Source organism: Paractinoplanes maris (assembly GCF_023544465.1).
GTDB lineage: Bacteria > Actinomycetota > Actinomycetes > Mycobacteriales > Micromonosporaceae > Actinoplanes > Actinoplanes maris.
The window spans coordinates 227,966-283,840 of sequence record NZ_JALPVL010000002.1; the positions used below are offsets into that span (position 1 = coordinate 227,966).

Consider the following 55,875-nt stretch of genomic DNA (forward strand, 5'->3'; position numbering starts at 1 on the left):
ACTTTGTTGTTGTCCCAGACCTGGGTCATGCCGAGCTTGGCGCCCAGGATCCCCTTTACTTGCCTGTCCATTAGTCGCAGATCCCTACAGCTTGATCTCGATGTCGACGCCAGCCGGCAGGTCGAGGCGCATGAGCGAGTCGACCGTCTTCGGAGTCGGGTCGATGATGTCGATCAGCCGCTTGTGCGTGCGCATCTCGAAGTGCTCGCGCGAGTCCTTGTACTTGTGCGGCGAACGGATGACGCAGAAACGGTTGATCTCCGTGGGCAGCGGCACCGGGCCTGCGACCGACGCACCGGTACGCGTGACCGTCTCGACGATCTTGCGCGCCGAGGAGTCGACGACCTCGTGGTCATAGGCCTTGAGCCGGATGCGGATCTTCTGTCCCGCCATGGTGGCTTCTGTTTCCTTTTCTCGATGCCGCTACGTGCGAGAGCGGTGGCTCTCGCATGCCCGCAGGACCGTTGATCCTGCGTTGTCCGACCCCCGCGGTCGGGCGTGTCGCGCTGACTCTTACAAAACTGCGCAGGGCAGCACTCTAGATCGCGGGGATCTTGAGGTGTCTTACGGATGGCCAACAAAACACACCCGGACACCCGGCGAGGGTGGCCAGCTGCACAAGGCAGCTGACCACCCCGCTCGGACGCAACCTGACTAGTATGCCGGAAAGAGTCCGACAATGCTAATCGGGGTCAGCGGCCCTAGACGTTGATCTTCGTGACCGTGCCGGCGCCGACGGTGCGGCCACCCTCACGGATCGCGAACTTCAGGCCCTGCTCCATGGCGATCGGCTGGATCAGCTTGACCGACATGCTGGTGGAGTCGCCCGGCATGACCATCTCGGTGCCCTCGGGCAGCGTGACGACGCCGGTGACGTCCGTGGTGCGGAAGTAGAACTGCGGGCGGTAGTTCTGGAAGAACGGGGTGTGCCGGCCGCCCTCTTCCTTTGAGAGGATGTAGACCTGGCCCTCGAACTCCGTGTGGGGAGTAGAGGTGCCCGGCTTCACAACGACCATGCCGCGCTCGACGTCCTCGCGCTTGATACCGCGCAGGAGCAGACCGACGTTCTCACCCGCGCGGGCCTCGTCGAGCAGCTTGCGGAACATCTCGATGCCGGTGCAGACGGTCTTCGTCGACTTCTCGCGGATGCCGACGATCTCGACCTCCTCGTTCGGCTTGAGGATGCCACGCTCGGCGCGACCCGTGACCACGGTGCCACGACCGGTGATCGTGAAGACGTCCTCGATGGGCATGAGGAACGGCTTGTCGGTGTCACGCTCGGGCTGCGGGATCGCGGTGTCGACCGCGTTCATGAGCTCCATGAGCCGCTCGGTCCACTCGGCGTCGCCCTCGAGCGCCTTCAGCGCCGAGACACGCACGACCGGCAGGTCGTCGCCGGGGAACTCGTAGGTGCTGAGCAGCTCGCGGACCTCGAGCTCGACGAGCTCCAGGAGCTCCTCGTCGTCCACCATGTCGCTCTTGTTCAGGGCGACGACGATGTACGGAACGCCGACCTGGCGGGCCAGGAGCACGTGCTCCTTGGTCTGCGGCATCGGGCCGTCGGTCGCGGCGACCACCAGGATCGCGCCGTCCATCTGGGCGGCACCGGTGATCATGTTCTTGATGTAGTCGGCGTGGCCGGGGCAGTCCACGTGCGCGTAGTGCCGCGCCGCGGTCTGGTACTCGACGTGCGCGATCGAGATCGTGATACCACGCGCCTTCTCTTCAGGCGCCTTGTCGATCTCGTCGAACGGGGTGTACGGGTTCAGGTCCGGGTACTGGTCGTGCAGGACCTTCGTGATGGCCGCAGTCAGCGTCGTCTTACCGTGGTCGATGTGACCAATGGTGCCGATGTTGACGTGCGGCTTAGTCCGCTCGAACTTCGCCTTCGCCACTGGTGTCCTCCTGTGGACTGTGGAATAACTTTTTCCCGGCACGCCCGATAAGGCGATGGGGACTCTGTCGACTGCTCGTGCGCGTGCGGCCCTCGACGGGCCGCACGCGCCTCAACGCGTCAGGCGCCGGTGGCCTTGGCGATGATCTCCTTCGCGACGCTCTGCGGAACCTCGGCGTAGGAGTCGAACTGCATGCTGTAGCTGGCCCGGCCCGCGGTCTTCGACCGAAGGTCGCCGACGTAGCCGAACATCTCCGACAGCGGCACCAGAGCCTTGATGACACGAGCGCCGGAGCGCTCCTCCATCGACTGGATGATGCCACGGCGGGAGTTGAGGTCGCCGATCACGTCGCCCATGTTGTCCTCGGGCGTGGTGACCTCGACGGACATCATCGGCTCGAGCAGCGCGGGGTCGGCCTTGCGGGCCGCCTCCTTCATCGCGATGGAGCCGGCGATCTTGAACGCCATCTCGGACGAGTCGACCTCGTGGTACTGACCGTCGACCAGCGTGAACTTCACGCCGACCAGCGGGTAACCGGCGAGGACACCGTACTGCAGGGAGTCCTGCGCGCCCGCGTCCACCGAGGGGATGAACTCCTTGGGGATGCGGCCACCGGTGACGGCGTTCACGAACTCGTACGTGGGGCCGTCGGCCTCGAGCGACAACGGCTCGACGCTGATGACAACCTTCGCGTACTGGCCCGATCCACCGGTCTGCTTCTTGTGGACGTACGTGAGCTTCTCCACGGTGCCGCGGATCGTCTCGCGGTACGCCACCTGCGGCTTACCGATGTTGGCCTCGACGTTGAACTCGCGGCGCATGCGGTCCACCAGGATGTCCAGGTGGAGCTCGCCCATGCCGGCGATGATCGTCTGGCCGGTCTCCTCGTCGTTGAAGACGCGGAAGGTCGGGTCCTCCTCGGCCAGGCGCTGGATCGCGGTGCCCAGCTTCTCCTGGTCCGACTTGGTCTTGGGCTCGATGGCGACCTGGATGACCGGCTCCGGGAACGTCATCGACTCGAGCACGACCTGGTTGGCCGGGTCGCTGAGCGTGTCACCGGTGGTGGTCTGCTTGAGACCCTGGACGGCGATGATGTCGCCGGCCTGCGCGGTGGCGCGCTCCTCACGCTTGTTCGCGTGCATCTGGTAGATCTTGCCGATCCGCTCCTTGCGGTCCTTGGTGGAGTTGACCACCTGGGAACCGGACTCGAGCGTGCCGGAGTAGACCCGGACGTACGTGAGCTTGCCGAGGTGCTTGTCGGTCTGGATCTTGAAGGCCAGACCGGCGAAGGGCTCGGTGTTCGACGGCTTGCGGACCATCGGCGTCTCGCCGTCGGTCGCGGTGCCCTCGATGGCCGGGATGTCCAGCGGCGACGGCAGGAAGTCGATCACGGCGTCGAGCATGGGCTGAACGCCCTTGTTCTTGAACGCCGAACCGCACAGCACCGGGTTGGCCTTGCTCGCGATCGTGGCGCGCCGGATGGCGGCCTTGATCTCGTCCTGCGAGAGCTCCTCGCCCTCGAGGTACTTGAGCATGACCTCGTCGTCGACGTCGGCCAGCGTCTCGATCAGCTTCTCGCGCCACTCGTTCGCGGAGTCGACCAGGTCGGCCGGGATCTCCTCGATGGCGTAGTCGTCACCCTTCTGGGTCTCACCACGCCAGGTGAGCGCGCGCATGCCGATCAGGTCGACGACACCGATGTGGTCGCCCTCGAGCCCGATCGGGATCTGGAGGACCAGCGGGGTGGCGTTGAGCCGGTCGATCATCATCTGCACGCAGCGGAAGAAGTCCGCGCCGGTCCGGTCGAGCTTGTTGACGAAGCACATCCGGGGAACGTGGTACTTGTCCGCCTGCCGCCACACGTTCTCGGTCTGCGGCTCCACGCCGGCCACACCGTCGTAGACCGCCACCGCGCCGTCCAGCACACGCAACGACCGCTCGACCTCGACCGTGAAGTCGACGTGGCCGGGCGTGTCGATGATCTGGATCGTGTGGCCCTTCCACTCGCACTTGGTGGCGGCGGAAGTGATCGTGATACCGCGCTCCTGCTCCTGCTCCATCCAGTCCATGACGGCACCGCCGTCGTGGACCTCACCGATCTTGTACGTGATACCGGTGTAGAACAGGATTCGCTCGGTGGTCGTGGTCTTACCAGCATCGATGTGCGCCATGATGCCGATGTTGCGTACGTTGGCGAGCGCGTCTGCGGCGGCCACTTCAATCCCTACTTTTCTTCGTCGTCGTCTCGTGAACCGGTACGACTGGTGCTGGCGCCCGGTGGTCACCGGGCCGGCAGCAGCGGGGTCTTACCAGCGGTAGTGCGCGAAGGCCTTGTTGGACTCCGCCATCTTGTGGGTGTCCTCGCGCCGCTTGACGGCGGCACCGAGGCCGTTGCTGGCGTCGAGCAGCTCGTTCTGGAGACGCTCGATCATGGTCTTCTCGCGGCGGGCCTTGGAGTACTGGACCAGCCAGCGCAGACCGAGGGTGGTCTGACGCGGGGTGCGGACCTCGACCGGAACCTGGTAGGTCGCGCCACCGACGCGGCGGCTGCGGACCTCGAGGGTCGGCTTGACGTTGTCCATCGCGCGCTTGAGCGTCACGACGGGGTCGGTGCCGCTCTTCTCCCGGGCACCCTCGAGGGCGCCGTAGACGATGCGCTCAGCGAGCTGACGCTTGCCGCCGATCAGGATCTTGTTGATCAGCTGAGTGACCAGCGGCGAGTTGTAAACCGGGTCCGCGACCACTGGGTGGCGCGGAGCGGGGCCCTTACGAGGCATGTCAGCTCTTCTCCTTCTTCGCGCCGTAACGGCTGCGGGCCTGCTTGCGGTTGCGGACACCCTGGGTGTCGAGCGAACCGCGGACGATCTTGTAGCGGACGCCGGGGAGGTCCTTCACACGACCACCACGCACGAGCACGATCGAGTGCTCCTGCAGGTTGTGGCCGACACCCGGGATGTACGCCGTCACCTCGATCTGGCTGCTGAGCTTCACACGAGCGACCTTGCGCAGCGCAGAGTTCGGCTTCTTGGGGGTGGTGGTGTACACGCGCGTGCACACGCCGCGTCGCTGAGGACTACCCTTCAGCGCCGGCGTCTTGGTCTTGCTCGTCTTCGCCTGACGGCCCTTTCGGACCAGCTGCTGGATCGTGGGCACCGGGTTTCTCCGCTCCCTTCGGCCGCTTCCTAAGCGGCCGCACCGTCTTGTATGGCTCCTGTGCCGGTCACGTCCCCGAGGAGGGGCTGTGTCCGGCACCCGCGGTCGGGCGTGTCGCTCGACTCACGGTCCCGCCGCGCGTCAGTCAACGCGCACCGGGTCTTGTCTTTGTCGACGCCCCGATCACGGGGCGCCGGCTCGGCGTATCGCTGCCTCGTCGCATCGAGCGACTCCGGGCGCACGCACGAGTTGCCCAGGCAAGCCTGGGCACGAGGGGAAAGACTACCCACCCCGGGCACCCAGGTCAAAATGAACGCTGAGGAGCCGCGACGGATATCTCCGATGCAAGTGTACCGGGTGCTTCACGGTGGCAACGTCGCGGTGCCGGATCCAGCGTCACATCGACAATTGCAACACCAGGGTCAACGCGAGCGACAGCAGAGCAATTCCCGCGCCGATCGATCCGCAGACGATGCCGGCCATGCCCAGACCGGCCCCGGTGAACCGCACCTGACCGGTCTGACCCGAGCGCCGGATCTGCCGGCGGGACACCGCGCCGAGCGCCACCGCTCCCCCGCCGGCCGTCACACTGAGCAGCGTGAAGGCGCCCGACACCCAGCCGCCCCAGCCCTCGGACGCACCGACCAGACCGAAGCAGAGGACGAGCAGCGACACCAGGATCGACCCGATGCCGGCCATCAGCGAGCCGATGGCCAGGCCCGACGTGATCGGCTCGACCCGCAGCTGCACCAGGCCGAACTCCGTGCCGGGCAGTGCGTCGATCCGCTCCGGGCGCCACTGCCCCGAGGATGGCGGCGGCGGCACCTGAGCCGGATGACCGGTCGGCGGCGGAGGTGGGAGGGTCATGGGGAAAGCATGTCACCCGGACGAGGGGGACGGCACCCCACCTCAGTCGGTGCCCGGTGCGAAGTCGGCGCCACCGGGCGAGCCGGCCAGGTGCAGCAGGCCGGCGATGGACGCGACGACCAGTGTGGTGAGAGCCAGCACGATGCCCGCCCACGCCAACCGGCGCCCCCGGCGGATCCACGCCGAGCCGGTCAGGTAGCCCTGGGAGGCATACGCCTGCCGGGCCGTCTGACGGGCCAGCAACAGGGCCACAGTGGCCGGGATCACACCACCGACGAATGCGCCCAGCAGAAAACCCACCAGGCCGAGCGCGAAGACGGCCCGCGCCTTCGACGAGGGCGCCGGATCCGGATCCATCGGATGGCGGGTGGGCACTGCGGCCGGGAGCGTCACGAGAACCATTCTAGAAAGGCCGAAGGGCGGCCGCGCAGTGCGCGGCCGCCCTCGGCGAATACAGACCCTTAGCGGTACGACCCGAAGTCGAAGTCGTCCAGCGGCACAGCCTGCCCGCTGGCCGGCCCGAAGCCGTAGTCGGTCTCGGGGTACCCGGTCATCGAGTACACCTTGGCCTTGGCCTCCTCGGTCGGCTCGACCCGGATGTTGCGGTACTTGGAGATACCGGTACCGGCCGGGATGAGCTTACCGATGATCACGTTCTCCTTGAGGCCGACGAGCGAGTCGCTGCGCGAGTTGATCGCCGCGTCGGTCAGCACCCGGGTGGTCTCCTGGAAGGAGGCCGCCGAGAGCCAGGAGTCGGTGGCCAGCGAGGCCTTGGTGATACCCATCAGCACGGGACGACCGGCGGCGGGCTCGCCACCCTCGCCCACGATCCGGCGGTTCTCCGACTCGAAGAGCGCCCGGTCGACCAGGACACCGGGGAGGAACTCCGCGGCACCCGAGTCGATGACCGTCACCCGCTTGAGCATCTGGCGGATGATGATCTCGATGTGCTTGTCGTGGATGAGCACACCCTGCGAGCGGTAGACCTCCTGGACCTCACTGGTCAGGTGGACCTGGACCGCCCGCGGACCCATGATCCGCAGAAGCTCGTGCGGGTCGATGGTGCCCTCGGTCAGCTTCTCGCCGACGCCGACGTGGTCGCCGTCGTGGGCCCGGAGCTTGACGCGCTTGGAGATCTTGTCGTAGACGATCTCCTCGCTGCCGTCGTCCGGCACCACGATGATCTTGCGCGAGCGCTCGCCGTCCTCGATGCGGATGCGTCCCGGGGTATCGGCGATGGGCGCCTTGCCCTTGGGCACGCGGGCCTCGAAGATCTCCTGCACACGCGGCAGACCCTGGGTGATGTCCTCACCCGCGACACCACCGGTGTGGAAGGTACGCATCGTCAGCTGCGTACCGGGCTCACCGATGGACTGGGCGGCGATGATGCCGACCGCCTCGCCGATGTCGACCGCCTTGCCGGTCGGCAGCGAACGGCCGTAGCAGGCCGCACACACACCGAGCTTCGACTCACAGGTCAGCACCGAGCGCACCCGGACGTTCTCGACGCCGGCCGCGACCAGCTGGTCGACCAGGATCGAGTTGAGGTCCGAGCCCCGCGCGACGACCAGGTTGCCGTTGGCGTCCTTGATGTCGTCGGCGATCGTACGGGCGTGCACACCGGTCTCGGCGTGAACGTGCACGACCACGGAGCCGTCCGCCTCGCGCTCGCCCACCTGCATCGGAATCGCGCGGTCGGTGCCGCAGTCCTCCTCGCGGATGATGACGTCCTGCGAGACGTCCACCAGACGACGGGTCAGGTAACCCGAGTCGGCGGTACGCAGCGCGGTGTCGGCCAGACCCTTACGGGCACCGTGCGTGGAGATGAAGTACTCCAGCACGGTCAGACCCTCGCGGTACGACGAGGTGATCGGCCGCGGGATGATCTCACCCTTGGGGTTGGCCACCAGACCACGGATCGCGGCGATCTGCCGGAGCTGGAGGAGGTTACCGCGAGCGCCGGAGTTGATCATCACCCAGAGCGGGTTCTCCTGCGGCAGCGCGGTCTCCATCTCCTTGGAGATCTCGTTGGTCGCCTTGGTCCAGATCTCGATGAGCTCGCCGCGACGCTCCTCGGCGGTCATCAGACCACGCTGGTACTGCTTGTCGATGCGGTCGGCCTCGACCTGGTAGCGGGCCAGGATCTCCGGCTTGCGCGGAGGACCGATGACGTCGCCCATGCCGATCGTCACGCCGGACCAGGTGGCCCAGTGGAAGCCGGCCTCCTTGAGCGCGTCCAGGGTCGCCGCAAGGGCCACCTTGGGGAAGCGCTCGGCGAGGTCGTTGACGATCGCCGACAGCTGACCCTTGCGGATCTCGTAGTTCACGAAGCGGTAGCCCGGGGGCAGCGTCTCGTTGAACAGGACCCGGCCGAGCGTGGTCTCGACGAGCAGCGGGTCACCCTCGACCCACTCCTCCGGAGCCGTCCACGCCGCCGACTTCGCGCCGTTGTCGACCCCGATGACCTCGCGGAGACGGATCTTCACCGTCGCCTGGAGGTGCAGCTCGCCGTTGTCGAACGCCATCCGAGCCTCGGCGTCCGAGCTGAAGACCCGGCCCTCACCCTTGGCACCGGCAGTCTGGTGCGTCAGGTAGTAGAGGCCGATGACCATGTCCTGGGTCGGCATGGTGACGGGCTTGCCGTCGGCCGGCTTCAGGATGTTGTTGGACGAGAGCATCAGGATCCGGGCCTCGGCCTGCGCCTCGGCCGACAGCGGCACGTGCACCGCCATCTGGTCACCGTCGAAGTCGGCGTTGAACGCCGTGCAGACGAGCGGGTGGATCTGGATGGCCTTGCCCTCGACCAGCTGCGGCTCGAAGGCCTGGATGCCCAGGCGGTGCAGGGTCGGCGCGCGGTTCAGCAGCACCGGGTGCTCGCTGATGACCTCTTCGAGGACGTCCCACACGACCGGCCGCTGACGCTCGACCATGCGCTTGGCCGACTTGATGTTCTGCGCGTGGTTCAGGTCGACCAGGCGCTTCATCACGAACGGCTTGAACAGCTCCAGCGCCATCTGCTTGGGCAGACCACACTGGTGCAGCTTGAGGCGCGGGCCGACGACGATGACCGAACGGCCGGAGTAGTCGACGCGCTTGCCGAGCAGGTTCTGACGGAACCGGCCCTGCTTGCCCTTGAGCATGTCGGACAGCGACTTGAGCGGGCGGTTACCCGGACCGGTGACCGGCCGGCCACGACGACCGTTGTCGAACAACGCGTCGACGGCCTCCTGGAGCATCCGCTTCTCGTTGTTCACGATGATCTCGGGCGCACCCAGGTCGATCAGTCGCTTGAGGCGGTTGTTCCGGTTGATGACCCGGCGGTACAGGTCGTTCAGGTCGCTGGTGGCGAAGCGGCCACCGTCGAGCTGCACCATCGGGCGCAGGTCCGGCGGGATGACCGGGACGCAGTCGAGCACCATGCCCAGCGGCGAGTTCCGGGTGTTCAGGAACGCGGCGACGACCTTGAGGCGCTTGAGCGCACGGATCTTGCGCTGGCCCTTACCCGTACGAATGATCTCGCGCAGGTTCTCGGCCTCGGCGTCGAGGTCCATGTTCTGCAGCAGCGCCTTGATCGCCTCGGCACCCATGCCACCGGTGAAGTACTCACCGAAGCGGTCCCGCAGCTCGCGGTAGAGCAGCTCGTCGGTGACCAGCTGCTTGGAGTCGAGCTTGCGGAAGGTGTCGAGCACCTCGTCGAGCCGGTCGATCTCGCGCTGCGCCTTGTCCCGGATCTGGCGCATCTCACGCTCGCCGGCCTCCTTGACCTTGCGGCGCACGTCGGCCTTGGCACCCTCGGCCTCGAGCTCCGAGAGGTCCTGCTCCAGCTTGGCAGCGCGCTTCTCGATCTCCGAGTCGCGGCTGTTCTCCGACTGGCGCTTCTCGGCGAAGATCTCGTTCTCGATGGTGGACAGGTCGCGGTGACGCGCTTCGGCGTCCACGCTCGTGATCACGTACGAGGCGAAGTAGATGATCTTCTCGAGGTCCTTGGGCGCGAGGTCGAGCAGGTAGCCCAGCCGGCTCGGCACACCCTTGAAGTACCAGATGTGCGTGACCGACGCGGCCAGCTCGATGTGACCCATGCGCTCACGGCGGACCTTGGACCGGGTCACCTCGACGCCGCAGCGCTCACAGATGATGCCCTTGAACCGGACCCGCTTGTATTTGCCGCAGTAGCACTCCCAGTCCCGCTGAGGACCGAAGATCTTCTCGCAGAAGAGTCCGTCCTTCTCGGGCTTGAGCGTGCGGTAGTTGATCGTCTCGGGCTTCTTGACCTCGCCGTGCGACCACTGCCGGATGTCGTCAGCGGTAGCAAGGCCGATGCGCAACTCGTCGAAGAAGTTGACGTCGAGCACTTGGACTATCCCTCGTGTTTCGTTGCTCGGGTGAATTCAAGGCCGGCGGGGGCGCCCCCGGTGGCAGTTCGTGCCACCGGGGACGCTTCCGTCAGATCTCTTCGACGCTGCTGACGCCCTCGTTCGGGCGGCGTGACAGGTCGATGCCGAGTTCCTCCGCGGCCCGGAAGACCTCGTCGTCCGTCTCGCGCATCTCGAGGGCCACACCGTCGCTGGAAAGCACCTCGACGTTCAGGCACAGCGACTGGAGCTCCTTGAGAAGCACCTTGAAGGACTCCGGGATTCCCGGCTCCGGGATGTTCTCGCCCTTGACGATGGCCTCGTAGACCTTCACGCGGCCCAGGACGTCATCGGACTTGATGGTGAGCAGTTCCTGCAGCGCGTAAGCGGCGCCGTAGGCCTGCATCGCCCAGCACTCCATCTCGCCGAACCGCTGGCCACCGAACTGCGCCTTACCACCCAGCGGCTGCTGCGTGATCATCGAGTACGGGCCGGTCGACCGAGCGTGAATCTTGTCGTCGACCAGGTGGTTCAGCTTGAGGATGTAGACGTACCCGACCGAGATCGGGTCCGGCAGCGGCTCGCCGGAGCGGCCGTCGAACAGCTGCGCCTTGCCGTCACCGTTGACCAGCCGCTTACCGTCGCGGTTGACCAGCGTCGACTCGAGGAGGCCCTTGATCTCCTCCTCCTGCGCACCGTCGAAGACGGGGGTCGCGACGTTCGAGTCCGCGATGGACTCGTGCGCCTCGATCGCGCGCAGCTGGCGCTTCCACTCCTGGTCCTCGCCCTCGACCGACCAGCCGGTCTTGGCGATCCACCCGAGGTGGGTCTCCAGAACCTGGCCGATGTTCATACGCGAGGGCACACCGAGCGGGTTGAGCACGATGTCGACCGGGGTGCCGTCCTCGAGGAACGGCATGTCCTCGACGGGCAGGATCTTGGAGATGACGCCCTTGTTGCCGTGGCGGCCCGCGAGCTTGTCACCGTCCTGGATCTTGCGCTTCTGGGCCACGTAGACCCGGACCAGCTCGTTCACGCCCGGGGGCAGCTCGTCGCCGTCCTCGCGAGAGAACGTGCGGACGCCGATGACCGTGCCGGTCTCGCCGTGCGGCACCTTCAGCGAGGTGTCCCGGACTTCCCGGGCCTTCTCACCGAAGATCGCGCGGAGCAGCCGCTCCTCGGGGGTCAGCTCGGTCTCGCCCTTCGGCGTGACCTTGCCGACCAGGATGTCGCCGGGAACGACCTCGGCGCCGATCCGGATGATGCCGCGCTCGTCGAGGTCAGCGAGCATTTCCTCGCTGACGTTCGGGATGTCGCGGGTGATCTCTTCCGGGCCGAGCTTGGTGTCGCGGGCGTCGACCTCGTGCTCCTCGATGTGGATCGAGGTGAGGACGTCCTGCTGGACGAGGCGCTGCGACAGGATGATCGCGTCCTCGTAGTTGTGACCCTCCCAGCACATGAACGCGACGAGCAGGTTGCGGCCGAGGGCCATCTCCCCCTCGTCGGTGCACGGGCCGTCCGCGACGACCTGGCCGGCCTCGACCCGGTCACCCTCGAACACGACCGGCTTCTGGTTGACGCAGGAGCCGGCGTTGGAGCGGCGGAACTTGTGCAGCAGGTAGGTGCGACGGTGGCCGTCGTCCTGGTGCACCGTCACGTAGTCGGCGCACAGGTCCTCGACCACACCGCCGACCTCGGCGACGACGACGTCACCGGCGTCGACCGCGGCACGGTATTCCATGCCGGTGCCGACCAGCGGCGCCTCCGCCTTGACCAGCGGCACGGCCTGACGCTGCATGTTCGCGCCCATGAGCGCGCGGTTCGCGTCGTCGTGCTCGAGGAACGGGATCATCGCGGTCGCGACCGAGGTCATCTGCCGCGGCGACACGTCCATGTAGTCGACCTCGGTGCCAGGCACGTAGTCGACCTCACCGCCCTTACGGCGGACCAGGACCCGGTCCTCGGCGAAGGTGCCGTCGCCTCGCAGCACGGCGTTCGCCTGGGCCTTGATGTACCGGTCTTCCTCGTCCGCGGTCAGGTAGTGCACCTCGTCGGTGACAACGCCCGCCTCGACCTTGCGGTAAGGCGTCTCGATGAAACCGAACGGGTTGACCCGCGCGAACGTGGAGAGCGCGCCGATCAGGCCGATGTTCGGGCCTTCCGGCGTCTCGATCGGGCACATCCGGCCGTAGTGGGACGGGTGCACGTCACGGACCTCGAAGCCCGCCCGCTCACGCGAAAGGCCACCGGGGCCCAGCGCGGACAGACGACGCCGGTGGGTCAGACCCGCCAGCGGGTTGGTCTGGTCCATGAACTGCGACAGCTGCGACGTGCCGAAGAACTCCTTGATCGCCGCCACCACGGGACGGATGTTGATCAGGGTCTGCGGCGTGATCGCCTCGACGTCCTGGGTCGTCATGCGCTCGCGGACGACGCGCTCCATCCGGGACAGGCCGACGCGGACCTGGTTCTGGATGAGCTCGCCCACGGTGCGCAGACGGCGGTTGCCGAAGTGGTCGATGTCGTCGGCCTCGTAGCCTTCCTCACCGGCGTGCAGCCGGGCGAGGTAGTCCACGGTCTTGACGATGTCTTCCTCGGTCAACGTGCCCCGGACGATCGGGACGTCGATGTCGAGCTTCTTGTTGAACTTGTAACGGCCGACCTTGGCGACGTCGTACCTCTTCGGGTTGAAGAAGAGGTTGTCGAGCAGGGTCTGCGCGTTCTCCCTGGTCGGGGGCTCGCCAGGGCGGAGCTTGCGGTAGATGTCGAGCAGGGCCTCGTCCTGCCCGGCGATGTGGTCTTTCTCGAGCGTGGTCATGAGGAGCTCGGACCAGCCGAACCGCTCACGGATCTGGTCGGCCGACCAGCCGATCGCCTTGAGCAGGACGGTGACGGCCTGCCGGCGCTTGCGGTCGATACGCACACCGACGGTGTCGCGCTTGTCGATGTCGAACTCCAGCCAGGCACCCCGGCTGGGGATGACCTTGACGCTGGACAGGTCGCGGTCGGAGGTCTTGTCCGGCTCCTTGGTGAAGTACACGCCCGGCGACCGGACGAGCTGGCTCACCACGACGCGCTCCGTGCCGTTGATGACGAACGTCCCCTTGGGGGTCATCATCGGGAAGTCACCCATGAACACGGTCTGGCTCTTGATCTCGCCAGTCGTGTTGTTGGTGAACTCCGCGGTCACGAACAGCGGCGCGCAGTAAGTCAGGTCCTTCTCCTTGCACTCCTCGATCGAGGCCTTGACCTCGTCGAATCGGGGAGACGAGAAGGACAGCGACATGGTGCCGGAGAAGTCCTCAATGGGACTGATCTCTTCGAGGATCTCTGCGAGGCCCGAGTGGGCGTGCGGGTCGTCCGTCGACCGGGCCTGCCAAGCCTCGTTCCCGACCAGCCAGTCGAAGGACTCCGTCTGGAGGGCGAGGAGGTTGGGGACCTCAAGTTGCTCGGTGATCCTGCCGAAAGAGACACGGCGGGGTGCGTAAGCGCTCGACGTACGGCTGGTCTTCGCAGGGCGGGAAGCTGCCAAGATGCGTCCTTCCGAGGACCGGTGCTGCTGATGCGGCTGCAGCTGCGGTATGCAACTGTCTGCGTGCACTCTGACGAGCCCCCAGGAAATCATCCAGATGGATGTCCCGGCAGGGCTCAAGACAGAAGGCAGCGCAAACTAGCAGTGTAGCCGCTCGGCTAACCGCTGTCCAGCCCACACCTGAGGGTGCCTGCGGAACGTGTCCCCGGGCCCTCTGACCTGCGCCTCGATGGCCAGGGCCGGCATGCGGGACCGCTCGAAACGCGGCAACTCTCTCTCAGTGCGCCTCCGTGGGCGACCGGTGAAACCGGCTTACCCCCGGGGTGGCTGTCGCAAGCGCGGAAACTTGCTGTTGTCAGCGTGCCTGTCAGCGGACACACAGTCAAGGGCTGCGAGGCGGGTCAGACCCGCGCCGTCCGCTGCTCGGCGCGCCCTAAGGACGATACTCCACAGCTTGCCCGGTTGGACCCGCTTTGTGCGTCGGCAGCCGGACACCCGGTATCAAAGGGCTGACCAGCCACGACATCGAGAAGACACGAATGGCGGGAACCCGGACCCGGGTCCCCGCCATTCGCAAGAGAATGCAGTGGAGCGTTAGATCACTTGAGGGTGACCTTGGCGCCTTCACCCTCGAGCTTGGCCTTGGCGGCCTCGGCCTTCTCCTTGTTGACACCCTCGAGGATCGCCTTGGGGGCGGACTCGACGGCGTCCTTGGCCTCCTTGAGGCCCAGGCCGGTCAGCTCACGCACGACCTTGATGACCTGGATCTTCTTGCCACCGTCACCCTCGAGGACGACGTCGAACGAGTCCTTCTCGGCCTCGGCCTCGACCGGGGCAGCAGCGCCACCGGCGGCCGCGACGGCCACCGGAGCGGCCGCGGTGACCTCGAAGGTGTCCTCGAACTGCTTCACGAACTCCGACAGCTCGATGAGCGTCATTTCCTTGAACGCGTCGAGCAGCTCGTCGGTGCTGAGCTTCGCCATGTCTGGCAACCTTTCCTAGCTTCTGATGAAAAAGTCTTGCTGGTGCGCGGTGGCTCAGGCCTCCGCGGGACCGTCCTTCTCGCGCTTCTCCTGAAGAGCGGCCGCGAGGCGCGCCACCTGCGACAGCGGGGCCTGGAAGAGGCCGGCTGCCTTGGTCAGGTTGCCCTTCATGGCGCCGGCCAGCTTGGCCAGCAGAACCTCACGCGACTCGAGGTCAGCGATCTTGTTGACGTCATCCGCCGAGATCGCCTTGCCCTCGAACACACCGCCCTTGATCTGCAGGGCGGGGTTGGCCTTGGCGAAAGCCCGCAGGCTCTTGGCCGCCTCGACCGGGTCGCCGCTGACGAAGGCGAGCGCGGTAGGACCGGTGAACAGCGCGTCGAGACCCTCGATGCCAGCTTCGGTCGCCGCGCGCTTCGCCAGGGTGTTCTTCGACACCGCGTACTTGGTGTCGCCGCCCAGCGAGCGGCGCAGGTCGGTGAGCTGCTTGACCGTGAGACCGCGGTACTCGGTCAGCACGGTGGCCGCCGAGTTACGGAAGTCGTCCGTCAGCGCGGCGACGGCAGTGGCCTTGTCGGCCCGGACCGGCTTGTCCGCCATGTCCCTCCTCTCTCAGTGCTCGAACCACTGGTCGAACTCGAAGGAGGAGCAAATGAGAAACGCCCCGGCGCAGGGCGCACGGGGCGGAGCAGGTAATCCAGCGCGACTCAGTCGCGGGGCCCGATCACGAACCGTCCTCCCCTGCGCGGGCCGCCCGAACTTGCGGGGCCTTCGACCGCGGCGACCGTCTCACGACGGCCACTGCGGCAACCAGCGGTCTGTGGGTGGAACTTCGATTCGCAACTGTACGCGACCTGCTGGCGACCGCCAAATCAGGTGCGCGTGCGGCGCAGGCGGGCGTAAGCACCCAGAGCGACGCCGCCCCAGAGGACGGCCCAGACGACGAGGAGGGCCAGGGTGGCGGCGGGCGGAGTTCCGACGTCGTTGAGGGCGCGGGCCGTGGCCATGACCGGTGGGACGAGCCACGGAGCGATGGAGCCCTCCAGGCCGAGCACGACCACCAGGACGGCCGAGGTGACCAGGACAGCGATGCCGTTGCGGACGCCACCGGTGACGGCCCGGCTCGCCAGGGCGCCCAGTGCCACCGCGGGCGGGACCGCCAGCAGATGGGCCAGCACGCCCAGCAGTGTGCCGCTGACCACCGCCCGGCCGGTGTCGATGCCGTTGAAGAGCCAGGGCGCGCCCATCGCCAAGGCACAGACCAGCAGTGCGAGCAGGCCGGCGGCCAGCAGACCGGCCACGGCCTCGCGCCGGCCGCCCACGGCGACCCCGGCCAGCCGGCGCTGCGTGTCGGGCTCGGTGTCGAGCAGCAGCTTCGACTGCCAGGCCAGCACCGGGAAGAGCGCGGCGGCCGAGTATCCGTACGCGACGGCCGCCGGCGACGGTCCCCCGCCATAGATGATCCCGAGCACCACCAGCACTGCGATGGCCGGCGCGAGAATCCGCCCACCTCGCAGGAACCCGGCCAGTCGCATCCGAACCAGAGAAGTCATCCCCCGCAGGCGCTCGGGCTGTGCCACTCTCATGAGCTGCCGCCGGCCTCTCGGCCCGAGGAAGCACCTGGGGTGATAGTCAGCCCAGGCCCGGGGCGGGCTTGATGCGGTTGTGCCGCGGCGACGTCCCGTACCTCCAAGATCTGATGCCCTTCGGCTTGGAGCCCGGCCACCACCCGGGGTGACTCGGCCCGCCGGACCTTGACCTCGATGATCACCTCGTCGGGCAGAGCGGGCACGGGCGCCGACGCCTCCGACACGAGCGCGTCGGCCACCTGCCAATAGATGGCGTCGGCCAACCCGCCCACTTCGCCGCGATGGTCGCTGACCAGGACCATGCCGCCGCCGGCGGTCACCTCGGCGACGATCTCGGGGATCAGCGTGCGGGCGATCGAATCCAGACCCTCCCAGGGCTCGTCGAGGATGAGCAGGCCGGGCCGGGCGATCAAGGCCTGGGCCAGGCCGACCTTTTGCGCGGTGCCCTTGGAGAGATCGGACAGCCGTGTGCCGGTGTGCTCGGTGAGCAGCAGCCGCTCGATCCACGCGTCGGCCTCGGACGCGTCCCGGCCCCGGAGCGACGCCATGCGGTGGAGATAGTCACCGGCCGTGAAGGGCTGGTCGGCGGGAAAGCGCTCGGGAACCCAGCCGACGATCGCCGGCCGGTCGAGTACGGCGCCGCGGGAGGGCCGCAGGACGCCGGCGGCCAATTGCAGCAGGGTGGACTTGCCGGCGCCGTTGCGACCCAGCACGACGACCGTCTGACCGGCTTCGATGCCGCGGGTCACCTCGCGCAGGGTCCAAGCGGCTCGGCGGCCGTAGCGGAAGAACACCCCGTCGAAACGCACGACGGGAAGCCTCCCACAGAAACGGCCCCCGGGGATGTCCCCGGGGGCCGTTCAGCGAACTCGAAATACTCAGGCGTCGGAGCCGGTGAGGCCCTTGACCACGTTGGGGTCGATCGGCACGCCGGGGCCCATGGTGGTGGTGACGACGACCTTGCGGAGGTACTTGCCCTTGGCCGCGGACGGCTTGGTCCGGAGCACCTCGTCGAGCACCGCCGCGTAGTTGTCCACCAGCTGCTGCTCGCTGAACGAGGCCTTGCCGATGATCAGGTGCAGGTTCGAGTGCTTGTCGACGCGGAAGGTGATCTTTCCGCCCTTGATCTCGTTGATCGCCTTGGTGACGTCCATGGTCACCGTGCCGGTCTTCGGGTTGGGCATGAGACCACGCGGGCCGAGGATGCGGGCGATACGACCGATCTTGGCCATCTGGTCGGGGGTGGCGATCGCCGCGTCGAAGTCGAGCCAGCCACCCTGGATGCGGGCGACGAGCTCGTCGGTGCCGACCTCGTCGGCGCCGGCCGCGACGGCCTCCTCGGCCTTGGCACCCTGCGCGAAGACGATCACCCGGGCGGTCTTGCCGGTGCCGTGCGGCAGGTTGACCGTGCCGCGGACCATCTGGTCGGCCTTACGCGGGTCGACACCGAGGCGCATCGCGACCTCGACGGTCGCGTCGAACTTGGTGGGGCTGGCGTCCTTGGCGAGCTTGATCGCCTCGGCCGGCTCGTAGAGCTTGTTCTGGTCGATCTGCTCGGCGCCCTTGCGGTAGCCCTTGCTGCGCTGCATGTTCACTAACTCCTGTGGTAGATGGCGGGCCCCTTTTACCGAGGCCCTCCCACTGACGTGCTTGTCAGATCTTGGTGACCTGGTTGAAGTTGAGCTCCACCGGCGTCTCACGGCCGAAGATGGAGACCAGAACCTTCAACTTCTGCTGGTCGGCATTAATTTCACTGATCGAGGCCGGAAGCGAGGCGAACGCGCCGTCGGTGACCGTGACCGAGTCGCCGACCTCGAAGTCGAGCACCTTGATCTCGGGCTTCGCCTTCTTCTCCTCCTGCTCGACGGCGGGAGCGAGCCACTTCAGCACCTCGTCGAGCGAGAGCGGAGCGGGACGGTCGACCCGGTCGGTCGCGCCGACGAAGCCGGTCACGCCCGGGGTGTTGCGGACACACGAATACGACTCGGGCGACAGATCCATCCGGACCAGGATGTAGCCGGGGAAGACCTTGTTGTTGACCTGGAGCCGCTTGCCGTTCTTGACCTCGACCTCTTCGCGGGTCGGCACCTCGACCTGGAAGATGAAATCCTCCATGTCGAGGCTGGTGATGCGGGTCTCGAGGTTGGTCTTGACCTTGTTCTCGTAGCCGGCGTAGGAGTGCACCACATACCAGTCGCCCGGGGCGTAGCGCAGCTTCTGCCGCAGCTCCTGCACCGGGTCGAAGTCCTCGTCGTCCTCCGCCGGGGCGGCGGGGGCGATCTCGGACGCGTCGTCGGACTCGGCGGTGTCCTCGGGGGCGGCAGCGGCCTCGAGCTCGGGCTCGTCGGCCGTCTCGGACTCAGCGGCCTCGACCGACTCGTCGGTTTCCGCCGTGGCCACCGACGACTGCTCGTCGCTCGCCTGCGCGGTCTCGTCGTCGTACTCAGGCACGCTTGCTCACTTCCAGATCAGTCTTTTTCGAAGACGGTGTCAGCCGCCGAACGCCCAGAGGATGGCCTTGCCCAGACCGAGGTCCAGGAATCCCACGATCGTGGTCACGACCGCCACGAAGATGATCACGATCGTCGTGTAGGTCAGCAGTTCCTTGCGGGTCGGCCAGATGACCTTACGCAGCTCGCTGACGACCTCACGGAAGAAGCCACCGATGCGACCGAAGAAGCCGGTCCGGCGGACCTCCTTCTTGGGCCGGGCCGAACGCTCGGCCACTGCGGTGCCACCTCGGCCGACCGGCTCGGCGTCGTCGTCGGTCGCGTCGTCGTCGACGACCTCATCGTCGAACACCTCGTCGTCGGCCGGGTCGCCGGCGTCACCGGGTCGGTTCCTCTCGGCCATGGCGCCCCTACTTCCGTCGTCGGTGGTGATGGGGTCCCCTGTCGGCGCTCGAACCGTGCGCGGGGATGGTGACCGCGCACCGAGCGGGCACGTCTAGGAGGATTGCGCAGGGGTGACAGGACTTGAACCTGCAGCCTGCGGTTTTGGAGACCGCTGCTCTGCCAATTGAGCTACACCCCTGTGCGAGGCCTTGTCACCTCCGCGTCAACCTGCCGATGGCAGCCTGTCGCGAAGGGGTCATTGCCCCACGGCGCACCAGTGTACGGGTTCACACCGGCTCTGCCCAACCCGGGCTCGCCCTAGCGCTTGCGAACCGTGGCCTGGGCCAGCGAGAGCACCTTTTCGCCCTGGCAGGTGGCGGTCAGCACGAGGCGGGTCAGTCCGTCGGCCGTGGTCTCCTTGACCGTGCCGGTGACGACCACCTCAGTGCCCTCGTCGGTGTCGGGCACCGGCACGGGGCGGGAGAACCGCACGCTGAATTCCACGACCGCGTCAGGGGCGCCGGCCCAGGCAGTGACGGCGCGGCCGACCAGAGCCATGGTGAACATGCCGTGCGCGATGACGCCGGGCAGGCCCACGCTCGTGGCGACGCGGTCACTCCAGTGGATCTGGTTGAAGTCGCCTGAGGCGCCCGCGTAGCGGACCAGGTCGGCCCGGGTCACCCGAAAGGTCTGCGGCTCGAGGATGTCGCTCACGTCAGTGCTCCCCTCGCTGCACGAGCTTGGACCAGACGGTCACGACCGGCTCGCCCTCGGCGGTGGTGACCTCGGTGCGGGTGGTCAAGAAGTCGTGGCCGCCGCGTGAGGTGATCTCGTCGACCGAGTTGACGCAGACCAGGGCGTCACCCGCCACGACCGGGCGGGTGTAGGCGAATCGCTGGTCACCGTGCACGACGCGGCTGTAGTCGAGGCCGAGCGCCGGGTCCTCGACGATCTGCCGGCTGGCCGACATCGTGATCACCACGGGGAAGGTCGGCGGGGCCACCACGTCGGCGTAGCCGAGAGCCCGGGCCGCTTCGGGATCGTGATATTCGACGTCGGCGGCGCCGATCGCGCGGGCGAACTCGCGGATCTTTTCGCGGCCGACCAGGTAGGGCTCGGTGGCCGGCCAGCTGCGGCCGACAAAGGACTGGTCGAGGGGCATGCCGACCAACCTACTGGGTCCGGAGACGACTCTGCGCCGCCCGGTCGTGACCGGACGGCGCAGAGGAAAAGCTTGGGGAGATCGTCAGCGGGTCTCGCGGTGGATCGTGTGACGGCCGTCGCGCGGGCAGAACTTCTTCAGCTCGATGCGGTCGGGGTCGTTACGACGGTTCTTCCGCGTGATGTAGTTCCGCTCCTTGCACTCCGTACAAGCCAGGGTGATCTTCGGACGGACGTCGGTCGCCTTGGCCACGACGGGTTGCCTTCCTGCTAACGGGACTTCTTAACGACGCTCCAGATTACGCCCTGGAAGCGCCGACATGCAAAGTGGGACCCCGAGGGATCCCTTACAAGTAGCGGTGGCCGGACTTGAACCGGCGACACAGCGATTATGAGCCGCTTGCTCTGCCATCTGAGCTACACCGCCAGAGCCAGGCTCAAGTCCAGCGCCTGAGGCGGGAACGAACCCGGTAGAGCCCCCTTACGGAATCGAACCGTAGACCTTCTCCTTACCATGGAGACGCTCTGCCGACTGAGCTAAGGGGGCTTGCGCGCATGCTCTCGCTTGCTGCGCAGGGGAAAGCTTACACGGCCACCCACGGCAGGTGAAATCGACTCCCCGAAAGCGGTGAGATCGCAGGTCAGACGGCGTTTCAGATGACCGCGCGGAGGCGTCGGACCTCGCCCGCCGGAGTCGTGGCCGGCTCGGTCTGCGCGTTGAACCAGGCCTCCAGGCGCTCGTAGGGCAGCGGGCGGCTGAACAGGTAGCCCTGGCCGATCTCGCAGCCCATCTCTTCCAGCAGCTCGAGAGTCAGCTCGCTCTCGACCCCCTCGGCGACCACGGTGAGACCGAACTCACGGGCCAGGCTGATCACCGCGCGGACGATCGCCAGGTCACCGGTGTCGGTCGCCATGCCCTGCACAAAGCTGTCATCGATCTTGACCTCGTGCACCGGCCATTGACGCAGATACGACAGGGAGGACGCGCCGGTGCCGAAGTCGTCGACGCTGAGCCGGACCCCGAGGTCGCGCAGGCGGTAGAGCGTCGGCAGCACGCGCTCGATGTCGCCCAGCATTCCGGGCTCGGAGATCTCGAAGGTGACCTGGGCCGCGGACACGCCGTAACGCTCGAGCAGCGTGGCGACCTGGTCGGGGAAGCGGGAGTCGAGCAGGGTGCGCACCGACAGGTTTACCGCGATCGAGAGCGGGCGGTCCCGGTCGGCCCACTCACGGCAGCGGCGCAGGCCCTCGGTGAGCACCACCTCGGTCAGGCGGGACAGCTGGCCGGTGTGCTCGGCGACGGCGATGAAGTCCTCGGGGAGGACCTCGCCCTGGGCCGGGTGCTGCCAGCGGGCCAGGCACTCGACGCCGACCAGGTGGCGGTCGGTCAGCGTGACCTTGGGCTGGAAGTAGACGTCGAGGGCGCCGTTGTCGAGGGCGGTGCGCAGGTCGGCGGCGATGCCCAGGCGGCGGACGGCGCGGGACTCGAGCGCGGGGTGGAAGAGCTGCACACCGTACGGAAGGACCTTGGCCGCGTTGCCCGCGAGCTCGGCCCGCTGCATGAGCGTCTCGGGGTCGCCGCCGTGGTCGGGATAGACCGACACGCCGACGGCGGTGTCGACGTCGAGGGTGAGCGTGCCGACCGTCATCGGACCGCGTAGCTGCTCGCGCATCTCAGTGGCCAGCTGGACGGTGGCGTCGGTGCTCTCGGCCCGCAGCGTGACCACGAACTCGTCGCCGCCGATGCGGCCGACCAGGGCACCCGGGCCGGCGATGGCCCGGAGCCGCTCGGCCACCTCGGCCAGCAGCTTGTCGCCGGCCGCGTGGCCCATCGACTCGTTGACGTCGCGCTGGCCGTCGACGTCGAACAGCAGCACCGCGACGACCTCGTCCTCGGCCCGCACCTTGACCGACTCGGCCAGGGCGTCGGTGATCCGCCGCCGGTTGGGCAGGCCGGTCAGGCGGTCGTGGTAGGCGTCGTAGCGCAGCCGGTCGACCAGGCGGGCGTTCTCGACCGCGACGGCGACGTGCGCGGCGATCGTGTCGAGCACCTGCACGTCGGCCGGCCGGAAGGTGCGGGAGTCACCCAGCCGGTTGACCACCTCGAGCGTGCCGATCGGGGTGTGGCCCGAGCGCAGCGGCACGACGATGACATCCTTGATCTTGGTGTCACGGAGCGACTCGCGGAGCGACTCGGACTCGGGGAAGTGGGAGCCGACCGCCACCGTCTGCCCGCCCGAAATCGCACTCTCGCGCACCGCGGCCGGGGTCGGGGAGAGGTCGAGCAGTCCTTTGTTCTCGACCCGGGCGGTCAGCAGCACCTCGGGGTGCCGGCCCTGGGGCGAGAGCCACAAAGTCGCGTACTCGGAGCGCATCAGCGCCTGCACCCGGCCCAGCATGACGTCGGGCAGGCCGGAGTTGGTGCCCTCGTCCCGCACGGCCTTGGTGAGCTCGTAGACGTCGGCCAGCGTGCGATGCTGCCGGAAGAACTCGGCGTACGAGCGGAGCATGAGGATCAGCGCGATGACCAGGCCGGCCAGCAGAAGCGCCGACCACCGGGTGGCGGCCAGCGCGACCAGGAAGATCAGGCCGATCACGGTGTTGACCCCGGCCATCAGCCAGACCGGCAGAGAGCCGCGGATAACCTCCTGACCGGCCTTGCCACCCTGCACGACGGCCATCACGGCGGCCATGCTGAGCACCTCGACCAGCACGCTGGTGGCGACCGCGGCGAACAGGATCGCCCAGGTGCCCGGGCCCGCGCCGCGAATGTCGGGCAGCGCCACGATCACCAGCGCGGCGGCCGCGGCCCCGGCGGCCGATTTCGCGACGTTGAACCACAGTTTGATCGGCATCGCGGCCCGGCGGCTCAGCTGCACCGCCATGACCGCCAGCGTCATCACCAGGACGACGAGAACCGGCGAGAGGTAATAGAGCGCGAGGAGGAACGGGACCTCAGTGATGTAGACGCTGAAGGTGCTGCGCCGGATCACGACGTTGAACACGCCGATGTACGCGCCGATGATGCCGGTCAGCGCGACCAGGCCGCCGAGCCATGAGCCATACCACTTCGGGTCGTTGATCCAGAAGACGATGGCGCAGATGAGCGCGAAGAGAGCCAGCGGGTTGGTGATCAACCAGGCATACTGCGCGGAACGCCGCGCTGCCCGCGGTTGCCCACCCATCGCGCTCCCTCGTCAATCGGAATGATCCACCGACGCCCCGCGACTGCGCAGTGGGACCGTCAGTCCCAGTCGATGACGCTGGTGGTGTTCTGGACAGCACCGGATTCCGACGGATGAGCGGCGAGTCCGGCGATGCCACCGAACGCGACGACCAGCGCGAAAACCAAGCCGGCGAAACGGCCCAGCTTCCTTCCGAACATGTTTGGCTCCTGCTGTTGTTACGCGCTGCGGTGGGGGGTTCCATGATGGTGCCACACGCGGTGTGCGACTGGCAGCGTCCGACGCCGGGTCGAAACCGCGCATGAGGAAATCCTGACCGAACGGTTGAGTCAGTTCCCCTACCGTCGCCCGCAAAATAGACGACTTTACGCCCGAAATATCAGGAGAAGCGAGAACAATTCGCTTGCTTCGCGTCAGGTGGTCTTGACGTCAAGCGGCCCTGACGCCATGCTTGCCCGCCGTGACCGCCTCTCCCGACGACCTTGAGCGACAGCACACGCTGTCGACCGCTACAACGCGTTATGACGAGCTGAGGATGCGCGACGCCCTGGCCGCCGTCGCGGGCGGCCGCGGAATGCCGCTGACCCGCGAGGAAACGCTGGAGATGCTGGCCCTGAGCGAGGTCGTGATCCGCAAGGCCGGCTACGGGCGCCAGTCGATGGTGCGGGTGGCCCGGGACGCGGGCGCCTCGTGGAGCCAGATCGGCACGGCGCTGGGCAACACCAAGCAGGCGGCCTGGGAGGCCCACACTCGCTGGGCCGAGGCGCTGTAACGGGGCCGCTGCAATGGGCGGCTGCGCTAAAACGGGGCCGCTGCGCTGCAACGGGGCCGCTGGGATGGGCCGCTGCGATGGGCGGCTGCGCTATAACGGGGCCGCTGCGCCGCAACGGGGCCGCTGGGATGGGCCGCTTCGCTGCAACGGGGCCGCGGCGTGGGACCGCTGTGGAGGCGGCGGCGGGTCAGCGGCTCACCGGTCTCTGCCGGCCGCGCGGGCGGAAGCGGACGAGCGCCACCCCCGCCATGACGACCGCCAGCACGGTGATGGTGGTGGTGACGGCACCGTTGGTGATGCCGGTGCCGATCACCACCAGGCCGAGAGCCGTGCCGAAGAAGAAGTGGTAGAAACCCGCGTCCCGGACTGAGCGGAAGGCCCGCGCCGTCGGCTCCGGCGCTCGCCCGGTCACGAGGACGGCCAGGCCGAACACCGCCAGCCCGGCCCCGGCCACACCGCCGGCCAGCATGGTCCAGTCACTGGTGCTCATGGCCCCAGTCTGAGCCGTCGGCGGCCTCGATCAGCGGTAATTGGTGAACTGGAGGGCGACGCCGAAGTCCTCGGCCTTGAGCAGGGCGATCACGGCCTGCAGGTCGTCACGCTTCTTGCCGGTGACGCGCAGCTGGTCGCCCTGGATCTGGGCCTGCACACCCTTGGGGCCCTCGTCGCGGATCTTCTTGCTGATCGCCTTGGCCTTGTCGGTCTCGATGCCCTCGATGACCTTGCAGTCGATCTTGTAGGTCTTGCCGGACTGGCGGGGCTCGCCGGCCTCCAGAGCCTTCAGCGAGATGTTCCGCTTGACCAGCTTCTCCTTGAAGACGTCGAGCGCGGCAGTGGCCCGCTCCTCGGTCTCGGAGGTGATGGTGACCCCGGAGTCGCCCGACTTGGCCACCGTGGTGCCGGTGCCCCGGAAGTCGAAGCGGGTGCCGAGCTCCTTTTCCGCCTGGTGGAAAGCGTTGTCCACCTCCTGCTGGTCGACCTTGCTCACGATGTCGAAGGACGGGCTGGCTGCCATGATCGGAACTCCTGGAGGATGGCTTGCGTCGATGGGGGCGGAGGCCGGTGAACGGCGTCCGACATGCCGACCGTACCCGGTTGCGGATCCGGCCCGTCGTACAGCTAAGCTGTTCTCCGCTGCCACGGGCGACCGTGGAAGTGTGCCCAGGCGGGTTGCCCGAGCGGCCAATGGGAGCGGACTGTAAATCCGTCGCGAAAGCTTCGAAGGTTCGAATCCTTCACCCGCCACAGGCAGAGAGAAACGGCCCCGGCCGCGGAGACGCGGACGGGGCCGTTTCGTCTATCGAGCCACGCGCTTCTCGATCTCCTCGCGCAGGTCCAGCGGCAGGGCCTCGGCGTCGAGCACGCGGGCCAGCTCGTCCGAGCGGTGCATGTAGATGTCGAACGCCTCGGACACGCCGATGCTGCGGGCCGGGCGGTGGACGACCTCGATCGGGTCACCCACGCGCAGCGGGCCCGGAGTGATCACCCGTAGATAGGTGCCGGTGCGGGCGACCTCGGCGAAGCGCTTCAGCCACTTCTTCTCGCCCATCTTGGCCTGGAACGTGGCGCACGGGATGCGGCCGAAGGTGGGCTGCAGCTCGAGCACGTCGCCGATCCGCCAGACCTCGCCGATCCGGGTGGCGTTGAGGTCGAGGCCGGTGGTGGTCAGGTTCTCGCCGAACCAGCCGTTGGCCAAGGTCCGGCCGAGCGAGGCCTCCCACCAGTCGTAGTCCTCCCGCGAATACGCGTAGACGGCCTGGTCGTCGCCGCCGTGGTGCTTGACGTCGCCGATCGGGTCGCCGATCACCCCGCTGTGCAGGCCGGTGGTCTTGGGCCCGGGCGCGCGCACGTCGACCGCGTGGTCGACCGGGAGCTTGTCGATGCCGGTGAGGCCGCCGAAGCGCTTGGCCGGGTTGGGCCGGGCCGCGCCGACGTTCACCGAGAGCACCTTGCCGTCTGTCATGCCGTGAACTCCACGATCACTCGGTCCTCGACCGGGCGGTAGCCCAGCCGTTGATACAACGCGTTGCTGGTCGGGTTGGCCAGGTCGGTGTTGAGCACGACGTCGTGCGCGCCGGTGTCGAGCGCGGCCTGGGTGGCCGCGACGGTGGCCGCTCCGGCGTAGCCGCGGCCGCGCTGCACCGGTGGGGTGTAGACGATCTGGATCCGGACCGTCCCGGCGGCCGGGCGGGATCGGATCGCCATCGACATCGGACTTCCGGCGTCCTCCCAGAGCACGACGCCGCCGTACTCGAGAAAGTCGTTGATCTTGGCTGGGGTGTCGTCGGGGCGGCGCTCGCCGATCTCGTCGTGAAAGGCGAGCAACCAGCCGAGGAGCAGGGCGCCGTCGGCGGGCCCGGCGTAGCGGGCGCGGCCGGGCGGCGGTGCCGGCGGCGGGGTCAGCGTGGCGAGGCGGTGCAGACGCGTGCGGCGGACGACGTGGGCCCGGACGCCGGCCCGGGCGCGCCAGCCGGCCGAGAAGCCGTCGACGGCATCGGCGGTGAGATTGACGCCGGACAGGTGCCGGCCGGACAGCGCCTCGATCGCGGCCGGCACCGCCCGGGGCGGCAGCTCACTGAACATCATCGGATGCGGCGGGGTCTGCAGCAGCACCCCGGCGACCCGACCGGCCGGCGTGCTCCACCAGCCGAAGACCGGATCGAGCGGGCCGTACGCGTGCGGCCCCCGCCGCCGCAGCGTGTCGACCAGCGTGAGCAGGGTGGTGTGCTCGATCGGCCGCGCCTGCAGGAACTCCCCGGCGGTGGCATGGAAGGTCTCGACGTCATCGGTCAGGTGCCAGGCCATAGCGCGATCATGTCGTCGCTGCGTGTCACGCGCGACCCCTTAAAGGCCCCAGGCCTTGGCTATGCGGGTGAGGGTGTCCTGTCGTGTCGCCGGGTCGTGGACCGTGCCGGCCAGCAGCAGCTCCTGCACGCCGGTGCGCTCGACCAGGGCGTCGAGGTCGGCCACCACCTCGTCGGCGGTGCCGATGAACTGGGTGCCACCGAACGTCTCGTCCACCCCCAGCTCGGCCGCGCGCTCGGGAGAGACGATCGGGCCCAGACGACCCGTACGCAGGCTCTGGAGCATGACCCGGCTGGGGCCGGCGAGATAGTCGGCCTCCTCGGTCGTCCCGGCCGCCAGCACCGAGACGCTGACCATCGCGTGGGGTGCCGGATAGCGCGGCGACGGCTGGAAACCGGCCCGGTAGAGCTGCAGGGCGGCGGCCACGTCGGTGCCGGTGGCGAAGTGATACGCGGAACAGAACGGGAGCCCGAGGGCGGCGGCGACCTGAGCCCCGTACGTCGAGGAACCGAGCATCCAGACCTCGGGGTAGGTCTCCGGCACCGGCGTGGGCCGGAGCCGGGCGGCCGGGCCGAGGTCGACCCGGTCGTCGCCGAGCAGCGCCAGCACCGTGCGCAGGTGGTCGGGGAACTGCTCGACGGTCAGATAGGGCGAGACCCCGCGCAGCGCGGCCGCGGTCGCCTGGTCGGTGCCGGGCGCCCGGCCGATGCCGAGATCGATCCGCCCCGGGTGCAGCGCCTCGAGCAGGGCGAACTGCTCGGCGACCACGAAAGGCATGTGGTTGGGCAGCATCACGCCACCCGATCCCACCCGAATCGTTGCAGTTTGTGCCGCCACCGATGCGATCAAAACGGGCGGCGCGGTCGAGGCGACCGCCGGCATGTTGTGGTGCTCGGCCACCCAGAACCTGCGGTAACCGAGCTCGTCGGCGGTGCGTGCGATGTCGATCGTGCCGCGCAGCGCGTCGGCACTGGAGTGCCCCTCGCGGACCGTGGCCAGGTCGAGAACGGACAGGGGGACACGGTCGGGCGGCGTCACATCCCGACCCTAGCTCGCGCCCAGTTGGAGATCATGAGCTACTCAGTCCACACCTCCATCGTCGGTCAGCGGCGGCCGGCGCCGGCTTCCGGAGGCGACACCGCCCCGCGTCCGGCCGGGGCACCGCACCTCGGGTTCCGGCCCGACATCGAGGGGCTGCGGGCCATCGCGGTGGTTCTGGTGGTGCTCAGCCACGCCGGGATCAACCGGCTCGCCGGCGGTTACGTCGGGGTGGACGTCTTCTTCGTGATCTCCGGCTTCCTGATCACGACGCTGCTGATCAAAGAACTCGACCGGACGGACACGATCTCGCTGCGCGGGTTCTATGCCCGGCGCGCGATCCGGCTGCTGCCGGTGTCGACCGTGGTGCTGGTCACGACCGTGGTGGCGGCCTGGTTCTGGCTGCCCGCGACCCGGTTCGCCTCGATCGCGTCGGACGCGCTGTTCAGCACGTTCTACGGGATCAACTGGCGGCTCGCCTACGAGGGCACCGACTATCTCAACGCGACCGCGGCGCCCTCACCGTTGCAGCATCTGTGGTCGCTGGCCGTCGAGGAGCAGTTCTATCTGGTCTGGCCGCTGCTGCTGCTCGCCTTCTGGTCACGCCGCCGGGTGCTGGTCGCGTTGAGCGTCCTGGTCGTGGTGTCGCTGGCGGTCAGCGTGCAGCAGACCGCGGCCGCGGCACCGTGGGCCTACTTCGGATCGCACACGCGCGCGTGGGAGCTGGGCATCGGTGCGCTGGTGGCGGTGGCCGGGGGCCATCTCCGCCGTACGCCCCGAGGTCCGGCCGCCCTGCTGACCTGGGGCGGGCTGCTGGCCGTACTGGTCGCGGCGGTGACCTTCGACAAGTCGACGCCGTTCCCCGGCTACGCCGCCCTGCTGCCCGTGCTCGGCACCGCCGCGGTGATCGCCGGCGGCACCTCGGCCGGCGGCTGGGGCGCGGGCCGGCTGATCGGCACCGGGCCGTTCCGGTTCGTCGGCAAGCTCTCCTACGGCTGGTACCTGTGGCACTGGCCGGTGCTGATGATCTGGCCCCTGGCTCTCGGACGTGAGCCGGGCGTCAAGGCCAACCTGGCCTTCGCGGCCGCCGCGCTCGGCCTGGCCTGGATCACCTATCACCTGGTCGAGAACCCGGTGCGGACCCGGGCGTGGCTGCGCCGGCGGGCCCGTCGCGGGGTGGCTCTCGGTCTGGTCCTGTCGATCTCGGCCGCCGTGCTCGCCCTGATCGCCGGGCAGTTCACGCCGGCCCTGCCGACCGGGCCGGCGGCCCCCGACGTACGGGCCGAGATCGCCGCCGCGGCCGACCCGCAGGCCCGGCTCACCCAGCTGATCACCGGCTCGCTGGGCGGCCGGAAGCTCCCGGCCAACCTCACCCCGGAGCTGTCCGGCACGCGACCGAGCCCGCGGATCTACCGCGACCAGTGCCACCTCAACTACACGCAGGCACGGCCGGAGCGGGCCTGCGTCTACGGCGACCCCGACGGCACCCGGACCATGTATCTGATCGGCGACTCACATGCCGCGCACTGGTTCCCGGCGGTCGACGCCGCCGCCCGCGACCACGGCTGGCGACTGGTCGCGCTGACCAAGGCGGCCTGCCAGATGCCGCAGGTGCTGGTCTACAACGAGGTGCTCAAACGGCCGTACACCGAATGCGTGGCCTGGCGGGACCAGGTGGTGCGACGGGTCGTGCGGGACCGGCCCGACCTGGTCGTGATGGCCTCCAACGACCTCGACAACGGCGGCCTGATCGGCGCCGACGGCCAGATCGTGGCCCGGGCGGGGGCCCAGGACGACCCCCTGTGGGTGCGGGCCTGGCAGCAGACCTGGCACCGGATGTCCGGCATCCCGATGGTGCTGCTGCAGGACACCCCGCTACCCAAGGGCGACGCGCCGGAGTGCGCGGCGGTGAACGCGCGGCGGCTGGCGAAGTGTGACCGGCCGGTCGTCCGGGCGATCAGCGAGCGGGGCCGGCGCGATCTGATCGCGGACGCGGCCCGGGCGTCGGGTCTGCGGGTGATCGACCCGACGCCGTGGCTCTGCGGCGGCGGCAAGTGCCCGATCATCATCGGCAACACGCTGGTCTACAAGGACAACAGCCACCTGACCGTCGCCTACGCCCAGGCGATCGCCCCGGTGGTCGAGCGGGCTCTCTTTCCCCGATCGGGCACCAAGCGCTAGCGCCGCTGCTGGTGGCGGATGACCTGGACGCCGACCGTGACGGCGGCCAGGGCGGCGCCGGGCACGAGCATCCACACCGGCCACGGGTAGATGCCGCTGTCGGTGCCGACCACGACGAGGGCGTAGACGACCAGGTTGACCACCGCCAGGGCGGCCCAGATGGTCCACAGCACGAGCATCGCGGTGGGCAGCCGGCGGGCCTGGCGGCGCTGGTCGGCCTCGTGGCGGGCGCGCACCTCGCCGGCGCTCAGACCGGGCCGGGGCAGGTCGGTCAGGAGCATCAGCAGCTCCTGATAGGTCTTCGACGAATAGGCCAGGCCGACCCGCTCGTCGTACTCGTGCAGCGTCAGCCGGCCCTCGTCGAGCGCCGTTTTCAGCTGGTCGGCCACCTTTTGCCGATCCGCGTCGGCGGCGCGCATCGTCTCGATGTCGGCTCGAACATCTTTCGCCATCGGACGCTCCTTTACGCACCCCCGTCGGTCGGGTCAGGCTATCCGAGCGGCAGCACGGATCGGCAGGGGGGAAAACCATGAGACTGCGTCTCGAGACCGGGCAGCACGGGTACGGCGAAGTGGTGGCCCGGCATCGGGCGGCCTACGACGAAGCGGCCGCGGCCGACCGCGACAGCCACGCCAAGGATCACTGGAAGCTCGACGAGCGCGACGCGTTCCTCGACCGGTTGCGGGCGGCCGGCGCCCGTACGCTGCTCGACATCGGCTGCGGCACCGGGCAGGACAGCCTGTTCTTCCAGCAGGAGGGGCTCGCGGTGACCGCGGTCGACCTCTCCCCCGCGATGGTCGAGCGGGCCCGCGCCAAGGGAGTCGAGGCTTCCGTACGCGATGTGCTCGATCTCGGTTTTGCCCGGTCGTCGTTCGACGCGGTCTACTCACTCAACACGTTGCTGCACGTCCCCAACGGGGATCTCAGTGCCGCGCTGGTGGCGATCCGGACCGTCATGGCCCCGGGCGGCTTGTTCTATCTCGGCGTCTACGGCGGCGAGGACGAGGAAGGCGTCGCGCCCGAGGACGTGCACGTGCCGGCCCGATTCTTCTCGTTCCGATCGGACCGGCAGGTGCTGCGATTCGTCGAGCCGATCTTCGAGGTGCTCGACTTCCACGTCTACGACAACCGGGCCGGCCTGCACTTCCAGTCGCTGACCCTGGTCAAGCCGGTCTGATCAGACCGGCTCGGCGGCCAGGGCCTCGCGCAGGCGGTCGGTGGCGCGCTGGTCGGCCCGGGCGATCGAGCCGTGCGGCACGGCGGCCACGAGCGCGGCCACCATCAGCACGGCCGCCGCGAAGGCGAACGCCCACCCCAGCCCGCCCGGCTGGTCGACGATCGCGCCCGCCACCGCACCGCCGGCGGCGCTGCCGGCCACCGAGACGGTCACGATCCAGGTGTACGCCTCGTTCAGCATCGCGGCCGGCGCCAGGCGACCGACCAGGTTGGTCTCGACGGTCAGCGCCGGGGCGATCGTCGCGCCGCCCAGCACCAGGGCCACGCCCAGCCAGAGCGGGCTCGGCATGAAGGCGAGCACCAGGAAGCTCAGCGAGACGGCGCCCAGCAGCCAGGCGAACTGCCGCGGCAACGCCATCGCGGGCCGCCGGGTGCCGAACCAGATGCCGCTGATCGCGCTGCCGACGCCCCAGATGCCCAGGAGCAGGCCACCCAGACCATCACCGCCGCCGTGCTGGTTCGCGTAGGCCGGGACGATGACGCCGGCCGCACCGAACGCGATGCCGAGCGCGATCACGCAGATCAGCAGCGCCGGGAAGCCGGACACCTTCAGCGGGCCCAGGCCGCGGGCCGCCGCCTCCCGCTCGTGGCGCCGGTGGCGCCGCATGACCGGCAGCCGCGAGATCCACAGTGTCCCCGCGAACGTGGCCACGGCCGAGCCCAGCAGGGCCACCGCCGGGCTGGTGAGGACCACGAAGCCGGCCACCAGGATCGGGCCGAGCACGAAGACCAGTTCGAACAGCGACGTCTCGGCCGCGATGGCCGCGCCCCGCAGGTGGTGCTGCCCGCTGCCGGGCTCGGTCATGTCGGTCCAGGCGCGCCGGATCGCCGCGGTCAGCGGCGGATAGGTGGCCCCGGCGATCGCCGCCGCAATAAAGATCCACTGTCGCTGACCGGTCAGCACGAGAGCGGTCAGCGCGAGCGGGTGCAACACGGCGGTGGTGGTCAGGATCGGCGCGGGCCCGATGCGGTCGGCCAGGCGGCCGGCGATCGGGCTGATCGCCGCACCCGCGAGGGCATAGATGCCGCCGGCCAGCCCGCCCACGGCGTAACTGCCGGTGGCCTGCTCGACGAGGAGCAGAAGAGCGAGCGGTGTCATGCCGATACCGAGGCGGGCCAGGATCCCGACGCTGAGCAAAACCCGCCCGCCCGGCAGATGCCAAACGCCCAGGTACTGACGCAACGCGGTCACTGTGCTCATCCTCCTCGTAACGACCCGATCGGCCTTCGGACCTTAACGTCGCAGACCTGCGCAACACATCCGCAATACGAGTGGTGGTGTCCGGAAACACAGGAGGGCCGCCCCCCGGGAACGGGGACGGCCCTCGGAAAAGGTTCGGTCAGCGGGCGAAGTGGACGGCGCCGGCCTGCTGGCGCAAGCGGGCGACGCGCTCCTCCATCGGCGGGTGGGTGGAGAACAGCTTCGTGACGCCGCCGGCCCGGAACGGGTTGGCGATCATCAGGTGGGCCGCACTGGTCAGCTGGTTGTCGGCCGGCAGCGGCATCCGCTGCGCGCCGTACTGGATCTTCTCCAGCGCACTGGCCAGGGCCAGCGGGTCACCGGTCAGCGTCGCGCCGTCCGCGTCCGCCTGGAACTCGCGGTTGCGGCTGATCGCCAGCTGGATGATGGTCGCGGCCAGCGGGCCGAGGATCAGCATCAGCAGCAGGGCGGCCGGGTTGGGGCTGTCCTCGTCGTCCGAACCACCCAGCGGCAGGAAGATCGCCAGGTGGGCTAGGCTCGTGATGATGCCGGCCAGGGCGCCGGCCACGCTCGAGATCAGGATGTCGCGGTTGTAGACGTGCGACAGCTCGTGCCCGATCACGGCGCGCAGCTCGCGCTGGTCGAGCAGCTGGGTGATGCCGGTCGTCACGGCGACGGCGGCATGCTCCGGGTTGCGCCCGGTGGCGAACGCGTTGGGCTGCATGGTCGGCGAGACGTAGAGCCGGGGCATCGGCTGCCCGGCGCTGGTCGCCAGCTCCCGCACCGTCTGGTGGAGCCAGGGGGCCTCGGCCTCGCTGACCGGCCGCGCGCGCATCGCCCGCAGGGCCAGCTTGTCCGAGAAGAAGTAGGTGCCGGCGTTCATCGCCAGCGAGATGAGGACCGCGAACACGAGACCGCCACTGCCACCGAGCCAGTAACCGGCGCCGAGAATGACGGCGGTCAGCAGACCCAGCAGAGCGGCCGTCTTGAGGCCGTTGTGATGGCTGTGCAACAGGAACTCCTTAGCTCTGCGACCCGGTGGGGTCACGCTTCTAAGGAACGCTTCCGGCCTGCGGTTTCATCCGGTCCGCGCTGTGAGTTCGCTGTGCTCGCCGGTCTCAGGACAGGGCGTCGAAGAGGAGCTGCGGAGCGAAGCCCAGGACCACTGCGGCGGCCGCGGCGGTGATCAAAGCGGCGGCTGTCGGGCGGGTCACCGGGAGGCGGGGGTGCAGGGCCGCCTCCAGCAGAGTGGGGTCGGCCACCGCGATGCCCACCCGGGGCGGGCCGGCGTAGAGCAGGGCGGCGACCCGGACGTAGTAGGCCAGGGCGATCACGGCGTTGAGGGCCACGACCACGGCCAGCCAGGTCTGGCCGCCGTCGATCAGGGCGTCGACGATGGTGACCTTGGCGAAGAGCCCGGCCAGGCCCGGAGGCAGACCGGCCAGGCCGGCCAGGGCCAGCACCAGGGCCGCGCCCAGCCAGGGGGAACGGCGGGCGGCGCCGCGGTAGGACGCGATGTCGCCGCCGTCGGCGCCGGGTGGGCGCAGGGCCGCGATGACGCCGAAGGCGATGAACTCCAGCACCACGAAGAAGACGGCGTAGGCGGCGGCTGCCTCCAGGCCGTCCGCGCCCAGGGCCAGCGGGGCCAGGATGTAGCCCGCCTGGGCGATCGACGACCAGGCCAGCAGGCGGACCATGCGGGTCTGGCGCAGGGCCACCAGGTTGCCGACGGTCATGGTCACGACGGCCAGGAAGGCGGTCAGGGTGGCGGCGTCCAGGCGGGTCACGACGGCGGCCAGGGCCAGCACGCCACCCAGCTTGGAGGCCGTGGAGAGGTAGGCCGCCACCGGGAGCGGGGAGCCCTCGTAGGTCGGTGGGGCCCAGGCGTGCAACGGGACGGCGGCCACCTTGAAGGCCAGGCCGATCACCAGCAGGGCCACCCCCACGGTGGCCACCGGAGCGGTGACGCCCGCGCCCTCGATCAGGCGGTCGAAGTGCAGGGCGCCGGTGGCGGCGTAGTTGAGGGCCGCACCCAGCAGGGCGATGGCCGTGGAGATGACGCTGATCAGGAAGAAGGTGACCGAGGCGGAGGCGGCCGAGGTGGTGACCCGCTCGCCCGGGGCGAACCGGCGCAGGCCGACCAGCAGGTAGAGCGGCAGGGTCAGCGTCTCCAGGCCGACGATCAGCGTGATCAGGTCGCCGGCGTAGGCGACCACGACGCCGCCGGTCATCGAGGCGGCCAGCAGGAAGCAGAACTCGCCGACCGGAGCCGTGCCCAGGCGCAGCGACGGCACCGAGAGGGCCAGCACGCCCACGGTCAGCGCGGCGAAGACGACCGCGGCGGTGGCGGCCAGCGGGCTCGGCACCCAGGAGCAGGCACCGCCGTTCGGGTCGCAGAACGTGCCCGCCCGGGAGCCGGTGACGATCGCGCCGGCCACGGTGGCCAGGCCGCCGACGGCCAGGGCACCGATGGTCACCGCGCGCCGGGCGACCAGCAGGTCGGCCAGCAGGACCAGGACGGCGGTGCCGGCCGCGGCGTAGAGGGGCAGCAGCGAGAGGTGGTCGACGGCCTGAGCCCTCACCGGAGTGCCTCCGTCAGAGCTCGTACGGGGGCGCTGGTCGCGGCCAGCACCAGGGCCGGCGCGACGCCCACGGCCAGCGTGAGGGCCACGAGCGGCGACCAGGCCAGCCACTCGGGGCCGGCGATGGGAGCGGGCGAGCCGAGATCACGAGCGGGGCCGTGCGTCACCGTGCGGAGCAGGCGCAGGAAATACGCCGCGGTCAGCGCGCCGCCGATCGCGGCCAGCACGGCCAGCGTCAGCCACAGGCCGCCGCCGCGTTGCACGGCCGCGACCACCGCGAACGCCTCACCCCAGAAGCCGGCCAGGCCGGGCAGGCCGAGCGAGGCGATGGCGGCGAAGCCCAGCAGGCCGGCCAGCCGGGGTGCGGTCTCGCGCAGACCGCCCAGCTCGGCCAGCTCACCGGTGTGCGCCCGGTCCTTGATCGCGCCGGCCAGGAAGAACAGCAGGCCGGTGATCAGGCCGTGGGCGACGTTGCCGAGCAGCGCCGCCTGCAGGCCGGTCGCGCTGAGCGTGGCGATGCCGAGCAGCACGAAACCCATGTGGCCGACGCTCGAATAGGCGATCAGGCGCTTGAGCTCGGTCTGGCGCAGGCAGATCAGCGCGCCGGCCAGGATCGCGGCGACGGCCAGGACGCCGAGCAGCGGTGCGGCCCACGCGGCACCCAGCGGCGCGACGCCGACCCCGACCCGGATCAGGCCGTAGGTGCCCATCTTGAGCAGCACGCCGGCCAGGATCACCGAGCCCACCGTGGGGGCCTGGGTGTGCGCGTCGGGCAGCCAGGTGTGCAACGGCCAGAGCGGAGCCTTCACGGCGAATGCGATGGCGAACAGGGCGAAGGCCGCGTACTGCGTCGACCGCGGGAGACCGGCGCCACCGGCCAGCTCGGCGAGGTCGCCGGTGCCCGCCGCGACGGTGACGGTGATGACGCCGAGCAGCAGCAACACCGAGCCGAAAAGCGTGTAGAGCACGAACTTGCGGGCCGCCCGGCGGCGCTCGGCGCCACCCCAGCCGGCGATCACCGCGTACATCGGCAGCAGCACGACCTCGAAGAACAGGAAGAACAGGATCAGGTCGAGGGCCAGGAAGGTGCCGAGGATGCCGGCTTCGAGGACCAGCAGCAGGGCGACCAGGGTGCGGCCGGAGCCGCCGGCCGGGACCTTCCAGACCGTGTACGCGCAGCAGAGCACCGTGAGCAGGCCGGTGAGCGCGACGAGCGGGTAGGAGACGCCGTCGACGCCCAGGTGGAAGTCGAGGCGCAGGGCGGGCACCCAGGAGACGTCGAGCTCGGCCCACGGGCGTACGGCGAGGGGGTTGGCCGAGTAGGCCGCCCAGGCGTCGTCGTGGGCGAAGGGCAGCGCGACGATGGGGACGAGGGCGGCCGCGGCGAAGATCGTGCCGGTGAGGCGGGCGGCGTGGTCGAGCCGGGACGGGAAGAGCGCGATCACTCCGGCGCCCAGGGCGGGCAACAGGAGGACGGCGAGCAGGGCCACGGTCATGCTGAGGCTCCGAACAGGACGGCCACGGTGCCCAGCAGCAGCGCGCCGGCCAGGACGGCGGCGGCGGCCGCGGGCAGCGGGAGGCGGTGGGCGTACGCGAGTGCCGCGCCCACCCGCGACGTGGTGGTGCCGGTGCCCTCGACGGCGGCGTCGACGACCCGCTCGTCGACTGTGGTGATGGCCCGGGCCAGTGCCTTCACCGGTCGTACGAGGGCTCGGTCCTGAATGTCGTCGAGACGGAAACCGGCGGCGAACAGCGGGCGGGCGCGACCGAGGGCCAGCGCCGGATCGGCTCCGGGGACCGCACGCCACAGCCACCAGGCGGCGGTCGCACCGGCGGCCAGCAGGATCAGGGGCAGGACGATGGCCACGCCGAGATGCGGCTCGTCCAGCTCGAGAGCCGTCCGGAACCCGGGCGCCCAGGCGGCCAGGCCGAGCAGCACCGACGGGATGGCCAGGAGCAGGATCGGCCAGCGCATCGCGGCCGGCGGATCATGCGGAGCGGCGGGCTGGGTGTAGCGGGCGTCGTCGAAACCGATCTCCCAGTCGGGACCGTCGGGGCCGTGCGCGCGCGAGACGCCGAAGAACGCCAGAAGCAGCAGCCGGGTGGCATACCAGGCCGTGATGCCGACGGCGAGCAGCCCGGCCAGCCAGACCAGCCAGGCCACCCAGACGGGCGCGGTCTCGCCGCCCTCGGTCGCGTGGGCGGCGGCGGTCAGCACGTTCTCCTTCGACCAGAACCCGGCCAGTGGCGGCACACCCGCGAGCGCACCCAGACCGGCGGCGAACGACCAGAAGGTGATCGGCATGTGCTCGCGGAGAGCGCCCATGCGGGAGAGGTAGTTGGTGCCGACCGCGTGGATCACCGCACCGGCCGCGAGGAAGAGCAGGGCCTTGAACGCGGCGTGGGTGAGCAGGTGGAACAGGGCGGCGGCGGGCGAGCCGACGGCCAGCGCGCCGGTCATGTAGCCGATCTGGCTGACCGTCGACCAGGCCAGGACCCGCTTGAGATCGTCCTGGGCCATCGCGCTGAGCGCGCCGAGCAGGATGGTGATCGCGGCCATCACGCCGAGCACGGCCAGTGCGGCCGGGGACTGGTCGAAGAGCGGGTAGAGCCGGAAGACGACGTAGACACCGGCCGCGACCATGGTGGCGGCGTGGATCAGCGCCGAGATCGGGGTGGGGCCGGCCATCGCATCGGGCAGCCACGTGTGCAGCGGGAACTGGGCGCTCTTGCCGGCCACCCCGGCCAGGATGAACAGCAGCGCGGGGGTGCTGGGCGGCTGGGCCAGGACGTCGGCGATGCGGCTGCTGCCGGCGTCGGCGATCAGGATGGCCACGCCGAGCAGGAACCCGATGTCGCCCACCCGGGTGACCAGGAAGGCCTTCACGGCGGCGGCCGGGGCCTCGGGGAGACGGCGGTCGTGCCCGATCAGCAGGTAGGAGCAGGCGCCCATGATCTCCCAGCCGACCACCACGCCGATCAGGTCGCCACTGGTCACCACCAGGAGCATCGCGCCCGTGAAGAGGCTGATCTGAGCGGCGTACGGGGCATAGCGCGGGTCGTCGTGCAGATAGGCGACCGAATAGATCTGCACGAAGAGCGCAACCGTGGCGACGGCCAGCGCCACATACAGGGCGGCGTGGCCGACGGAGATGCCGAGCGTCAGGTCGATGTCACCGAGGCTCACCCAGTGTGTCGAGAGCTCGATCGGCTTGGTCGCGAAGAGTAGGAGGCCGAGCGTCACGAGCAGTGAGACGGCGGCTCCGGCGATACCGAGCGTGGCCGCCGGCCGGCGCCTCTGTGCACCGTCGCCGGGTGGGAGCAGCAGGCCGGCCAGACCCAGGAGAAGCGGTACGACCGGAATCAGGACGGCGGCGTTCACCCGGTCACCCGCTCGTGGTCGTGCTCGTGCAGGGCCACCTCGTCGAGCACCACCGCCCGGCGGAGACGGTAGTACTGCAGGACGATCGCCAGGCCCACGCCGACCTCGGCGGCGGCCAGGACGATGACGAAGAGGGCGAAGATCGCGCCGGCTCGGGGCTCGGGGACGGGGTAGGCCCAGGCCTCGGGTTGCACGCCGCCGAGCGCGGATTTGATGGTGGCGTCGGCGGCGACCAGGATCAGGTTGACCGCGTTGAGCATGAGCTCCACCGCCATCAGGACGAGGATGGCGTTCCGCCTGCGCAGGACTCCGTAGACGCCGAGGGCGAAGAGCAGACCGGCGATGACGTACGGGATGACCGCGTGCATCAGGTCGCCTCGCCGTCGGGGTCGGGGCCGGGCTGGTCGGGGGCCTTGGGCAGTGCGCGGTTGCCCGCTCTGTCCTGTGCTTCGCCGCTGGGGAGCGCTCGGGTCGGCCGGTCGGGGATGGGCCGGCTCTCGATCTCGCGGCTCGTGCCTTCGATTGTGCGTGCTGCCGAATCCGATATCTCCGTCTTATCAGGCTGACCCAGGGTGGGGCCGGCTTCGCGGGCTCGGAAGACGACGTCGTGGGCCTTCTGTTTGAGGACGTCCTCGCGGGTCGTCGCCGTCTGGGTGGCGATCTCGTCGGGATGGGTCAGCCGGCCGCCGACCTTCTCGGCCGCGCGCTGGGCCCGCAGGCGCTCCTGGGCGGCCGACTGCCGGGCGGCGATGCGCTGCAGCCGGGCGACCACCTCGGCCGACTCGTCGACCGGGCCGGGCGGGGGCTCGTCGGGCCGGGCGGCGGCATCCGGGTCGGGGCGGGCGCCGATGTCCGGGCGGGACAGGACGATCGCGCCGACCAGCGCGGCCAGCAGCAGGATCGAGAGCACCTCGAAGGGCAGCACCCAGGCACCGAAGATCTGCTCGCCGACCCGGCGGCCGGTGCCGGGCGGAGGCAGTTCGAACTCGGTCCAGCGGAAGGCGTCGACCAGCAGCACGGTCAGACCCAGACCGACCCCGCCGCCGATCAGGGCGGCCGGGGCGGCGGGCCGGTCGAGGTCCTTGGACGGGCCGATCGGGGCCCGGGTCAGCATCACCGCGAAGAGCAGCAGCACGACGACGGCGCCCACATAGACCAGGATCTGCACCCAGGCGACCAGCTCGGCCCCCAGCACCAGGTAGAGCCCGGCGATCGCGCCCAGGCTGACCACCAGGTAGAAGCCGGCCCGCACCAGGTGGGCGCTGGTCACGACGAAGACGCCGGAGCCGACCGCGATCGCGCCGAGAGCCAGCATCAACGCGTCCGCGACGGTCACCGCTCCGTCTCCGGGGGCGCCGGACGCCGGACGGGGGGTGCGGTCTTGGCGGCCGTGGCCGCACCCGGACCGGCCGCCTTGCGCGCCGCCGTGGCCTCCTCCTTGGAGGGCTCGCCGAGCACGTCGTGGGCCGGCGGCGGTGGGACGGTGCGCATCCACTCCCCCAGCCGGTCCTTGTCGTGCAGCAGGTTGAGGACGTCGGTCTCGGCATACTCGAACTCGGGCGTCCAGTGCAGCGCGTCGAACGGGCAGACCTCGATGCAGATGCCGCAGTACATGCAGAGCGAGAAGTCGATGTCGAACCGGTCGAGCACGTTGCGCTGCCGCGCGCGGGCCGCCCCCGGGACAACCACTTCTTCCTTGTGGGAGTCGATGTAGATGCACCAGTCGGGGCACTCCCGGGCGCACAGCATGCAGACCGTGCAGTTCTCCTCGGTGAGCGCGATGACCCCGCGGCTGCGCGGCGGAAGCTCGGGCTCGACATCGGGATACTGCTGGGTGGTCGACCGTTTGGTCATCGTCTTGAACGTGACGGCGAGCCCCTGGACCAGACCCTTGCCGGGCGTGCCGCGCTCCCCGTCGTCACTCACAAACGCATATCCTGCCCCGTCGCCCCATTTGATGCGAGCACACCCCCATCAGATCTTCCGGTAGATTGAGATGTGAGTGCGAGAGCCGGCGCCCGGGAGGCTTCTCATGACCGCTACCACCAGCGACATGCCACCCCAGGGCGACTGGACTGCAGACGATCTTGCTCGGCTCCCTGAGGACGGCGTCCGTCGCGAAATCTTTGACGGAGTTCTCCACGTGACCGTCTCGCCTTCGAGCGTTCACCAGGCCCTCTCCGGGTTCCTGTTCTACGCCCTCTCGGCTTCCTGCCCCGAACACCTCTTTGTCAGCCAGTCGAACGATGTGGTGCTGAACCCACGTCGCCTCTACGCGCCAGATCTGCTTGTCGTCACGTTCGATGCCGCGAAGTCGAAAACCGGGAAGTTCACCGCGAGCGAGGTGGTCCTGGCCGCCGAGATCGTTTCGCCGAGCACCAAGAGCATCGATCGGGTGACCAAGCCGGCCTTCTACGCACAGGCTGGGATTCCCCACTACTGGCTCATCGAGACCAGCGACGACCTTGCCGTCACCACTTATGAGCTGAACCCCGACGACAGGATCTACGAGCCGACCGGCACCTTCAGCGGCGACGACGTGATCCGCCTCGACCGGCCCTGGCCGATCGAGATCCCGCTGCGCTCCGTCCGCCCGCGGAACCTGTGACGAGGTCTTTCCTCGCCGCGACGCCGCTCACATGATCACCTTGACGGCGGCCGTCAGCACGAGCTGACCCAGCGCCACCGGAACGAGGACCAGCCAGCAGAGCCGTTGGAGCTGGTCCTCGCGCAGGCGGGGGTAGGCCACGCGGAACCAGATGATGACGAACGAAACCGCGAAGATCTTGACCAGGGTCCAGAGCCAGCCGAGCTGCTCGGCGAACGGCCCGTGCCAGCCGCCGAGAAAAAGCACGGTGGTCAGGGCGGCGATGACGACGATGCCCACGTACTCGGCGAGCAGGAAGAACGCGAACCGCAGGCCCGTGTACTCGGTCATGTAGCCGAAGACCAGCTCGGAGTCGGCGATCGGCATGTCGAAGGGGGGCCGGCGGATCTCGGCCAGACCGGCGACGAAGAAGACGATCGCGGCCGGGGCCTGCCAGAGCAGCCACCACGGACGCCAGGCCTCGATGATGCCGGGCAGGCTCAGGGTTCCCGCCGCCATGGCGACACTGGCCGCGGCGAGCACCAGCGGAAGCTCGTACCCGAGAAGCTGAGCCGCCCCGCGCAGGCCGCCCAGCAGGCTGTATTTGTTGGCCGAGGCCCACGCCGACATGAGCACGGCGAGCACGCCGACGCCCAGCACGGCGAGCACGAAGAACAACCCCACGTCGAGCGCCTGGGCGACGAGTCCGTTCGGCCCGAGCGGGATGACGAGCAGGACCAACAGGTACGGGAACAGGGCGACGATCGGGGCCAGCCGGAACACCCGCCGGTCGGCCTGACCGGGCGCGACGTCCTCTTTCTGGACGAACTTGACGCCGTCCGCGACGAGCTGGGCCCAGCCGTGGAAGGCACCGGCGTACATCGGGCCGAGCCGCCCCTGCATGTGCGCCATGACCTTGTGCTCGGCCTGCCCGACCACAAGCGGCAACACGAGGAACGCCGCCACGACGGCGACGACCCGGACGATGAGGTCGAGCCAGAGCGGCATCAGTCACCGTCCTCGATGTGCGGCGCGGCCGCCGGGCCGGCGTCATTCGAACCCGCTGGCCGAGCGGGCGGCTCGGAGCCGGCCGGGCTCGGTGCGGGAGCCGAAGTAGAGGAGGTCACCGGGTCGGCCGGCGCGCCGGGACCGGACGTGCGCGGGGTGGCGGCACGGCGGGGGCGGTCGGCCGGGGCGGAGCGGACCGGGCGTGCGGGAGCCGGCGGGGCCTGACCGGCGCGGGGGCCCCACTCGTTGGGGTCGGGGACACCTGGTGGGCGCATGGGGGCGCGTTTCGTGGTGCCGGCCTCGGACTCGCCCGGTTCCTTGGCGCCGGGCCAGGCCTTGGCCACCCGGGAAGCGAGCACGAATTCCTTGCGCAGCGGGTGGCCCTCGAAGCCCGGCGGCAGCAGCAATGGGCGCAGGTCGGGGTGGCGGGCGAACGTGATGCCGAACATCTCGTACGTCTCGCGCTCGTGCCAGTCGGCGCCGGGGAAGAGCTCGACCACCGACTCGACCACCGGGTTGTCGCGGGGCACGAGCGTGCGCAGCAGCAGGGCGTGCCGGCGCCGGGTCGAGTAGAGGTGAGCGACCACCCGGAACCCGTCGTCGAGCTCGTCCACGGCCGACAGCCAGTCGAAGTAGTCACAACCGAGCGCGCCGTTGTGCTTGGCCGTGCCCACGGTTTCCCACCATCGGGCGACCGGCACGTCGACCACCGCGCGCTCGTGGCCGGGGCCGCCGCCCGAGAGGCCGGCGACGATCTCGCCCGGAGGCGCGTCCGGGGAGTCGTCCGTCAGCAGCGCCACCAGGCGCTCGCCGACCTCTTCAGGCGTCATGCGCTCATCCTATGATCCGACCGCCGGCTCCGAACTCCCCCAGCCCGCATCCACAGCCGGGCTCATCAGTCCACCCCGCTCGAGCCGAAGCCGCCAACTGCTCATCCGCCCCGCTCGGGCCGAAGCCGCCAGCCGATCAGTCGCCCCGCTCGAGCCGGAGCCGCCGGTCGATCAGTCGCCCCGCTCGGGCCGGAGCCGCCGGTCGGTCAGAGGCCGGGCAGGCGGCCGTTGCGGAAGACGTCGACGAAGTCCTGGTGGTCCTCGCGGGCCTGGTCGCCGTAGCGGTGGGCGAAGTCGACCAGGTGCTGGACGAAGCCCGCCTCGTCCTTGTCGATCTCGGCCACGATCGCCTCCTCGGTGGAGAAGTCGACCAGGTCGTGGCTGGACTCGTCGTCGGCCACCGAATGCATGCGGGCGACGGCCCGGCCCAGGTCGGCGATGACCCCCCGCAGTTCGTCGGGCTCGTTGACGTCGGACCAGTCGAGATCGGCCGCATAGGGCGAGACCTCCGCGACCAGCTGGCCGACTCCGTCCAACGTGGTGTAGCCGACCCACGAGTCGGCGTGGGCCTGCAGGGCGTGCTGCGACTCGGCCGTCCGGTGGCCCTGGTGCTGGAAGTAGGACCGCACCCGGTCGTCGTCGACCCAGCGCGCGACGGCGGGCACCTGGGCCTGCTTCATATAGATGATCACGTCGTTCTCGAGGGCCTGGGTGTGCCCCTCGAGCAGCAGGTTGTAGGACGGCAGGCCGGCCGACCCGATGCCCACACCCTTGCGCAGTTTGATGTCCTTGATGTTGGTCGCCCCGGGACGGCTGGCCGGGGGCAGCGTCTCGCGATAGCGGTCGAACGCCTCCCGTACGGCCGCGCCGGTCTCCTCATCGACCTCGAAGACGCCGTCGGCCAGCGCGAACCGGCGCTCGTAGTCGTCGATCGTGGTCTGCGACGAGAGCAGGTCGATGCGGGTGTTGAGCCGGGCCTCCTGCAGGACGCGGCGCAGGACACCGTCGGCGTTGTCGAGCGTGATCGAGCCGATCGCGTCGTCGCCGCCGAGCGCGATGGCGCGCAGCTCGGTCAGGTAGGACCGGGCGAACCCGGTGACCAGCTGGGTGATGTCGTCGTCGGAGAGGGCTTTCTGGTAGCCGATCAGGGCCAGGCTCGCGGAGAACCGCTTGAGATCCCAGGAGAAGGGCCCGATGTACGCCTCGTCGAAGTCGTTGACGTTGAAGACGAGCTGACCGGACGAGTTCATGTAGGTGCCGAAGTTCTCCGCGTGCAGGTCGCCGTGGATCCACACCCGGCTCGTCCGGTCGTCGAGGAAACTGGCGTCGGAGTACGCCCCGGTGAGGTCGGCGTAGAAGAGCGACGCGCTCCCCCGATAGAAGGCGAACGGCGACGCGGCCATCTTGCGGAACTTGCGCCGGAAGGCGGCTGGATCGATGGCGATCAAATCGCCGAATTCCCTGGTCAGGACGTCGATGATGAAGTCGGCACGCGACTGATCGGTCATAGAGCGGAGACTAGTCCCCGGTTGCTCCCGGCGGGCCCACCATCGGGGCAGTCAGCGATGCCGCTTCACGGCCCGGCCCCAGCGGATCGGGTCGCGAGACGCCGCCCGGGCCCGACTGCTCGGCCGCGATCTTCTCCTGCAGGCGCAGGATGCCGTGCAGCAGCGCCTCGGGGCGGGGTGGGCAGCCCGGCACGTAGACGTCGACCGGGATGATCTGGTCGACGCCCTTGGTCACCGAGTAGGAGTCCCAATAGGGGCCGCCGCAGTTGGCACAGGAACCGAACGAGATGACGTATTTCGGCTCGGGCATCTGGTCGTAGAGCCGCTTGATGGCGGGCGCCATCTTGTCGGTGACCGTGCCCGACACGACCATCAGGTCGGCCTGGCGTGGACCGTGCGCGAACGGGATGACCCCCATGCGCATGAAGTCGTGCCGGCTCATGCTCGACGCGATGAACTCGATCGCGCAGCACGCCAGCCCGAAGTTGAACACCCAGAGCGAGTAACGCCGCCCCCAGTTCAGCACGAACTTGATGGGCTCTCCGAGCACTCCAGGCAGACCGGCCACGACGTCAACCTACTCCGCGACCGGCGGCGGCGAACCCGCGGAGCCCCGCCGATGCAACGGATGACCGAAGAACGCGCCGCTCGGCGCCGGGGCGGGCACGGGCACGGGCCGCGTCGGTGGACGTTGCAGCATGCTGAGAAACCCGGTGAGCAGCGCTTCGCGCAGGGCCGGCGGGGCCACGTCGAGCAGCGAGTTGACCGCGGCCATGCGCGTGAAGTCGCCGCTGCCCAGCCCCAGGCCCTCGGCCAGACCGGCGATCAGCTCGGGAGTCACCATCTCGGGCGTGAGCACGGCCGCCGCTTCCAGCAGCGGCGCCGGGATGCCGGCCGGGCCGGCGGCCCGAGCGGCGGCCACCGCGGCCGCGAGATCGGGTCCGAAGTCGGCGGCGGTCGAGGCCACCGCGGCGGTCACCGTCAGGTGAATGGTGGCCGGCATCTCCGCATACGACATCTGGGGCTGGGTGTGCCAGCCGCGTGCGGCCAGCTCGTCGGCCAGCACGAAAAGATCAACCCCCTCGGAGGCGAGGCAGACCACGCTGGTCTCGGGCGGGGCGAACAACCGCACACCGTCGGTCTCCCGCACGGCGTCGGCGAGAACGGACACCGCCTCGCGCGTGCGGGCGGCCAGGTCGAGATAGCCCGCGTCACCGATGTGCCGCAGGGTGGCCAGGGCGGCGGCGATCGGGCCGCCGGACCGGGTGGACGAGATGATCGGGTTGATCATCGTGTAGCCCGGCCAGCCGGCGTAGGCGAAGTATTGCGGGAGGCGCAGTGCCTCGTCGCGGTGCAGCAGGACCGAGACACCCTTGGGCGCATACGCGTATTTGTGCAGGTCGACCGAGATGCTGGTGACCCCGGGCACGGAGAAGTCGAACGCCGGCAGATCGGCACCGAGGCGGCGCAGATAGGGCAGGACCCAGCCGCCGAAACAGGCGTCGACGTGGAACCGCACGCCCCGCTCGGCGGCCGCCGCCGCGATCTCGGCGATCGGGTCGACGACACCGTGGGCATAGGAGGGCGCGGACGCCGCCACCAGCACGGTGTCGGGACCGATCGCCGCGGCCATGGCGGCCGGGTCGGCGCGCAGGTCGGTCCCGACCGGCACCACGTCGAGCGCGACGCGCAGATAGTGCGCGGCCTTGGCGAACGCGGCATGGGCGGTCGCCGGGATCGCCAGCCGTGGGGTGAGCAGCTCGGGCCGCGAGTCGCGGGCCGCCTTCACCGCCAGGATCAGCGACTCGGTGCCGCCGCTGGTGACGCTGCCGACCGTGCCGTCGTCGCCCCCGAGCAGACCGGCCGCGGCGCCGACCACGGCATTTTCCATCGCCAGCAGCGACGGGAAAGCGGTCGGGTCGAGGCCGTTGACATGTGCGGAGATCGCATAGGCAGCCCGGGCCAGCTCGTCGAGACCGTCGAGCGCGGGGTCGTAGACATAGGCGAACAGCCGGCCGCCGTGGGTCGGCAGATCAGCGGCCCGCAGCTCACGCAGCTCGGCAAGGATCTGATCACCCGGAACGCCCTGTGCGGGCAGTGCCTCGAACATGGCGAGAACGCTAGCCGACCTTGCCGATGGCGATAACCGACTTCGGTCGGGGGTCGGCACCCGACGAAAGTACGGGTGGTGCGGCCCCGCCGAAAGTACTGGGCCCGGGCAGTACCGAAGGCGCTATCGGGTCACGTCGCGGTAGGCGCGTAATAGAACGACCGCGGCGCCGACCAGCACGGCCGGCAGGACGGTGAAGCCGAGCAGCACGCCGAGCCGCGCGGTGTCGTCCTGGGTGGCGGCCTCGCCGGTCGACGACGAGACATATCCGAAGATCTGGAGGACCAATGCGTAAAGACCGGGACCGAGCGCCAGCCCGAGGGTCTCCCCCGCCGTCCACAGCCCGGTGAAGACGCCGGCCTGGCGGCGGCCCGTGCGTGCGGTGTCGTAGGCGATGCAGTCCGGGAGCATCGCCATCGCGAAGACCTGCTGGCCGGCGTAGCCGACGCCGATCACCGCCACCAGCAGATAGACACCCACCGGGGGCAGGGCCGGCGCGGTCAGCAGGGCCAGGGCGCCGGCCGCGAAGAGCAGCGAGCCGACGGCCAGCGAGCGGGGCTTGCCGAGCCGATGACCGGCCCGGCTCCACAGCGGCATGACCAGCAGGGCCGGCCCGACGAAGGCCGCGAACAGGAAGGTGGCGCCCGACTCGCGTCGCACGACGTGGTCGGCGAAGTACTGCACGCCGGCCAGCATCGTGCCGATGCCGACCGCCTGAACGATCCAGAGGAGAAGCAATGCCCGGAACGGACCGTTGGCCGCCGCGACTCGCAACTGCGTCCGCAGGTCGGGCTCCACCGCCTCGACCGAGCGGGAGTCGGCCGACCGGGTGCCGAAATAGACACCGAGCGTGCCCACCACGATGAGTGCCCCGACAAAGACGCCGGCCCACCGGTGACCGGTGATACCGCCGCCGGTCTGCTCGACGACGAGGGGGGCCAGGGCACCGGAGACGAGGATGGCGAGCGCCAGCACGGCCACGCGCCAGGTCATCAGACGGGTGCGCTCGGCGTAGCCGTCGGTCAGCTCGGCCGGCATGGCGACGTAGGGCACCTGGAAGAAGGCATACGCGGTGGCGGCGGCGAGAAAGGCGAAGGCGACGTACGCTCCGGCGGCGGCACCGCTGCGGGCCGGCCCGGCGAAGATCGCGGCGAAGAGCACGGCGAGCAGCAGACCGGCGACCAGCAGGAAGGGCCGCCGATCGCCGCGACGGTCGGAGATCCGGCCGGCGACCGGGTTGACGAGCACGTCCCACGCCTTCGGCAGCAGCACGAGGAGGCCCGCCACGCCCGCCGCCACACCTAACGTATCGGTCAGATAGGGCAGGAGAAGGAGACCCGGAACAGTGCCGAAGGCGCCCGTGACCAGCGAACCCAGCGAATATCCCGCCAAAGTACGACGTGGCAGTGCGGCCACTTCGCGTACTTCGGGAGTGGGATCAGCGGTCGTCATGAACGCGGATGGTAACCATGACCATGCGATGGCGCCTACGCTTCGCCAGATGAAAAAGGTTGCGGCCGGGGTCGCCGCCAGCCACCCGGCCACGGCGGCGGCGGGGCTGCGGGTTCTGCGGGACGGGGGCACGGCGGCCGACGCCGCTGTCGCGGCGGTGCTGGCGTGCTGCGCCGCCGAGACGATCTACACCGGACTCGGCGGTGGCGGCTTCGCCACGTACTTCGAAGCGGCCACCGGCCAGGCCACCTGCCTCGACTTCTTCGTCTCGGTGCCGGGCACCGACGGTGACCTCGAGGCCGGGCCCATGGTGGCGGTCGACGTCTTCTTCGGCGGGATGCCGCAGGTGTATTCGATCGGCGGGGCCAGCGTCGCGGTCCCCGGTGTGCCGGCCGGCTGTGGCGAGGTGCATCAGCGCTGGGGGCGGTTGCCGTGGGCCGAGGTGGTCCAGCCGGCCATCGAGCTCGCGATCAGCGGGGTGCCGGTGCCGGCGGCGCACGCACAGACCCTCGACTCGTGCGCCCCGGCGCTGGCCTGGGGTGAGGGCGCCGCGGTCTACACCCCGAACGGCCGCCGGCTGCAGACCGGCGACCTGCTGTTCCACGATGGACTGGGGGCCGCGATGACCACGCTGGCCGAGGCCGGGCCCGAGGTCTTCTACACCGGGGAGTACGCCGCGATCATGGTCGACGCAGTCCGAGCGGGCGGCGGCTGTCTCGGCCCGCGCGACCTGGCCGGCTACCGGGTGCTGGAGACCCCGGTCGACCACGCGACGCTGGCCGGGCACCGGGTGCTCGCGCGTCATGACCTGAACCGCACGGTGGACACGATCGCCGGGCTGCCCGGCGAGCTGGCCCGGCCGGGCCGAGCGGTCGCCGTCGCCGAGGCGCTGCGCGATCAGGGCCGGCAGAGGATCGGCGACACCACCAACGTCTCGGTGGTGGACGCCGACGGCAACGCCTGCGTGATCACCACGACGCTCGGGTTGGGCTCCGGGGTCTGGCTGCCCGGGCTCGGCATCAACCTGAACTCGATGCTCGGCGAGGGTGAGCTGCTGACCGACGATCTGGTGCCGGGCCGGCGGATGTCGTCGAACATGTGCCCGCTCGTGGTGATCGACCCGGAGGGCGGGCTCGCCGTGGCGGCGGGGTCGGCGGGTGCGAGCCGGATCCGGACGGCCCTGATCGACACGCTGCTCGGTGTGCTGGTCGACGGGGCCGACATGACCGAGGCGATCGGACGGCCGCGCTTCCACGTGGTCGACGACACTGTGCACGCCGAGCCCGGCTTTCCCCGCGACGAGCTGGGCGCGCTGGCCGCCGCCGGCTGGCGGATCAATCAGTGGCCGGAGCTCAATCACTACTTCGGTGGCGTCACCGCGGTCGGCCAGGCCGGCGCCTCGGGCGATCCCCGCCGCGCCGGCGTCGGCCTGCTCCTTTGAGGCACCCACGAGTCGGTCACCCACGAGGCCGCGCGTCGGTCACCCGGAGGCCGCAAGGTCGCGGGGTCGCGGGGTCGCGAGGTCGCGGGGTCGCGAGGTCGCGGGGTCGCGGGGTCGCGGGGTCGCGGGGTCGCGGGGTCGCGGGGTCGCGGGGTCGCGGGGTCGCGGGGTCGCGAGGTCGCGGGGTCGCGAGGTCGCGAGGTCGTGACGCCGTGGGTCACATCGTGCGGGCGGCGATGGCCTTGGCGTCGTCGGCGGTCTCGCGGATGCCCACCTCGATCGGGGTGGGGCGCAGGCCGAAAGTGCGCTCGGTGTGCGAGCTGTCGAGGCGGAACGGCGCGTAGAACTGGTAGTCCATCTCGGCCAGCTCGCGGGACATCGGATGCACGAGCCCGGCCGTCCGCATCACGAAGCGCGGCAGCTTGTGAATTGTCAGCTTCGGCTTGCCGACCAGCTCGCAGTAGCGGTCGGCCAGCGTGCGGATGCTGATCGCCGGGACCGTCGGGGTGTGCCAGGCCTGGCCCCAGGCGCGCTCGTCGTGGGCCAGCGTGACCATGGTGCGAGCCTGGTCACCGGTGTAGGTGAAGCTGTGCGGCAGGTCAGGGTCACCCGGGGCCCAGGCGGCGCGACCGCTGGTGATCGCGGGCAGCAGCACGGACGAGAAGACGCCGACCGCGCCCGCGCCGATGTAGTCGGAGCCGCGCACCTCGACCGTGCGCAGGCCGCTGGCCAACGCGTCCTGCCACATCTTGATGCGCACCTGACCCTTGCGGCCGACGGCGGCCATCGGGCTCTGCTCGGTCATGCGGCCATCGGCCCGCGGTCCGTAGACGTAGAGGTTCCCGGTGAGCACGTAGACCGCGCCGGCGGCCTTGGCGGCGGCAATCATCGCGTCGTTCAGCGGGAACCAGAGCTTCGTCCAGTCGGTGTACTTCGGGTTGGCGCAGTTGTAGAGCGTGGCGGCGTCCTGGGTGAGCTCGGTGAGCCGCCGGGCGTCGGAGGCGTCCGCGGCGACCCGCTCGATCAGCGGGTGCGACGGACCACTGCCACTCCGCGTGATCATGCGGACCTGCTCGCCCCGCTCGGCGTGGAGCTGAGCGATCGAGGAGCCGATCGGGCCGGAGCCGACGACGACATGAACCGACATTGCTGTCCTCCTTTGTGAGCACCGCTCTCTATCTAGAGCAACGATTACACGATGCTCGGCGAAAAGCAAGAGCAGTGCTCTCGCTATGGCACACTGGCCTCCATGAGCGCCTCAGGAGTGCGGGCCCGCGTCCGGGCCGAGATGACTGAAGAGATCAAGACCGTGGCTCGCCGGCACCTCGCCACCGACGGGGCCAACCTGTCGCTACGCGCGGTCGCCCGGGACCTGGGCATGGCCTCGTCGGCCGTCTACCGCTACTTCGCGAGCCGCGACGAACTGCTGACCGCGATGATCATTGACGCCTACAACTCCCTGGGCGCAGCGGCCGAGGCGGCCGCCGGCCAGACCGCGGCAGGCCAAGATGCGGCGAGCCCGGCCGGTGCGGGGCACGCTGCCGGTGCGGGGCGGGCTGCCGGTGCGGGGCGGGCTGCCGGTCGGACCGGGCTCGAGCGTTTTCTGGCCACGACCCATGCCGCTCGGGATTGGGCGCTGGCCGACCCGCATCAGTGGGCCTTGATCTACGGAAGCCCGGTGCCGGGCTACGAGGCGCCCGAGGACACGGTCGGGCCGGCCACGCGGGTGGTCCTGCTGATCGCGGCGGTGGTGCGGGACGCGTACGGCAATGGCGAGATCGACGACCGGGAGCCGATCACCGGGCGGTACGCCGAGGAACTGGCCGCCGTCGGCGAGAAGTTCACTCCCGGTGCGCCGCCGCGGCTGGTCGGGACGGCCATGTCGGCCTTCATCCACATGAGTGGTGCGATCAGCGCCGAGCTGTTCGGCCAGCTCAGAAACTCGGTCGACGACGACCGGCGCGGCTTTTTCGAGTTCCAGATGCGCGGCGCCGCGCATCTGATCGGCCTGCGCTGATCACGCCGGCGGGGAGAAAGCAGCCGAGGGCCAGCTAGATGCGCGCCCGAAGCACATGGCCGCCGGGGGTATCGGGCGGGACGTCGTGGCGGTCGAAGTAGGTCGACGCCAGCTGGGACGGGCCTTGATCCTCGACTTCGGTGAAGCCCAGGGCGGTCAGCTGGGCGGCGATCTCGTCCGGCTCGAAATACGTCAGCCAGGGCTCGCCCAGCCGGGCCACCCGGGCGGCCCGGGCTTCGAGCTGTTCGCGCCGGTCGGGGGCCATGCGGGACGGGGACTGGGCATAGTCGAAGACGACCTCGTTGCCCGGCCGGGACGCGACGGCCCGCAGCGTCTCACCGAAGCCCTCGAGAGTCAGATAGGGCACCACGCCGAGCCAGAGGAAGAAGGCCGGCCCGTCGAGCTCGAGCCGTCCGGCCAGTGACTCGCGCTCGAAATCCACGCCGAGGTAGGTCAGCGACGCCGGCACCTCGATGCCCGACTCGGCCAGCCGGACCTGTTTCCAGGCCTGGGTGTCCGGGTGGTCGACCTCGGTCACCCGCAGGCCGGGGTGAGGGTTGCGGTAGGCGAAGGTGTCGAGGCCCGCGCCGAGAACAACCAGATGACGTACGCCCCGGGTCACCGCAGCGGCGAGCGCGTCCTCCGCGAAGCGGGTGCGGGCCGCGATGAACACGCGCATCGCCCGGCGCGGCGCATCGGCCAGCAGCTCGTCCTCGGGCAGGCCGAGGATGCGCACGGCCAGCGGATCGGTGAAGATCTCGCCGTTCTCGAGGATCTGATGGGCAGCTCGGTAACGGGCCGCGCTCATCGCCGTCCGGCTGGGCTGACCGGCCTCCATCAGGGCTGCCAGCTCGCTCGGGCCATGTCCACGTGCTCCCCTTTCAGCGGAACGCCCTCCGACATCAGGCGCTGCCGGGCCTCCTGCTCGTGCCCGGGTGGCATCCGCCCGGAGCTGGTCACCACCCGGTGCCAGGGCACGCCGCCGCCGTGCCGGGCCATGACCGTGCCGACCTGGCGGGCGGAGTTGCGACCCGAGACGTCGGCCAGGGCGTCGGCGATCGCTCCGTACGACATGACCCGTCCCTCAGGGATCCGCTCCACGAGTGAAAGCACCTCTTCGACGTACTCCTGCGGTGTCACTCGGGCCACGATATGGGATCTCGGCCCGGTTCTGTCGGCCCTCCCGAGCACAATTGGCCGGTGCGCGAACTGGTGACCGATGCGCGCCGGATCGTGGTCAAGGTGGGCTCGTCCTCACTGACCACGGCCTCCGGCGGAATCGACGAGCAGCGTGTCGACGATCTCGTCGACACGCTCGGTGGGCTGGCCGCCGGTGGACGTGAGGTGGTGCTGGTCTCGAGCGGGGCCATCGCCGCCGGCCTGTCCCCGTTGCATCTGCCGCGCCGGCCGCGCGATCTGGCCACCCAGCAGGCGGCCGCCTCAGTCGGGCAGGGCCTGCTGATCGGGCGTTACGCGGCCGGTTTCGCGCGTCATGGCCTCACGGTCGGCCAGGTGCTGCTCACGGTGGACGACGTGACCCGCCGCGCGCACTACCGCAACGCGTACCGGACTCTGCGCAAGCTGCTCGACCTGGGCGCCCTCCCGATCGTGAACGAGAACGACACGGTCGCCACCGAGGAGATCCGCTTCGGTGACAACGACCGTCTCGCCGCGCTGGTGGCCGCGCTCGTCCAGGCCGACCTGCTCGTGCTGCTCTCGGACGTCGACGCGCTCTACACCGGCAGCCCGTCCGACCCCGCGTCCCGTCGGATCGCGTACGTGGGAGACGACTCCGACCTCGAGGGCATCAACATCGCCAAGCCCGGTAAATCCGGGGTGGGCACGGGTGGCATGGTCACCAAGGTCGAGGCGGCCCGGATAGCCACCGGTTTCGGCATCCCGGTCGTGCTCACCGCCGCTCCCCTGGCCGCCGCCGCGCTGGCCGGTGACGAGGTCGGCACGTTCTTCAAGGCCGCCGGGAGCCGGCCCACCGCCCGCCTGTTCTGGCTCGCGCATGCGACCTCGCCGCGCGGACGGCTGCATCTCGACCCGGGTGCGGTCGCCGCCGTCGTCGCCCGGCGCAAGTCGCTGCTGCCCGCGGGCATCACCGCGGTCGACGGCTCGTTCGCCGCGGGTGATCCGGTCGACCTGGTCGACGCCGGGTCGGGCGCGCCGGTCGCCCGCGGGCTGGTCAACTACGACGCGGTCGAGCTGCCCGCGCTGCTGGGACGCTCCACCCCCGAGCTGGCCGCCGCGCTGGGCCCGGGATATGAACGAGAGGTCGTGCACCGCGACGACCTCGTCCTCCTTTAAGACCAGACCTCAGGGGTACGCCATGACGACCGTTCTGCAGCAGGCCGCCGACGCGCGGGTGGCCGCCATCGACCTGGCCGCCGCCACCCGTACGGAAAAAGACCGCGCCCTGCTGCTGATGGCCGACCGCCTGGTCGAGCGCTCGGCCGACATCGTCGCCGCGAACGAGGTCGACGTGACCAACGGCCGCACCGGCGGTCTGTCCGAGGCGATGATCGACCGGCTGACGCTGACTCCGGCGCGGGTCGAGGCGATGGCCGAAGGGCTGCGCGAGCTGGCCGCCCTGCCCGACCCGGTCGGTGACGTGGTGCGCGGCTCGACCCTGGCCAACGGCCTGGAGCTGCGGCAGGTGCGGGTGCCGTTCGGCGTGGTCGGCATCATCTATGAGGGCCGGCCCAACGTGACCGCCGACGCCGCGGGCATCTGCCTGAAGTCGGGCAACGCGGTGCTGCTGCGCGGCTCGGGGTCAGCGCTGAGCTCGAACGCGGCGATCGTCTCGGTGCTGCGCAAGGCGGTGGCCGACAGCGGGCTGCCGGCCGACACCATCCAGCTGCTCGACTCGACCAGCCGTGACTCGGTCAAGGAGCTCATGCGGGCGCGCGGGCTGGTCGACGTGCTCATCCCGCGCGGCGGCGCCTCGCTGATCCGCACGGTGGTCGAGGAGTCGACCGTGCCGGTGATCGAGACCGGCGTCGGCAACTGTCACGTCTATGTGGACGAGGCCGCCGATCTCGAGAAGGCCCTGGCGGTCGCGGTGAACTCCAAGACGCAGCGACTGTCCACCTGCAACACGGCCGAGTCGTTGCTCGTGCACGCGGCGATCGCCGACCGGTTCCTGCCGCTGGTGCTGCCCGAGCTGGCCGACGCCGGGGTCACGGTGCACGGCGATCCGCAGGTGGTGGCGTACGACTCGGCGGTCGTGCCGGCCACCGACGACGACTGGGGCCGGGAATACCTGTCGGCCGACCTCGCGGTGGCGATCGTCGACTCGCTGGACGACGCGGTCGACCACATCCGCCGCTACGGCACGGGCCACACCGAGGCCATCGTCAGCGAGTCGGTGACGGCGACCCGGCGGTTCGTGGCCCGGGTCGACGCGGCCGCGGTGATGGTGAACGCGTCCACCCGATTCACCGACGGCGGCGAGTTCGGCTTCGGCGCCGAGATCGGCATCAGCACCCAGAAACTGCACGCCCGCGGGCCGATGGGTCTGCCCGAGCTGACCTCGACCAAGTACGTCGTCACCGGCAACGGCCACATTCGACAGTAGAGCGTCAGGGCCGGGATCGCTGTTTTGGCCATGCTTTCGGCTTCTGGCTCATGACCGACCGGTTTGGACGACGTGCCCGGCTCGGCGCAGGCGGCGGCTCGGCCCGCGACGGCGGGCCAGGACGGGTCGCTCGGCCCGCGACGGCAAGCTCTGCACGGGACGGCAAGCTCTGCACGGGAGGCTCGGCCCGGGACGGCAACTCGGCACCGGAGGCTCGGCCTGGGACGGCAAGCTCGGCACGGGGAGGCTCGGCCTGGGACGGCAAGCTCGGCACGGGGAGGCTCGGCCCAGGACGGCAGGCTTGGCCCAGGCAGCAGCCTGATCTAGGCAGCGGGTTCGGCCGAGGTATCGGGCTTGGCCGAGGGCGCGGGCCGGGCTGAAGCGGCGGGCTGGGCCGACACGGCGGGCTTCTCCGACGCGGCCCGGTCGGCTGAGGGAGTCGGCTTGGCGGATGGGGCCGGCGCCTTGGTGGGCTTGGCGGACGGTGCCGGGCTCACGGTTGGCGCCGGCCCGACCGGGGTCGACGTCGGCGCCGGGCCGGACGGAGACGACGTCGGCGCCGGGGTGGACGCTGGTGGTTTGGGTGCGTCC

General features: G+C 69.8%; 52 protein-coding genes, 4 tRNA genes and 2 pseudogenes (2 of these 58 only partly in view). 9 read left to right on the forward strand and 49 right to left on the reverse strand.

Annotated elements, in window-relative coordinates; all coding sequences use genetic code 11:
• The 25 genes from rplC to NAG42_RS06100 all read right to left on the reverse strand — a co-directional run.
• Positions 1-71: the beginning of a 50S ribosomal protein L3 gene (rplC, locus tag NAG42_RS05980; RefSeq protein WP_250028646.1), read on the reverse strand. 580 nt of this gene lie to the left of the window's left edge; the window shows 71 of its 651 coding nt (coding positions 1-71); its start codon is at positions 69-71; its stop codon lies off the left edge, out of view.
• Between the two features lie 13 nt (positions 72-84).
• Positions 85-393 carry a 30S ribosomal protein S10 gene (rpsJ, locus tag NAG42_RS05985; protein ID WP_097322778.1) on the reverse strand — a complete coding sequence of 103 codons (309 nt, stop codon included), beginning with the start codon at positions 391-393 and terminating at the stop codon, positions 85-87.
• 308 nt (positions 394-701) lie between these two features.
• Entirely contained in the window at positions 702-1,895 is a 1,194-nt protein-coding gene (gene tuf, locus NAG42_RS05990; RefSeq protein ID WP_250001377.1) for an elongation factor Tu, read from the reverse strand.
• A 119-nt stretch (positions 1,896-2,014) separates the two neighbouring features.
• Positions 2,015-4,111, reverse strand: coding sequence for an elongation factor G (gene fusA, locus NAG42_RS05995; RefSeq protein ID WP_308201116.1), 2,097 nt, complete (start codon positions 4,109-4,111; stop codon positions 2,015-2,017).
• A 90-nt stretch (positions 4,112-4,201) separates the two neighbouring features.
• A complete protein-coding gene (gene rpsG / locus NAG42_RS06000; protein ID WP_127499794.1) occupies positions 4,202-4,672 on the reverse strand; it encodes a 30S ribosomal protein S7 in 471 nt (156 codons plus the stop codon).
• A gap of 1 nt (position 4,673) precedes the next feature.
• A complete protein-coding gene (gene rpsL / locus NAG42_RS06005; RefSeq protein ID WP_014440718.1) occupies positions 4,674-5,048 on the reverse strand; it encodes a 30S ribosomal protein S12 in 375 nt (124 codons plus the stop codon).
• 396 nt (positions 5,049-5,444) lie between these two features.
• Entirely contained in the window at positions 5,445-5,915 is a 471-nt protein-coding gene (locus tag NAG42_RS06010) for a hypothetical protein (protein WP_250028647.1), read from the reverse strand.
• Between the two features lie 42 nt (positions 5,916-5,957).
• Positions 5,958-6,317, reverse strand: a complete 360-nt coding sequence (locus NAG42_RS06015; RefSeq protein WP_250028649.1) for a hypothetical protein — start codon at positions 6,315-6,317, stop codon at positions 5,958-5,960.
• A gap of 59 nt (positions 6,318-6,376) precedes the next feature.
• On the reverse strand, positions 6,377-10,267 hold the full coding sequence (locus NAG42_RS06020) for a DNA-directed RNA polymerase subunit beta' (protein ID WP_250028651.1): 3,891 nt from the start codon (positions 10,265-10,267) through the stop codon (positions 6,377-6,379).
• Positions 10,268-10,358: 91 nt separating this feature from the next.
• Positions 10,359-13,799: a DNA-directed RNA polymerase subunit beta gene (gene rpoB, locus NAG42_RS06025; protein ID WP_250028653.1), complete on the reverse strand. Its 3,441-nt coding sequence runs from the start codon at positions 13,797-13,799 to the stop codon at positions 10,359-10,361.
• A gap of 599 nt (positions 13,800-14,398) precedes the next feature.
• Positions 14,399-14,782, reverse strand: a complete 384-nt coding sequence (rplL, locus tag NAG42_RS06030; protein ID WP_250028655.1) for a 50S ribosomal protein L7/L12 — start codon at positions 14,780-14,782, stop codon at positions 14,399-14,401.
• A gap of 54 nt (positions 14,783-14,836) precedes the next feature.
• Positions 14,837-15,382, reverse strand: coding sequence for a 50S ribosomal protein L10 (rplJ, locus tag NAG42_RS06035; protein WP_250028657.1), 546 nt, complete (start codon positions 15,380-15,382; stop codon positions 14,837-14,839).
• Between the two features lie 272 nt (positions 15,383-15,654).
• Positions 15,655-16,335 carry a hypothetical protein gene (locus NAG42_RS06040; RefSeq protein ID WP_250028659.1) on the reverse strand — a complete coding sequence of 227 codons (681 nt, stop codon included), beginning with the start codon at positions 16,333-16,335 and terminating at the stop codon, positions 15,655-15,657.
• A 29-nt stretch (positions 16,336-16,364) separates the two neighbouring features.
• On the reverse strand, positions 16,365-17,180 hold the full coding sequence (locus NAG42_RS06045; RefSeq protein ID WP_250028661.1) for an ATP-binding cassette domain-containing protein: 816 nt from the start codon (positions 17,178-17,180) through the stop codon (positions 16,365-16,367).
• Positions 17,181-17,249: 69 nt separating this feature from the next.
• Positions 17,250-17,960, reverse strand: a complete 711-nt coding sequence (gene rplA / locus NAG42_RS06050; RefSeq protein ID WP_250028663.1) for a 50S ribosomal protein L1 — start codon at positions 17,958-17,960, stop codon at positions 17,250-17,252.
• A gap of 64 nt (positions 17,961-18,024) precedes the next feature.
• A complete protein-coding gene (gene nusG / locus NAG42_RS06055; RefSeq protein ID WP_250028664.1) occupies positions 18,025-18,822 on the reverse strand; it encodes a transcription termination/antitermination protein NusG in 798 nt (265 codons plus the stop codon).
• Positions 18,823-18,861: 39 nt separating this feature from the next.
• Positions 18,862-19,224, reverse strand: coding sequence for a preprotein translocase subunit SecE (secE, locus tag NAG42_RS06060; protein WP_250028665.1), 363 nt, complete (start codon positions 19,222-19,224; stop codon positions 18,862-18,864).
• A gap of 107 nt (positions 19,225-19,331) precedes the next feature.
• Positions 19,332-19,404 (reverse strand) — tRNA-Trp (locus NAG42_RS06065).
• Positions 19,405-19,523: 119 nt separating this feature from the next.
• Positions 19,524-19,919 (reverse strand): MaoC/PaaZ C-terminal domain-containing protein, encoded by a 396-nt coding sequence (locus tag NAG42_RS06070; RefSeq protein WP_250028667.1) that lies wholly within the window; start codon positions 19,917-19,919, stop codon positions 19,524-19,526.
• A 1-nt stretch (position 19,920) separates the two neighbouring features.
• The gene (locus NAG42_RS06075; RefSeq protein ID WP_250028668.1) at positions 19,921-20,367 is read right to left on the reverse strand and encodes a MaoC family dehydratase N-terminal domain-containing protein; all 447 of its coding nucleotides are present in this window, start codon (positions 20,365-20,367) and stop codon (positions 19,921-19,923) included.
• 84 nt (positions 20,368-20,451) lie between these two features.
• Complete coding sequence (rpmG, locus tag NAG42_RS06080; protein ID WP_250028669.1) at positions 20,452-20,619, reverse strand: 50S ribosomal protein L33; 168 nt, start codon at positions 20,617-20,619, stop codon at positions 20,452-20,454.
• A gap of 101 nt (positions 20,620-20,720) precedes the next feature.
• A tRNA-Met gene (locus tag NAG42_RS06085) sits at positions 20,721-20,793 on the reverse strand.
• A gap of 47 nt (positions 20,794-20,840) precedes the next feature.
• A tRNA-Thr gene (locus NAG42_RS06090) sits at positions 20,841-20,913 on the reverse strand.
• A 106-nt stretch (positions 20,914-21,019) separates the two neighbouring features.
• A complete protein-coding gene (locus tag NAG42_RS06095; RefSeq protein WP_250028670.1) occupies positions 21,020-23,551 on the reverse strand; it encodes a putative bifunctional diguanylate cyclase/phosphodiesterase in 2,532 nt (843 codons plus the stop codon).
• Positions 23,552-23,610: 59 nt separating this feature from the next.
• Positions 23,611-23,751, reverse strand: coding sequence for a hypothetical protein (locus tag NAG42_RS06100; RefSeq protein WP_250028671.1), 141 nt, complete (start codon positions 23,749-23,751; stop codon positions 23,611-23,613).
• Between the two features lie 260 nt (positions 23,752-24,011).
• Here NAG42_RS06100 and NAG42_RS06105 point away from each other — a divergent pair, with 260 nt between their 5' ends.
• Positions 24,012-24,323: a hypothetical protein gene (locus NAG42_RS06105; RefSeq protein ID WP_250028673.1), complete on the forward strand. Its 312-nt coding sequence runs from the start codon at positions 24,012-24,014 to the stop codon at positions 24,321-24,323.
• Between the two features lie 187 nt (positions 24,324-24,510).
• On the opposite strand, the gene NAG42_RS06110 is transcribed toward NAG42_RS06105, so the two are convergent.
• A complete protein-coding gene (locus NAG42_RS06110; RefSeq protein ID WP_250028674.1) occupies positions 24,511-24,813 on the reverse strand; it encodes a hypothetical protein in 303 nt (100 codons plus the stop codon).
• 30 nt (positions 24,814-24,843) lie between these two features.
• Positions 24,844-25,338 (reverse strand): YajQ family cyclic di-GMP-binding protein, encoded by a 495-nt coding sequence (locus tag NAG42_RS06115; RefSeq protein WP_250028675.1) that lies wholly within the window; start codon positions 25,336-25,338, stop codon positions 24,844-24,846.
• Positions 25,339-25,487: 149 nt separating this feature from the next.
• On the opposite strand from NAG42_RS06115, the gene NAG42_RS06120 reads away from it, so the two are divergent.
• Positions 25,488-25,568 (forward strand) — tRNA-Tyr (locus NAG42_RS06120).
• A gap of 52 nt (positions 25,569-25,620) precedes the next feature.
• On the opposite strand, the gene NAG42_RS06125 is transcribed toward NAG42_RS06120, so the two are convergent.
• Genes NAG42_RS06125 through NAG42_RS06135 form a run of 3 tightly spaced genes read right to left on the reverse strand, consistent with a single transcriptional unit; the run spans position 25,621 to position 28,166 of the window.
• Positions 25,621-26,286: an MOSC domain-containing protein gene (locus tag NAG42_RS06125; protein WP_250028677.1), complete on the reverse strand. Its 666-nt coding sequence runs from the start codon at positions 26,284-26,286 to the stop codon at positions 25,621-25,623.
• Positions 26,283-27,128 (reverse strand): GNAT family N-acetyltransferase, encoded by an 846-nt coding sequence (locus NAG42_RS06130; RefSeq protein WP_250028678.1) that lies wholly within the window; start codon positions 27,126-27,128, stop codon positions 26,283-26,285. Before NAG42_RS06130 ends, NAG42_RS06125 begins: the two co-directional genes overlap by 4 nt.
• A gap of 39 nt (positions 27,129-27,167) precedes the next feature.
• Positions 27,168-28,166, reverse strand: a complete 999-nt coding sequence (locus NAG42_RS06135) for an LLM class flavin-dependent oxidoreductase (protein WP_250028679.1) — start codon at positions 28,164-28,166, stop codon at positions 27,168-27,170.
• Positions 28,167-28,199: 33 nt separating this feature from the next.
• On the opposite strand from NAG42_RS06135, the gene NAG42_RS06140 reads away from it, so the two are divergent.
• Complete coding sequence (locus NAG42_RS06140; RefSeq protein WP_250028680.1) at positions 28,200-30,347, forward strand: acyltransferase family protein; 2,148 nt, start codon at positions 28,200-28,202, stop codon at positions 30,345-30,347.
• Here NAG42_RS06140 and NAG42_RS06145 read toward each other — a convergent pair.
• Entirely contained in the window at positions 30,344-30,799 is a 456-nt protein-coding gene (locus tag NAG42_RS06145) for a DUF1707 SHOCT-like domain-containing protein (protein WP_250028682.1), read from the reverse strand. The genes NAG42_RS06140 and NAG42_RS06145 overlap by 4 nt on opposite strands.
• Before the next feature lie 77 nt (positions 30,800-30,876).
• Between NAG42_RS06145 and NAG42_RS06150 the strand changes: the two genes are divergently transcribed.
• Positions 30,877-31,524, forward strand: a complete 648-nt coding sequence (locus NAG42_RS06150; protein ID WP_250028683.1) for a class I SAM-dependent methyltransferase — start codon at positions 30,877-30,879, stop codon at positions 31,522-31,524.
• Here NAG42_RS06150 and NAG42_RS06155 read toward each other — a convergent pair whose 3' ends face one another.
• The 8 genes and pseudogenes from NAG42_RS06155 to NAG42_RS06190 form a co-directional block, all read right to left on the reverse strand.
• Positions 31,525-32,775, reverse strand: a complete 1,251-nt coding sequence (locus NAG42_RS06155) for an MFS transporter (protein WP_250028684.1) — start codon at positions 32,773-32,775, stop codon at positions 31,525-31,527.
• Positions 32,776-32,923: 148 nt separating this feature from the next.
• The gene (gene htpX / locus NAG42_RS06160) at positions 32,924-33,796 is read right to left on the reverse strand and encodes a zinc metalloprotease HtpX (RefSeq protein ID WP_250028686.1); all 873 of its coding nucleotides are present in this window, start codon (positions 33,794-33,796) and stop codon (positions 32,924-32,926) included.
• A gap of 106 nt (positions 33,797-33,902) precedes the next feature.
• Positions 33,903-35,366 carry an NADH-quinone oxidoreductase subunit N gene (locus NAG42_RS06165; protein ID WP_250028688.1) on the reverse strand — a complete coding sequence of 488 codons (1,464 nt, stop codon included), beginning with the start codon at positions 35,364-35,366 and terminating at the stop codon, positions 33,903-33,905.
• Complete coding sequence (locus NAG42_RS06170; RefSeq protein ID WP_250028689.1) at positions 35,363-36,862, reverse strand: complex I subunit 4 family protein; 1,500 nt, start codon at positions 36,860-36,862, stop codon at positions 35,363-35,365. The genes NAG42_RS06165 and NAG42_RS06170 overlap by 4 nt, the downstream gene beginning before the upstream one ends.
• Positions 36,859-38,748, reverse strand: a complete 1,890-nt coding sequence (locus tag NAG42_RS06175) for an NADH-quinone oxidoreductase subunit 5 family protein (RefSeq protein WP_250028691.1) — start codon at positions 38,746-38,748, stop codon at positions 36,859-36,861. Before NAG42_RS06175 ends, NAG42_RS06170 begins: the two co-directional genes overlap by 4 nt.
• Entirely contained in the window at positions 38,745-39,116 is a 372-nt protein-coding gene (nuoK, locus tag NAG42_RS06180) for an NADH-quinone oxidoreductase subunit NuoK (RefSeq protein WP_250028692.1), read from the reverse strand. The genes NAG42_RS06175 and nuoK overlap by 4 nt, the downstream gene beginning before the upstream one ends.
• A 404-nt stretch (positions 39,117-39,520) precedes the next feature.
• Positions 39,521-40,084, reverse strand: a pseudogene (locus NAG42_RS06185) (NADH-quinone oxidoreductase subunit J family protein); the annotation flags it as partial.
• On the reverse strand, positions 40,081-40,674 hold the full coding sequence (locus tag NAG42_RS06190) for a NuoI/complex I 23 kDa subunit family protein (RefSeq protein WP_250028693.1): 594 nt from the start codon (positions 40,672-40,674) through the stop codon (positions 40,081-40,083). The pseudogene NAG42_RS06185 and the gene NAG42_RS06190, both read right to left, overlap by 4 nt.
• A gap of 106 nt (positions 40,675-40,780) precedes the next feature.
• Here NAG42_RS06190 and NAG42_RS06195 point away from each other — a divergent pair, with 106 nt between their 5' ends.
• The gene (locus tag NAG42_RS06195) at positions 40,781-41,356 is read left to right on the forward strand and encodes a Uma2 family endonuclease (RefSeq protein WP_250028694.1); all 576 of its coding nucleotides are present in this window, start codon (positions 40,781-40,783) and stop codon (positions 41,354-41,356) included.
• A gap of 27 nt (positions 41,357-41,383) precedes the next feature.
• Here the strand turns inward: NAG42_RS06195 and NAG42_RS06200 are convergent, their stop codons facing one another.
• From NAG42_RS06200 to NAG42_RS06225, 6 genes and pseudogenes are all read right to left on the reverse strand, one after another.
• The gene (locus NAG42_RS06200; protein WP_250028695.1) at positions 41,384-42,343 is read right to left on the reverse strand and encodes a complex I subunit 1/NuoH family protein; all 960 of its coding nucleotides are present in this window, start codon (positions 42,341-42,343) and stop codon (positions 41,384-41,386) included.
• On the reverse strand, positions 42,343-43,173 hold the full coding sequence (locus tag NAG42_RS06205) for an NADH-quinone oxidoreductase subunit C (protein ID WP_250028696.1): 831 nt from the start codon (positions 43,171-43,173) through the stop codon (positions 42,343-42,345). Before NAG42_RS06205 ends, NAG42_RS06200 begins: the two co-directional genes overlap by 1 nt.
• A gap of 206 nt (positions 43,174-43,379) precedes the next feature.
• On the reverse strand, positions 43,380-44,681 hold the full coding sequence (locus NAG42_RS06210) for a DUF2252 domain-containing protein (protein WP_250028697.1): 1,302 nt from the start codon (positions 44,679-44,681) through the stop codon (positions 43,380-43,382).
• A gap of 10 nt (positions 44,682-44,691) precedes the next feature.
• Positions 44,692-45,249: an NADH-quinone oxidoreductase subunit B gene (locus NAG42_RS06215; protein WP_308201117.1), complete on the reverse strand. Its 558-nt coding sequence runs from the start codon at positions 45,247-45,249 to the stop codon at positions 44,692-44,694.
• Positions 45,250-45,366: 117 nt separating this feature from the next.
• A pseudogene (locus tag NAG42_RS06220) lies at positions 45,367-46,791 on the reverse strand (pyridoxal phosphate-dependent decarboxylase family protein); the annotation flags it as partial.
• 123 nt (positions 46,792-46,914) lie between these two features.
• On the reverse strand, positions 46,915-48,243 hold the full coding sequence (locus NAG42_RS06225; RefSeq protein ID WP_250028698.1) for an MFS transporter: 1,329 nt from the start codon (positions 48,241-48,243) through the stop codon (positions 46,915-46,917).
• Positions 48,244-48,292: 49 nt separating this feature from the next.
• Here NAG42_RS06225 and NAG42_RS06230 point away from each other — a divergent pair, with 49 nt between their 5' ends.
• On the forward strand, positions 48,293-49,684 hold the full coding sequence (locus NAG42_RS06230; RefSeq protein ID WP_250028699.1) for a gamma-glutamyltransferase: 1,392 nt from the start codon (positions 48,293-48,295) through the stop codon (positions 49,682-49,684).
• Positions 49,685-49,901: 217 nt separating this feature from the next.
• Here the strand turns inward: NAG42_RS06230 and NAG42_RS06235 are convergent, their stop codons facing one another.
• Positions 49,902-50,831 (reverse strand): Rossmann-fold NAD(P)-binding domain-containing protein, encoded by a 930-nt coding sequence (locus NAG42_RS06235; RefSeq protein WP_250028700.1) that lies wholly within the window; start codon positions 50,829-50,831, stop codon positions 49,902-49,904.
• A 102-nt stretch (positions 50,832-50,933) separates the two neighbouring features.
• On the opposite strand from NAG42_RS06235, the gene NAG42_RS06240 reads away from it, so the two are divergent.
• Positions 50,934-51,701 carry a TetR/AcrR family transcriptional regulator gene (locus NAG42_RS06240; RefSeq protein WP_250028701.1) on the forward strand — a complete coding sequence of 256 codons (768 nt, stop codon included), beginning with the start codon at positions 50,934-50,936 and terminating at the stop codon, positions 51,699-51,701.
• A gap of 34 nt (positions 51,702-51,735) precedes the next feature.
• Here the strand turns inward: NAG42_RS06240 and NAG42_RS06245 are convergent, their stop codons facing one another.
• Together NAG42_RS06245 and NAG42_RS06250 are read right to left on the reverse strand one after the other, a co-directional pair.
• A complete protein-coding gene (locus NAG42_RS06245) occupies positions 51,736-52,539 on the reverse strand; it encodes a class I SAM-dependent methyltransferase (protein WP_250028702.1) in 804 nt (267 codons plus the stop codon).
• Complete coding sequence (locus tag NAG42_RS06250) at positions 52,539-52,841, reverse strand: MGMT family protein (protein ID WP_250028703.1); 303 nt, start codon at positions 52,839-52,841, stop codon at positions 52,539-52,541. Before NAG42_RS06250 ends, NAG42_RS06245 begins: the two co-directional genes overlap by 1 nt.
• A 12-nt stretch (positions 52,842-52,853) precedes the next feature.
• On the opposite strand from NAG42_RS06250, the gene proB reads away from it, so the two are divergent.
• The gene (gene proB / locus NAG42_RS06255; RefSeq protein ID WP_250028704.1) at positions 52,854-54,014 is read left to right on the forward strand and encodes a glutamate 5-kinase; all 1,161 of its coding nucleotides are present in this window, start codon (positions 52,854-52,856) and stop codon (positions 54,012-54,014) included.
• 22 nt (positions 54,015-54,036) lie between these two features.
• Positions 54,037-55,284, forward strand: a complete 1,248-nt coding sequence (locus tag NAG42_RS06260) for a glutamate-5-semialdehyde dehydrogenase (protein WP_250028705.1) — start codon at positions 54,037-54,039, stop codon at positions 55,282-55,284.
• Between the two features lie 323 nt (positions 55,285-55,607).
• Here the strand turns inward: NAG42_RS06260 and NAG42_RS06265 are convergent, their stop codons facing one another.
• Positions 55,608-55,875, reverse strand: the 3' end of a protein-coding gene (locus NAG42_RS06265; RefSeq protein ID WP_250028706.1) for a hypothetical protein. Its footprint extends 551 nt past the window's final position; 268 of the gene's 819 nt are visible here — the last part of the coding sequence; the start codon falls outside the window, past its right edge; the stop codon is at positions 55,608-55,610.

Excerpts from the sequence above, each read along its gene's own strand:
- NAG42_RS06140 (WP_250028680.1), top strand. The coding sequence starts at position 28,200 with ATGAGCTACTCAGTCCACACCTCCATCGTCGGTCAGCGGCGGCCGGCG.
- NAG42_RS06210 (WP_250028697.1), bottom strand. The coding sequence starts at position 44,681 with ATGACCGATCAGTCGCGTGCCGACTTCATCATCGACGTCCTGACCAGG.
- NAG42_RS06205 (WP_250028696.1), bottom strand. The coding sequence starts at position 43,173 with ATGACGCCTGAAGAGGTCGGCGAGCGCCTGGTGGCGCTGCTGACGGAC.
- NAG42_RS06015 (WP_250028649.1), bottom strand. The coding sequence starts at position 6,317 with ATGGTTCTCGTGACGCTCCCGGCCGCAGTGCCCACCCGCCATCCGATG.
- rplL (WP_250028655.1), bottom strand. The coding sequence starts at position 14,782 with ATGGCGAAGCTCAGCACCGACGAGCTGCTCGACGCGTTCAAGGAAATG.
- NAG42_RS06010 (WP_250028647.1), bottom strand. The coding sequence starts at position 5,915 with ATGACCCTCCCACCTCCGCCGCCGACCGGTCATCCGGCTCAGGTGCCG.
- NAG42_RS06130 (WP_250028678.1), bottom strand. The coding sequence starts at position 27,128 with ATGGCCTGGCACCTGACCGATGACGTCGAGACCTTCCATGCCACCGCC.
- rplA (WP_250028663.1), bottom strand. The coding sequence starts at position 17,960 with ATGCAGCGCAGCAAGGGCTACCGCAAGGGCGCCGAGCAGATCGACCAG.
- nuoK (WP_250028692.1), bottom strand. The coding sequence starts at position 39,116 with ATGCACGCGGTCATCCCGTACGTCATCGCCGGTCTGCTCTTCGCCCTC.
- secE (WP_250028665.1), bottom strand. The coding sequence starts at position 19,224 with ATGGCCGAGAGGAACCGACCCGGTGACGCCGGCGACCCGGCCGACGAC.
- NAG42_RS06075 (WP_250028668.1), bottom strand. The coding sequence starts at position 20,367 with ATGCCCCTCGACCAGTCCTTTGTCGGCCGCAGCTGGCCGGCCACCGAG.
- NAG42_RS06260 (WP_250028705.1), top strand. The coding sequence starts at position 54,037 with ATGACGACCGTTCTGCAGCAGGCCGCCGACGCGCGGGTGGCCGCCATC.
- NAG42_RS06115 (WP_250028675.1), bottom strand. The coding sequence starts at position 25,338 with ATGGCAGCCAGCCCGTCCTTCGACATCGTGAGCAAGGTCGACCAGCAG.
- NAG42_RS06225 (WP_250028698.1), bottom strand. The coding sequence starts at position 48,243 with ATGACGACCGCTGATCCCACTCCCGAAGTACGCGAAGTGGCCGCACTG.
- NAG42_RS06040 (WP_250028659.1), bottom strand. The coding sequence starts at position 16,335 with ATGACTTCTCTGGTTCGGATGCGACTGGCCGGGTTCCTGCGAGGTGGG.
- NAG42_RS06150 (WP_250028683.1), top strand. The coding sequence starts at position 30,877 with ATGAGACTGCGTCTCGAGACCGGGCAGCACGGGTACGGCGAAGTGGTG.
- NAG42_RS06240 (WP_250028701.1), top strand. The coding sequence starts at position 50,934 with ATGAGCGCCTCAGGAGTGCGGGCCCGCGTCCGGGCCGAGATGACTGAA.
- rplJ (WP_250028657.1), bottom strand. The coding sequence starts at position 15,382 with ATGGCGGACAAGCCGGTCCGGGCCGACAAGGCCACTGCCGTCGCCGCG.
- NAG42_RS06125 (WP_250028677.1), bottom strand. The coding sequence starts at position 26,286 with ATGACAGACGGCAAGGTGCTCTCGGTGAACGTCGGCGCGGCCCGGCCC.
- NAG42_RS06195 (WP_250028694.1), top strand. The coding sequence starts at position 40,781 with ATGACCGCTACCACCAGCGACATGCCACCCCAGGGCGACTGGACTGCA.
- NAG42_RS06245 (WP_250028702.1), bottom strand. The coding sequence starts at position 52,539 with ATGGAGGCCGGTCAGCCCAGCCGGACGGCGATGAGCGCGGCCCGTTAC.
- NAG42_RS06145 (WP_250028682.1), bottom strand. The coding sequence starts at position 30,799 with ATGGCGAAAGATGTTCGAGCCGACATCGAGACGATGCGCGCCGCCGAC.
- NAG42_RS06095 (WP_250028670.1), bottom strand. The coding sequence starts at position 23,551 with ATGGGTGGGCAACCGCGGGCAGCGCGGCGTTCCGCGCAGTATGCCTGG.
- NAG42_RS06170 (WP_250028689.1), bottom strand. The coding sequence starts at position 36,862 with ATGACCGTGGCCCTGCTCGCCGTCCTCCTGTTGCCCGCCCTGGGCGCC.
- NAG42_RS06100 (WP_250028671.1), bottom strand. The coding sequence starts at position 23,751 with ATGTTCGGAAGGAAGCTGGGCCGTTTCGCCGGCTTGGTTTTCGCGCTG.
- NAG42_RS06110 (WP_250028674.1), bottom strand. The coding sequence starts at position 24,813 with ATGAGCACCAGTGACTGGACCATGCTGGCCGGCGGTGTGGCCGGGGCC.
- NAG42_RS06230 (WP_250028699.1), top strand. The coding sequence starts at position 48,293 with ATGAAAAAGGTTGCGGCCGGGGTCGCCGCCAGCCACCCGGCCACGGCG.
- NAG42_RS06235 (WP_250028700.1), bottom strand. The coding sequence starts at position 50,831 with ATGTCGGTTCATGTCGTCGTCGGCTCCGGCCCGATCGGCTCCTCGATC.
- rpsJ (WP_097322778.1), bottom strand. The coding sequence starts at position 393 with ATGGCGGGACAGAAGATCCGCATCCGGCTCAAGGCCTATGACCACGAG.
- proB (WP_250028704.1), top strand. The coding sequence starts at position 52,854 with ATGGGATCTCGGCCCGGTTCTGTCGGCCCTCCCGAGCACAATTGGCCG.
- rpsG (WP_127499794.1), bottom strand. The coding sequence starts at position 4,672 with ATGCCTCGTAAGGGCCCCGCTCCGCGCCACCCAGTGGTCGCGGACCCG.
- NAG42_RS06200 (WP_250028695.1), bottom strand. The coding sequence starts at position 42,343 with ATGCCGCTCTGGCTCGACCTCATCGTCCGGGTCGTCGCCGTCGTGGCG.